This window comes from Nostoc sphaeroides (assembly GCF_003443655.1).
Lineage (GTDB): Bacteria > Cyanobacteriota > Cyanobacteriia > Cyanobacteriales > Nostocaceae > Nostoc > Nostoc sphaeroides.
In genome coordinates this window covers 1,614,627-1,672,297 of record NZ_CP031941.1, presented here as the reverse complement: position 1 = coordinate 1,672,297, position 57,671 = coordinate 1,614,627, and the positions used below count along the sequence as shown (strand labels likewise).

At 41.5% G+C, this 57,671-nt stretch carries 51 protein-coding genes and 3 pseudogenes (2 of these 54 cut by a window edge); 24 read left to right on the top strand and 30 right to left on the bottom strand.

The window, feature by feature from the left end; genetic code table 11:
* Nucleotides 1-575, bottom strand: partial view of a hypothetical protein gene (locus D1367_RS07710; protein WP_118165394.1) — the 5' portion only. Its footprint begins 31 nt before the window's first position; 575 of the gene's 606 nt are visible here — the first part of the coding sequence; its start codon is at nucleotides 573-575; its stop codon lies off the left edge, out of view.
* Between the two features lie 24 nt (nucleotides 576-599).
* Nucleotides 600-836 carry a DNA-directed RNA polymerase subunit omega gene (locus D1367_RS07705; RefSeq protein ID WP_100900204.1) on the bottom strand — a complete coding sequence of 79 codons (237 nt, stop codon included), beginning with the start codon at nucleotides 834-836 and terminating at the stop codon, nucleotides 600-602.
* A 157-nt stretch (nucleotides 837-993) separates the two neighbouring features.
* Between D1367_RS07705 and D1367_RS07700 the strand changes: the two genes are divergently transcribed.
* The gene (locus tag D1367_RS07700) at nucleotides 994-1,413 is read left to right on the top strand and encodes a fasciclin domain-containing protein (RefSeq protein WP_118165392.1); all 420 of its coding nucleotides are present in this window, start codon (nucleotides 994-996) and stop codon (nucleotides 1,411-1,413) included.
* Nucleotides 1,414-1,497: 84 nt separating this feature from the next.
* Here D1367_RS07700 and D1367_RS30590 read toward each other — a convergent pair whose 3' ends face one another.
* Nucleotides 1,498-1,647: a hypothetical protein gene (locus D1367_RS30590; RefSeq protein WP_181985098.1), complete on the bottom strand. Its 150-nt coding sequence runs from the start codon at nucleotides 1,645-1,647 to the stop codon at nucleotides 1,498-1,500.
* 29 nt (nucleotides 1,648-1,676) lie between these two features.
* Nucleotides 1,677-3,149: a glycoside hydrolase family 13 protein gene (locus D1367_RS07695; protein ID WP_118165390.1), complete on the bottom strand. Its 1,473-nt coding sequence runs from the start codon at nucleotides 3,147-3,149 to the stop codon at nucleotides 1,677-1,679.
* 273 nt (nucleotides 3,150-3,422) lie between these two features.
* On the opposite strand from D1367_RS07695, the gene D1367_RS07690 reads away from it, so the two are divergent.
* From D1367_RS07690 to D1367_RS07680, 3 genes are all read left to right on the top strand, one after another.
* Complete coding sequence (locus D1367_RS07690) at nucleotides 3,423-5,150, top strand: S8 family serine peptidase (protein ID WP_118165388.1); 1,728 nt, start codon at nucleotides 3,423-3,425, stop codon at nucleotides 5,148-5,150.
* 67 nt (nucleotides 5,151-5,217) lie between these two features.
* On the top strand, nucleotides 5,218-5,343 hold the full coding sequence (locus D1367_RS32705; RefSeq protein WP_267255542.1) for a hypothetical protein: 126 nt from the start codon (nucleotides 5,218-5,220) through the stop codon (nucleotides 5,341-5,343).
* Nucleotides 5,344-5,465: 122 nt separating this feature from the next.
* On the top strand, nucleotides 5,466-5,756 hold the full coding sequence (locus tag D1367_RS07680) for a hypothetical protein (protein ID WP_118165384.1): 291 nt from the start codon (nucleotides 5,466-5,468) through the stop codon (nucleotides 5,754-5,756).
* A 22-nt stretch (nucleotides 5,757-5,778) separates the two neighbouring features.
* Here the strand turns inward: D1367_RS07680 and D1367_RS07675 are convergent, their stop codons facing one another.
* Entirely contained in the window at nucleotides 5,779-6,150 is a 372-nt protein-coding gene (locus D1367_RS07675) for a CU044_2847 family protein (RefSeq protein ID WP_118165382.1), read from the bottom strand.
* 147 nt (nucleotides 6,151-6,297) lie between these two features.
* Here D1367_RS07675 and D1367_RS07670 point away from each other — a divergent pair, with 147 nt between their 5' ends.
* From D1367_RS07670 to D1367_RS07650, 6 genes are all read left to right on the top strand, one after another.
* Nucleotides 6,298-9,849, top strand: a complete 3,552-nt coding sequence (locus D1367_RS07670; RefSeq protein ID WP_118165380.1) for an nSTAND1 domain-containing NTPase — start codon at nucleotides 6,298-6,300, stop codon at nucleotides 9,847-9,849.
* Nucleotides 9,850-9,894: 45 nt separating this feature from the next.
* On the top strand, nucleotides 9,895-10,971 hold the full coding sequence (locus D1367_RS07665; protein ID WP_118165378.1) for a WD40 repeat domain-containing protein: 1,077 nt from the start codon (nucleotides 9,895-9,897) through the stop codon (nucleotides 10,969-10,971).
* Between the two features lie 10 nt (nucleotides 10,972-10,981).
* Nucleotides 10,982-11,134 carry a hypothetical protein gene (locus tag D1367_RS31690; protein ID WP_220451011.1) on the top strand — a complete coding sequence of 51 codons (153 nt, stop codon included), beginning with the start codon at nucleotides 10,982-10,984 and terminating at the stop codon, nucleotides 11,132-11,134.
* A 95-nt stretch (nucleotides 11,135-11,229) separates the two neighbouring features.
* Nucleotides 11,230-12,519 carry a glucose-1-phosphate adenylyltransferase gene (locus D1367_RS07660; protein ID WP_118165376.1) on the top strand — a complete coding sequence of 430 codons (1,290 nt, stop codon included), beginning with the start codon at nucleotides 11,230-11,232 and terminating at the stop codon, nucleotides 12,517-12,519.
* An 83-nt stretch (nucleotides 12,520-12,602) separates the two neighbouring features.
* Entirely contained in the window at nucleotides 12,603-13,172 is a 570-nt protein-coding gene (locus tag D1367_RS07655; RefSeq protein WP_118165374.1) for an AAA family ATPase, read from the top strand.
* A gap of 122 nt (nucleotides 13,173-13,294) precedes the next feature.
* Entirely contained in the window at nucleotides 13,295-14,338 is a 1,044-nt protein-coding gene (locus tag D1367_RS07650; protein WP_118165372.1) for a DnaJ C-terminal domain-containing protein, read from the top strand.
* A gap of 200 nt (nucleotides 14,339-14,538) precedes the next feature.
* Here the strand turns inward: D1367_RS07650 and D1367_RS32110 are convergent.
* The 3 genes and pseudogenes from D1367_RS32110 to D1367_RS07635 form a co-directional block, all read right to left on the bottom strand.
* Nucleotides 14,539-14,631, bottom strand: a pseudogene (locus D1367_RS32110) (glutathione S-transferase family protein); the annotation flags it as partial.
* Between the two features lie 96 nt (nucleotides 14,632-14,727).
* Entirely contained in the window at nucleotides 14,728-15,264 is a 537-nt protein-coding gene (locus tag D1367_RS07640; RefSeq protein ID WP_118165370.1) for a peroxiredoxin family protein, read from the bottom strand.
* 526 nt (nucleotides 15,265-15,790) lie between these two features.
* Nucleotides 15,791-16,402, bottom strand: coding sequence for a peroxiredoxin (locus D1367_RS07635; protein WP_069068387.1), 612 nt, complete (start codon nucleotides 16,400-16,402; stop codon nucleotides 15,791-15,793).
* Between the two features lie 131 nt (nucleotides 16,403-16,533).
* Between D1367_RS07635 and D1367_RS07630 the strand changes: the two genes are divergently transcribed.
* Together D1367_RS07630 and D1367_RS07625 are read left to right on the top strand one after the other, a co-directional pair.
* Nucleotides 16,534-18,645, top strand: a complete 2,112-nt coding sequence (locus tag D1367_RS07630) for an amylo-alpha-1,6-glucosidase (RefSeq protein ID WP_118165368.1) — start codon at nucleotides 16,534-16,536, stop codon at nucleotides 18,643-18,645.
* Nucleotides 18,646-19,067: 422 nt separating this feature from the next.
* Complete coding sequence (locus D1367_RS07625; protein WP_181985097.1) at nucleotides 19,068-19,862, top strand: LmeA family phospholipid-binding protein; 795 nt, start codon at nucleotides 19,068-19,070, stop codon at nucleotides 19,860-19,862.
* Nucleotides 19,863-20,241: 379 nt separating this feature from the next.
* Here D1367_RS07625 and D1367_RS07620 read toward each other — a convergent pair whose 3' ends face one another.
* The 8 genes from D1367_RS07620 to D1367_RS07585 all read right to left on the bottom strand — a co-directional run bounded on the left by D1367_RS07620 (nucleotide 20,242) and on the right by D1367_RS07585 (nucleotide 30,128).
* On the bottom strand, nucleotides 20,242-21,633 hold the full coding sequence (locus D1367_RS07620; RefSeq protein WP_118165363.1) for a UDP-glucose dehydrogenase family protein: 1,392 nt from the start codon (nucleotides 21,631-21,633) through the stop codon (nucleotides 20,242-20,244).
* A gap of 147 nt (nucleotides 21,634-21,780) precedes the next feature.
* Entirely contained in the window at nucleotides 21,781-22,731 is a 951-nt protein-coding gene (locus tag D1367_RS07615) for a UDP-glucuronic acid decarboxylase family protein (protein ID WP_118165361.1), read from the bottom strand.
* A 523-nt stretch (nucleotides 22,732-23,254) separates the two neighbouring features.
* The gene (locus D1367_RS07610) at nucleotides 23,255-25,393 is read right to left on the bottom strand and encodes a cation:proton antiporter domain-containing protein (protein WP_118171196.1); all 2,139 of its coding nucleotides are present in this window, start codon (nucleotides 25,391-25,393) and stop codon (nucleotides 23,255-23,257) included.
* Nucleotides 25,394-25,537: 144 nt separating this feature from the next.
* Entirely contained in the window at nucleotides 25,538-26,194 is a 657-nt protein-coding gene (locus D1367_RS07605; protein WP_118165358.1) for an HAS-barrel domain-containing protein, read from the bottom strand.
* A 126-nt stretch (nucleotides 26,195-26,320) separates the two neighbouring features.
* A complete protein-coding gene (locus D1367_RS07600) occupies nucleotides 26,321-26,518 on the bottom strand; it encodes an NAD(P)H dehydrogenase subunit NdhS (RefSeq protein ID WP_118165356.1) in 198 nt (65 codons plus the stop codon).
* Between the two features lie 102 nt (nucleotides 26,519-26,620).
* Nucleotides 26,621-27,934, bottom strand: coding sequence for a rod shape-determining protein RodA (gene rodA / locus D1367_RS07595; protein ID WP_118165353.1), 1,314 nt, complete (start codon nucleotides 27,932-27,934; stop codon nucleotides 26,621-26,623).
* Nucleotides 27,935-28,129: 195 nt separating this feature from the next.
* Nucleotides 28,130-29,200, bottom strand: coding sequence for an Mrp/NBP35 family ATP-binding protein (locus D1367_RS07590; protein WP_118165350.1), 1,071 nt, complete (start codon nucleotides 29,198-29,200; stop codon nucleotides 28,130-28,132).
* Nucleotides 29,201-29,603: 403 nt separating this feature from the next.
* The gene (locus D1367_RS07585) at nucleotides 29,604-30,128 is read right to left on the bottom strand and encodes an SRPBCC family protein (protein WP_118165348.1); all 525 of its coding nucleotides are present in this window, start codon (nucleotides 30,126-30,128) and stop codon (nucleotides 29,604-29,606) included.
* A 452-nt stretch (nucleotides 30,129-30,580) separates the two neighbouring features.
* Between D1367_RS07585 and hemF the strand changes: the two genes are divergently transcribed.
* Nucleotides 30,581-31,615, top strand: coding sequence for an oxygen-dependent coproporphyrinogen oxidase (hemF, locus tag D1367_RS07580; protein WP_118165346.1), 1,035 nt, complete (start codon nucleotides 30,581-30,583; stop codon nucleotides 31,613-31,615).
* Between the two features lie 291 nt (nucleotides 31,616-31,906).
* The gene (locus D1367_RS07575) at nucleotides 31,907-32,275 is read left to right on the top strand and encodes an STAS domain-containing protein (protein ID WP_114083376.1); all 369 of its coding nucleotides are present in this window, start codon (nucleotides 31,907-31,909) and stop codon (nucleotides 32,273-32,275) included.
* 101 nt (nucleotides 32,276-32,376) lie between these two features.
* On the opposite strand, the gene D1367_RS07570 is transcribed toward D1367_RS07575, so the two are convergent.
* On the bottom strand, nucleotides 32,377-32,979 hold the full coding sequence (locus tag D1367_RS07570; RefSeq protein WP_118165344.1) for a chromophore lyase CpcT/CpeT: 603 nt from the start codon (nucleotides 32,977-32,979) through the stop codon (nucleotides 32,377-32,379).
* Nucleotides 32,980-33,183: 204 nt separating this feature from the next.
* On the opposite strand from D1367_RS07570, the gene psb29 reads away from it, so the two are divergent.
* Nucleotides 33,184-33,891, top strand: a complete 708-nt coding sequence (gene psb29 / locus D1367_RS07565; RefSeq protein WP_118165341.1) for a photosystem II biogenesis protein Psp29 — start codon at nucleotides 33,184-33,186, stop codon at nucleotides 33,889-33,891.
* A 200-nt stretch (nucleotides 33,892-34,091) separates the two neighbouring features.
* On the opposite strand, the gene D1367_RS07560 is transcribed toward psb29, so the two are convergent.
* From D1367_RS07560 to D1367_RS07525, 9 genes are all read right to left on the bottom strand, one after another.
* Entirely contained in the window at nucleotides 34,092-34,454 is a 363-nt protein-coding gene (locus D1367_RS07560) for a phage holin family protein (RefSeq protein WP_118165339.1), read from the bottom strand.
* A gap of 259 nt (nucleotides 34,455-34,713) precedes the next feature.
* The gene (locus tag D1367_RS07555) at nucleotides 34,714-35,412 is read right to left on the bottom strand and encodes an ExbD/TolR family protein (RefSeq protein ID WP_118165337.1); all 699 of its coding nucleotides are present in this window, start codon (nucleotides 35,410-35,412) and stop codon (nucleotides 34,714-34,716) included.
* A gap of 41 nt (nucleotides 35,413-35,453) precedes the next feature.
* Nucleotides 35,454-36,182: a MotA/TolQ/ExbB proton channel family protein gene (locus tag D1367_RS07550; protein ID WP_118165335.1), complete on the bottom strand. Its 729-nt coding sequence runs from the start codon at nucleotides 36,180-36,182 to the stop codon at nucleotides 35,454-35,456.
* A 51-nt stretch (nucleotides 36,183-36,233) separates the two neighbouring features.
* Entirely contained in the window at nucleotides 36,234-37,328 is a 1,095-nt protein-coding gene (locus D1367_RS07545) for an RNA-guided endonuclease InsQ/TnpB family protein (protein WP_118165332.1), read from the bottom strand.
* Nucleotides 37,306-37,881 (bottom strand): IS607 family transposase, encoded by a 576-nt coding sequence (locus tag D1367_RS07540; protein WP_118165330.1) that lies wholly within the window; start codon nucleotides 37,879-37,881, stop codon nucleotides 37,306-37,308. The genes D1367_RS07545 and D1367_RS07540 overlap by 23 nt, the downstream gene beginning before the upstream one ends.
* A gap of 237 nt (nucleotides 37,882-38,118) precedes the next feature.
* Nucleotides 38,119-38,310 carry a hypothetical protein gene (locus tag D1367_RS30045; RefSeq protein ID WP_147337341.1) on the bottom strand — a complete coding sequence of 64 codons (192 nt, stop codon included), beginning with the start codon at nucleotides 38,308-38,310 and terminating at the stop codon, nucleotides 38,119-38,121.
* 150 nt (nucleotides 38,311-38,460) lie between these two features.
* Nucleotides 38,461-40,050, bottom strand: a complete 1,590-nt coding sequence (locus tag D1367_RS07535) for an NB-ARC domain-containing protein (protein ID WP_118165327.1) — start codon at nucleotides 40,048-40,050, stop codon at nucleotides 38,461-38,463.
* Between the two features lie 58 nt (nucleotides 40,051-40,108).
* Nucleotides 40,109-42,706, bottom strand: coding sequence for a bifunctional serine/threonine-protein kinase/ABC transporter substrate-binding protein (locus D1367_RS07530; RefSeq protein WP_118165325.1), 2,598 nt, complete (start codon nucleotides 42,704-42,706; stop codon nucleotides 40,109-40,111).
* A 482-nt stretch (nucleotides 42,707-43,188) separates the two neighbouring features.
* Entirely contained in the window at nucleotides 43,189-44,796 is a 1,608-nt protein-coding gene (locus D1367_RS07525; protein WP_118165323.1) for an iron uptake porin, read from the bottom strand.
* A gap of 395 nt (nucleotides 44,797-45,191) precedes the next feature.
* Here D1367_RS07525 and D1367_RS07515 point away from each other — a divergent pair, with 395 nt between their 5' ends.
* Complete coding sequence (locus tag D1367_RS07515) at nucleotides 45,192-45,506, top strand: YkvA family protein (protein WP_118165317.1); 315 nt, start codon at nucleotides 45,192-45,194, stop codon at nucleotides 45,504-45,506.
* A gap of 62 nt (nucleotides 45,507-45,568) precedes the next feature.
* Here the strand turns inward: D1367_RS07515 and D1367_RS33240 are convergent.
* Nucleotides 45,569-45,655, bottom strand: a pseudogene (locus D1367_RS33240) (GxxExxY protein); the annotation flags it as partial.
* Nucleotides 45,656-45,696: 41 nt separating this feature from the next.
* The gene (locus D1367_RS07505) at nucleotides 45,697-48,903 is read right to left on the bottom strand and encodes a glycoside hydrolase family 15 protein (protein WP_118165315.1); all 3,207 of its coding nucleotides are present in this window, start codon (nucleotides 48,901-48,903) and stop codon (nucleotides 45,697-45,699) included.
* 156 nt (nucleotides 48,904-49,059) lie between these two features.
* Here D1367_RS07505 and D1367_RS33235 point away from each other — a divergent pair, with 156 nt between their 5' ends.
* The 3 genes from D1367_RS33235 (at nucleotide 49,060) to D1367_RS33065 (ending at nucleotide 49,630) form a co-directional block, all read left to right on the top strand.
* Complete coding sequence (locus tag D1367_RS33235) at nucleotides 49,060-49,170, top strand: DUF6888 family protein (RefSeq protein WP_420845987.1); 111 nt, start codon at nucleotides 49,060-49,062, stop codon at nucleotides 49,168-49,170.
* Entirely contained in the window at nucleotides 49,167-49,364 is a 198-nt protein-coding gene (locus tag D1367_RS07500) for a DUF6887 family protein (RefSeq protein WP_094341389.1), read from the top strand. The genes D1367_RS33235 and D1367_RS07500 overlap by 4 nt, the downstream gene beginning before the upstream one ends.
* Nucleotides 49,365-49,453: 89 nt before the next feature.
* The gene (locus tag D1367_RS33065) at nucleotides 49,454-49,630 is read left to right on the top strand and encodes a hypothetical protein (protein WP_323808640.1); all 177 of its coding nucleotides are present in this window, start codon (nucleotides 49,454-49,456) and stop codon (nucleotides 49,628-49,630) included.
* 241 nt (nucleotides 49,631-49,871) lie between these two features.
* On the opposite strand, the pseudogene D1367_RS32100 reads toward D1367_RS33065, so the two are convergent.
* Nucleotides 49,872-49,967, bottom strand: a pseudogene (locus D1367_RS32100) (IS1/IS1595 family N-terminal zinc-binding domain-containing protein); the annotation flags it as partial.
* A 683-nt stretch (nucleotides 49,968-50,650) separates the two neighbouring features.
* Here D1367_RS32100 and mgtE point away from each other — a divergent pair.
* The 5 genes from mgtE (at nucleotide 50,651) to D1367_RS07470 (ending at nucleotide 56,322) form a co-directional block, all read left to right on the top strand.
* Nucleotides 50,651-52,003: a magnesium transporter gene (gene mgtE, locus D1367_RS07490; RefSeq protein ID WP_118165313.1), complete on the top strand. Its 1,353-nt coding sequence runs from the start codon at nucleotides 50,651-50,653 to the stop codon at nucleotides 52,001-52,003.
* Nucleotides 52,004-52,153: 150 nt separating this feature from the next.
* A complete protein-coding gene (locus tag D1367_RS07485) occupies nucleotides 52,154-53,254 on the top strand; it encodes an aspartate carbamoyltransferase catalytic subunit (RefSeq protein ID WP_118165311.1) in 1,101 nt (366 codons plus the stop codon).
* Nucleotides 53,255-53,646: 392 nt separating this feature from the next.
* On the top strand, nucleotides 53,647-54,537 hold the full coding sequence (locus tag D1367_RS07480; protein ID WP_118165308.1) for a hypothetical protein: 891 nt from the start codon (nucleotides 53,647-53,649) through the stop codon (nucleotides 54,535-54,537).
* Between the two features lie 156 nt (nucleotides 54,538-54,693).
* Nucleotides 54,694-55,686 carry a pentapeptide repeat-containing protein gene (locus tag D1367_RS07475; protein ID WP_118165305.1) on the top strand — a complete coding sequence of 331 codons (993 nt, stop codon included), beginning with the start codon at nucleotides 54,694-54,696 and terminating at the stop codon, nucleotides 55,684-55,686.
* A gap of 195 nt (nucleotides 55,687-55,881) precedes the next feature.
* The gene (locus D1367_RS07470; protein WP_118165303.1) at nucleotides 55,882-56,322 is read left to right on the top strand and encodes a pentapeptide repeat-containing protein; all 441 of its coding nucleotides are present in this window, start codon (nucleotides 55,882-55,884) and stop codon (nucleotides 56,320-56,322) included.
* Nucleotides 56,323-56,392: 70 nt separating this feature from the next.
* Here the strand turns inward: D1367_RS07470 and D1367_RS07465 are convergent, their stop codons facing one another.
* Nucleotides 56,393-57,671: the 3' portion of a TldD/PmbA family protein gene (locus D1367_RS07465; protein WP_118165301.1), read on the bottom strand. 62 nt of this gene lie beyond the right edge of the window; the window shows 1,279 of its 1,341 coding nt (coding positions 63-1,341); its start codon lies off the right edge, out of view; it ends in the stop codon at nucleotides 56,393-56,395.

Genomic DNA, 57,671 nt, shown 5'->3' with positions numbered 1-57,671 from the left:
GGTGGCTGTGGGGGAGTGGATGTAGTTGGGCTGGGTGTGGTGTTAGGGCTGGGAGATTGGGTATTTTGGGAACTTGGGTTAAATATATTGACTAAGACTTGCACTAGGGCATTTCGTTGGCTGCGGGTGAGACTCTTGATGGCTTTGCGATCGCTTTCCATCGGATTTTCCCGTAATGTTTCATTGCCTGGATAGGTAGTATCATACATAATTTCGTTCGCACCCAGGTAATCAGCTAAAGTCAGCTTCCAATCTAAACGATAAATTGGGGCCCGCCCTTTGGTATAAATGTGATATGTAATCAGGCGACTTACTAAGGTGTTGTTTTCGGCAACTTGACCATTTTCTTTGCTGATATACTTATTTTCTCGTGGTAAATCTGGCAATTGCTGATATACTTCTTGCCAAACATCGCTAGGTGTGATTCTCTGAGAGTATGCAGGTTGGATACTAAATAAATTTCTTATGGATTTGTCCGCCCCTGAACCTAAAGCAATTACACCCACTACCATTAAAGCAGTGAGTGTCTGCCAAGGTTTGAGTAGGGGTTGAATGAACGATAAATGTTTGCTCATCCTACCTTCTTATCAAGCCTTTTTTTATAGTTCGCCAATAATTTCTGGCTGAGTCAATTCATCGGACATTTCGATAATTGCCCTTAGTACTGGCTTCATCATCGCATCTTCATTATTTTCAAAGTCTTCATAACGCCGACGTTTAGCACGATTTGCCACCTGAACCGTAATGCGGTAACGATTTGAGGCTGCACTAATCAACTCCTCAGAACGGTGCATAATCTGAGATTGAGTTGTCTCGAACTTAGAACGCTTTAGCATAATCAGTGGTTCTTGGGGTCATTCCCCAGTGTAGCAGTACTGATAAATCTGCTACTGTCTATTTAATCGCTAGCAACCTCTCTGTTGATAGAGGCTAAGAGCTTTCTAGTCAATATAAGTTACTTATAATACTATCTGACTAAAGTCACACACCCTTATGGCTGACCTTGTGGAAACTGCTATCAACGCGGGAAACTTCAATACGCTGGTAAAGGCTGCTGAAGCTGCAAATTTCATAGAGACTCTAAAAAGTCCTGGTTCTTTCACATTATTTGCACCAACTGACGAAGCCTTTGCCAATCTGCCAGAGGGAACCTTAGAATCGCTACTACAAGATATCCCTAAGCTCCAGAAAATTGTCGCATATCATATCGCTAGTGGGGATGTTCGGTCTGATGATTTGGTACAGATTAATGAGGCAGAGACGCTTGAAGGGTCAATTGTCGCTATTGAATCTGCCAACGGGAAATTTAAGGTAAATAACGCCAATGTCATCAAAACAGACATTTTGACAGACAATGGCGTGATCCACGTTATTGATGCGGTGTTGATGCCTGCAATGGTTGCGGGGAGTTAGGGGATTGGGCATTGGGCAGTTATCAGTTATCAGTTAAGAAAATCGTCTGTGATAACTGTTCACTGATTTGAGTCCCCCCACTCCCTACTCCCCACTCCCTACTCCCCACTCCCTACTCCCCACTCGCAATACTGTTCGGTTAAGACAAGAGACGCGATGAATCGCCGTCTCTACAATAATCAGTCTTTCGTCTTGACGGCGATTTATCGCGGATTTGTGATCTATAATTTTCATCAAAAAACCTTAACCGAACCGTATTGTCCCTACTCCCTACTCCCTACTCCCAGAATGCAGCCACTGCGTGCAGGAACAGTCAATGACAATTGCTGAGTTTCTCCTTGACTATTCCACTCAACTTCAGCAGTTCCATATAACAGTTTGTTGGGTTGAGTCCGCAAACTGACGACATCTGTATTGGCTGTTGCCGAACTTGTGCCAGCGTTGACGGCAATTATTAATTCCTCTGTCCCTAAAGTTCGCGCAAAGATATAAATTTGTCCTTGAGCATGGAGAACTTGGTAATCACCTGTACGCAAGGCTGGGTATGTGTGGCGCAGGGCAATTAATTGACGATGAGTATTGAAAATTTCTTGATTCCAGTTACTCTCTAAAGGAAAACTACGACGTGAGTCTGGATCTATTGCACCAGGTAAACCAACTTCATCACCATAGTAAATGCTGGGCGCACCGGGAAAGGTGAGTAACAGTAAAGTTGATAATTCTATACTACCTATATCACCGCCTGCAATGGTCATCAATCGGGCTGTATCGTGACTTGCAAGCAAATTCAGTTGAGTTAGCTGAATTTCCCAAGGGTAAAGTTGCAGTACTTCTTGAATTTTGGTGGCGTACTCGGTGGCAAATAAGGGTGGGTAGGGTTGATAGTCGCGGCTTTGGACTTGTTCTAAGACTACGCGATCGCCTGCTGCAAAGGCAATTGTCGGCCCTGCAAATAGATAATTCATCACGCCGTCAAATTGTGTTCCATCCAACCACTCGCGGGAATCTCCCCACACTTCGCCGACAATGTAAGCTTCGGGATTGACTGCCTTGACGCGATCGCGGAATTCCTGCCAAAATCCAGGTGTTTTTATTTCAAATGGTACATCTAATCGCCAACCATCAATGCCGAATTTAATCCAATATTCGGCAATTTCCATAATATATTCCCGCACTTCTGGGTTGTCGTGGTTAAATTCTGGTAAAGCACGATTTCCTGCCCAACCCACGTAATTTGCAGGTAATTCTCCATTGTATGCTGAAAGGGGCCAGCCTTCAATTTTGAACCAATTTACCCAAGGCGAATGTGGCCCATTCTCTAAAACGTCGTGGAAGAAGAAAAAACCCCGGCTGGAATGGTTAAATACGCCATCTAGAACAACTTTGATATTCCGTTGATGGGCTGCATCAAGCAATTCCTTAAAAGCCGCATTGCCGCCTAGCATGGGGTCAACTTGATAATAATCGTGGGTATGATAGCGATGATTGCTGGCGGATTGAAAAATGGGTGTAAAGTAAATCGCGTTAATTCCCAAATCCTGGATGTAGTCTAAACCCTCCATGATGCCCCATAAGTCGCCGCCTTTATAGCCCTGGAGTGTTGGCATAGAGTCCCAATCTTCCCAACGGGCTTCCTGCAATAGCCGTTTGCGCGGCTGTTTGCTTCTGGCAAAGCGGTCTGGAAAGATTTGGTAGAAAACCGCGTGCTTTACCCAGTCTGGTGTTTGAATTTGCATGGATAACTCTTTGTAGCTTTAGAAGCGATCGTTGCAAATCTTAGCTTCTTTATGGCTCTTACTTATGATAGAGAATTGGGAATTGGGCATGGGGCATTGGGAAAACTGTTCCCCATTTGTTATCTACTATGTTTTCTGAGCAAATGTTATCACTATAGCAATCCTGAATTATTCGTGAGAAACAAGATCCCCGACTTCTTAGAGAAGTCGGGGATCTGCGGCTTGCACTAATTCTGGGCTTCTAGCTCCCAATAAATTTAATTTGAGGTAAAAATGAGGCACGAAAAACTTTCTCCCGGATTACTTTTGGCATTTCAAGACTATCAAAATGAAGGAGATCAAGCTTTAGTTACACACAAGCGATCGCTTGGCATCATTGCCCACAAAAGCCCAGTCAAGCCCACTAAGAGCGTCGTTTTTATCTACTGCGACCATGATGCAGACTTAAGTTATCTATCACAATATAATATTGAAGTCAATCAAAACTCTGGGAGTGTGCGGACGGCTTTTTTACCGATAGAGAGTTTAAAAGTCTTATCTGAAGAAGATATCATCCAACGCATTAAGCCATCACGCAAACTTCATTTGAAGATGGACACTGCACTAGGAACAGTCAAATTGCCGGAGTTCCAGAATAAAACGGGACTGACTGGTAAAGGAGTAATCATCGGCATTATAGACAGTGGCATTGATCCGAAACACCCCGCCTTTGCTGGACGAATTTTACACATTTGGGATCAAACACTGCCAGGGCCAGGAGTGACGGAAGGCCGCTATGGGGCTGAATTGACGGGAGCGCAACTAACAATTTCTCAGGATACTGGGGGTCATGGTACTCACGTTGCGGGAATTGCTGCCGGTGCTGATGCTAGCTATGGCGGTGTCGCACCAGAAGCGGAATTAGTTATCGTCAGGTCAGATTTACAGGATGCCCACATTGCTGATTCTGTGCGTTACATTTTCCGAGTTGCTAGAGAATTGGGACGCCCAGCAGTGGTAAATCTCAGCTTGGGTGGACATGCTGACGCCCATGATGGTAGTGATTCTTTATCCAAAGTTATTGATGCCGAAACTGGCCCTGGAAAAATTGTTTGCTGTGCTGCGGGTAACGAAGGGAACGATAACATTCATGGTCAAGCGACGATACCCAGTGGACGCACTTGTGGTATGCGCTTTAATGTCCCTTTGAATCAAATAGACATAGTTTGGTTAAACGGTTGGTATTCCAAAGACAGCGAATTGGAAGTGTCGCTGCGGAGTCCTAACGGTTTTGTTACCCCTTTCCAAAAAATAATTACTGAGGGTAATGCCGCACAAGATTATCAGTTACCAGATGCACGGGTGCAATTAGCGACACCAGCGCCAGATAAAGCCAACGGCGACCATAATTTCTTTGTGCAAATACGCGGTATTGACCCCTCGCCAGTCATGGGAGGTATTTGGCAACTGCGAGTCCGTAACTGTTCTTCAACTGACACATGTTTGAATGTGTGGACACTAGATGATACTTCATCAGTGTTTTTTACAGGTAAAAGTGTGAAGGATGCGGTAAAAATTGGTTCGCCGGGAGCCGCCAGCAGTGCAATTACAGTTGCTGCCTATACTACTAAAACCAAGTACACAGATATTGATAATAAAGAGCAAGAAATGGGGTTAGAATTGCATACTATTTCGGAGTTCAGTAGTGAAGGGCCGCTACGGAATAATGGACACAAGCCGGATGTAGCAGCACCCGGAGCAATGATTATTTCCACCCTTTCCGCCGATGCAAATTTTGACCGCTCATCGATGATTAATTCCAAGTTTGTGGTACGGGCTGGTACGAGTATGGCGACACCGTTTGTTAGTGGGTTAGTGGCACTACTGTTGCAGCGCGATCATACACTTGATCCGGCTGGTGTGAAAGACTTGCTCCGTAAAAATAGTGCTATTCCTGGAAAACCCCCAGGCACATTTGATGAAAAATGGGGTTATGGAGTGATTAACGCAGCTAATTTGTAATTAGACTGAGAAAGGTAGATATTAGGGACTTGCAAGTAAAAAAATATTCCATTGCTATTGTTCACTGTTGACGGTTCACGAGTTTTCAGTCAACAGTCAACAGTCAACAGTCAACAGTCAACAGTCAACAGTCAACAGTCAACAGTCAACAGTCAACAGTCAACAGTCAACAGTCAACAGTCAACGACTTTAATGTGGAATAATTTATTTTTTGGAGTTCCCTTATTTCTGTACAAGGGTAGACAATAAAAACCTATAACTTTGATAAGTTAGGGTAGACAATCACTGTCTACCTTTTTTAATTAGGAGTTGCTGATGAATTATCAGAAACTAGATGCGGCTCTTGCTACAGCGCTTAATGATGTTCAAAATTCAGAAAAACCGAGTTTGACGGTTTTCATTCATACTGAACCAATTTTAAACTCTGCTGCAACTGCTGTTTTAGAAAGTTTTGGTGTCAATGGTGTTACCAGTGGTAAAGATATTTTCACGGCAACACTGTCACTAAATGCCATTTCTCAGTTATCAGAGCAACCTTGGGTGAAATATTTGAAGCGATCGCAGCAATTAGGTTTGGTTAATAGGAGAATAAATACACCGAAGTAGCAGTGAAATAGATTTTTTGCTGTTACTGTGAATCAGGTTTTGGTTTTTCTGGAAACTTACACTTCACCTCAATTTCCAGATTACTTTCAGCAGAGCCTTCGGTAATGTAAGGGATACCTGCCTTACCACCCAGCTTAATGCCAAATTTAAGTCTTACCTCCTCAATCTCAGCAGTATTGAAGTCTTTAAAAGCACTAAGAGCATAGATAGTATAAGAGCGAATCATTTGACGAGCTTGTTGCATCCGAGCGATCGCATCTGTTCGCACATCCTTGTATTCTATGCCATCATCATCCTCGTCAATTTCCTGAGTTGTTTCGGTTGCTGTGACATTAATCTCAATCTGCTCAATTTCCCCATCTGCTTGGAAAAATAGTTGCTGTACTTCTGACATCGGCTACCTCTGTTAAATTTTTGTATCGTGTCTGAAAAATTTCAGCCTGCTTGCGGCGAAAATAACAAATGATGCTGTTATTAGTAACACAGCCATTGATTGTATCTGTCAAGATTATCCCGCATTTCCCAAGATAAGGTGTGTTAAATGGCACGATACGCGCTTGTTATTGGCATCGCCGAGTATATTAGCCCATCATTACCGCGTTTGTCGAAGACTATAAATGATGCTGAGGCGATCGCGCGACTCTTAGAGCAATATGGTGATTTCCAGTCTGTACAAAGACTACCACAGCGTTGGAATAAAGATAAAAACGGCTATGAAATGGCAGCGTCAAAAGTTACTGGCGCTCAACTTGGCCAAGATTTGAGAACATTTTTACTAGAGCAAGCTGCTAATAATGAAGCGCTAATTTATTTTAGCGGACACGGTTTTACTATTTCCGACAGTTTGGGACAACAAAAGGGATATTTGGCGACTTCTGATTCTCAGATTGAAGTTGCGGGAAACCAAATTGTGGAGCAAAAATATGGTATTCCCCTAGATAGCCTTAACGAGTTAATTCGAGATTCGCAATTGAGTAGTTTAGTGATGCTACTCGATTGCTGTCATAGCGGCTATTTCTTAGAAAGACAATTAATAGAAAGAACTCTTAACACTTTCAGTTCACAAAAAGATTATTACTTAATTACAGCTTGTCGTGGCTTTGAACGCGCCGGAGTAATTAAAAGTGAAGAATACAGCATTTTCACAGGTGCAGTTGTTAAGGGATTGGCAATAGAAAATGCAAGTAGTAATAGTAGGCGAATTAGTGGCGATCGCTTGTTTGATTTCATCAGCAATGAACTGAAAGGTTCCGTTCAGGAGCCGATTCGCATGGGTTGGGGACGTTCCATTACTCTGGTTACTTATCCCCAATTAGATATTCCTACAGGAAAAAAAATTGCTTTCAATAAAAAAAATCCTTATCGGGGACTTTATGCATTTGAATTAGAGCAAGCGCAATATTTTTGTGGACGAGATGAAGCCGTTCGCACCCTAGTTTCGCGTTTAGCAGAGAGTCGATTTTTGGCTGTAATTGGCTATTCAGGTAGTGGTAAATCTTCTTTAGTAAAAGCAGGTTTGTTACCGCAACTGAAAGGCGATCGCCTCCCTGGAAGCAGTCAATGGGCGATCGCATCTTTTACACCAGGAGAGCATCCTTTAGGTAAACTCGTTGATATTTTGACTCGACAACAGCAGCAAAATCAACCGCATCTATTATTTATCGATCAATTTGAAGAAGTATTTACACTTTGTCAAGACGATGAGGAACGCAAAGCTTTTATCCGCTTAATAGCACAGGAAGTAAAAAAGGGTGAGGGAGAAACGCGGATAATTTTGACAATTCGCGGTGATTTCTTAAATCGTTGTGCTGACTATTTAGAAATTATTACTCTCATCAATAGCATTCCTCCCACATCATTTATCGTCACACCAATGTCTTTTACTGAGTTAGAAGAAGCAATAGAAAAACCAGCAAAATTACATGGTGTCACGTTTGAGCATGGTTTAGTTTCGCAAATTTCTGCTGATGTTATCAACCGTCCGGGTGCATTACCTATACTGCAATACGCGCTTAAAGAATTGTGGCGAGTTTGTATTGAGGAACCTGAATCGCCAGAACCGCTTTTAACTCGCAAAGGCTATGAAGAAATTGGCGGCGTTAAAGGAGCTTTAGATAAACGAGCGACAATTTTATATGAAAGTTTAACGACTATAGATCAAGCCTTTGCGCGTTGCTTGTTTATGGAATTGGTGCAGTTAGGTGAAGCTGGAGAAGTGACGCGGCGGCGTGCTAGCTGGGATAGATTAGATGCAATTTCAGATTCTCCGCAACAATTGCAACGAGTTGTAGGATTGCTAGCAGGTTCTCAACAACGTTTGATTATCACTGATGAAAAGACGGTTGAAGTTGCTCATGAAGCACTTTTATCTGAGTGGAAATTATTAAATACTTGGATTGCTGAAAACTTAGAAAATATTCGTCTGAGTCGGTCTTTAGAAGAAGATTGCTACGAATGGCAACAAAGGTTTAATAAAGCGGATGATGCACTATTAGCGGGTGCAAAATTAGCTAGATTTTCTGAGTGGGCGAATAAGACTCAGCGAAAACTTACGCCATTAGAAACAGAATTTTTACGTAAGAGTTTGGAGAGACGTGACAGAGAAATTCAAGCTCAATTAGAGCAGGAGCGTCAACTTAGAGAACTAGCAGAGTCTCGACAAAAAGAAGCAGAAGCTAGAGCCATAGCCGAAATTGAAAAAGCTATAGCAGCAGAAGATAAAGCTAAAGCCGAAGCTGCAAGAGCAAAAGAGGCAGAGGCAAGTGCTAAATATCAAAAACAACGAACTAGACTAGCGATCGCGTCAGCCTATGGACTAACATTACTGGCTATTTTTACCATTGGGTTTGGAATTAGGGCAGAACAGAATAAAAATAAAGCGATTCAAGCTTTAATTTCTGAACCTTTACAGCTTTTGGAAACTAACAATCAACTGGAAGCAATGATAGCAAGTATCAAAGCACTAGAAGATTTAAGAGATATAGGAGCAGAAAATAATAATGCTGTAGATCAACTAAAAGCTAATGTAATTGATCTAGTAAGAGAGTCAAACCGTTTCCAAGGACATGAAGATGCAGTAAACAGCATAAGTTTTAGTCCTGATGGTAAAACCATAGCCTCTGGAAGTTGGGACAAAACAATCAAACTCTGGAACATTGAAAGCGGAGAATCGCAGACACTTTCAGGTCATACAGATAAAGTATGGCGTGTGAGATACAGCCCTACGAACGGTAATATGATTGCCTCTGCTAGCACAGATAAGACAGTCAGACTGTGGAATGCCAAAAGCGGAGAATTTTTGGGAGAACTCGAAGGAAATACAGACATTATCATCGATCTCAGCTTTAGTCCAGATAGTAAAAAAATTGCCACAGCTAGTTTCAATGGAACAATTAAGATATGGGATACAACTACAAAAAAAGAATTGGAAATCCTAGAAAATCCCCAAGGTAGAAACGGATCTTATAGTGTTGATTTTCATCCGAATGGCGCAAAGCTTGCTGTTGTTGGCTATCAAGATGGAAGCGTCAAGGTGTGGGATTTAAATACAAAAACTCCAAAAATAATTGGTCATCGTAAAATATCGGCAACTTTTGTCAGGTTTAGTCATGATGGTCGTCTTCTGGCTTCTAGTAGTGGTGATGGCATCATTACGCTCTGGAAAGATGATCAATTCTTAACTACCATCAAAGCTGACAAAAAAGAGATATATGGGTTGACTTTTAGTCCCAACGATCAGATGCTTACTTCTGTCGGTGAAGATGGAACTATTAAGTTATGGCAAATTGATGGGACTCTCAGCAAACCTTTAGTAATTCTAAGAGGTCATCTTGGTGGAGTTTATGATGTAAGTTTTAACCCTAAGCAAGAAAGTAATTTAGTTATTGCTTCAGCAGGTGAAGATAAGAGTATCAAACTTTGGAAAATAATTGGTAAACACAATAATATTAATTATTCTGATTACAATAAAATATATGAACTTCAAAAATATAGCTGTAATTATATTTGGGATTTTTTATATAAAAATCGAAAATCCAATTTTAAAATGGCGTATAATATTTGCAAAAATCTGCACCAAAAACAAAACTTTTAGTTTTTATTCAAAAATAAATTTCATAGGAAATAAAGGTAACAATCAATGACTAACTTCGTATCTAATCATAGAATATCATATCTTTTTTCAGGTCATCAAGATGCAGTAAACAGCATAAGTTTTAGTCCTGATGGTAAAACCATAGCCTCTGGAAGTTGGGACAAAACAATCAAACTCTGGAATATTGAAAGCGGAGAATCGCAGACACTTTCAGGTCATACAGATAAAGTATGGCGTGTGAGATACAGCCCTAGTAACGGTAATATGATTGCCTCTGCTAGCACAGATAAGACAGTCAGACTGTGGAATGCCAAAAGCGGAGAATTTTTAGGAGAACTTTTAGGAAATACAGATATTATCCTCGATCTCAGTTTTAGTCCAGATAGTAAAAAAATTGCCACAGCTAGTTTAGATGGAACAATTAAGATATGGGATACAATTACAAAAAAAGAATTGGAAATCCTAGAAAATCCCCAAGGATCTTATAGTGTTGATTTTCATCCTAATGGCGCAAAGCTTGCTGTTGTTGGCTATCAAGACGGAAGCGTCAAAGTGTGGGATTTAAATACAAAAACTCCAAAAGTGATTGGTCATCATAAAATATCGGCAACTTTTGTCAGGTTTAGTCATGATGGTAGTCTTCTGGCTTCTAGTAGTCGTGATGGCATAATTAAGCTCTGGAAAGATGGTCAACTCTTAACTACCATCGAAGCTGACAAAAAAGAGATATATGGGTTGGCTTTTAGTCCCAGCGATCAGATACTTGCTTCTGTCGGCGAAGATAGAACTATTAAGTTATGGCAAATTGATGGGACTCTCAGTAAAACTTTAGTAGCCCACGGATATGAAATATATGACATTAGTTTTAGCCCCAATTACGAAGACGATCAATTAATAGCGTCTGCTAGTGAAGATAGAACTATTAGATTCGGGAAAATCATTCTGGAAGAAAAGTTTGATGGTTCTGCTGATAATTTTGCAGGATCTGGTGATGTAAGTAGTTTTAGTGAAAATTCTGATGTTATTAGTGAAAATACTGATTTTACTAGACCTTGCCCAAACTGCACATGTAGTAGTATACGAGATTGTAAAGCTTCATTTTCTCAATGCTGTCCACAATAGTCCCTAAAGATTGAGTTTTGACTTGATTTTAGCAGAAATTCATAAATTACTTACTTGTGACTGGTCTATAGCGATCGCTCCCCATTTTTCATCCCAATTAATACAAATGTTCTATATTTATACTTATCAGCCGCACCATCCATACACTACCAGCATTCTGTAAAATTCATCCCAAAGAATCAGATGATCCCCCTTACCTGTGGTGGCAGACAGTCCTAAACTGAGAGTGAGAGTTGAAAGGCAGTCGGGAGAAATTTTGTGAAAAAAGTTTTATCAATCATTCTTGGTGGTGGCGCGGGTACTCGGCTTTACCCGCTAACCAAACTCCGTGCTAAACCAGCAGTACCAGTAGCGGGGAAATACCGCCTAATCGATATCCCTGTCAGTAACTGCATCAATTCCGAAATATTCAAAATCTACGTCCTGACACAATTCAACTCAGCTTCCCTGAATCGTCATATCGCCCGTACATATAACTTTACGGGCTTCAGCGAAGGGTTTGTGGAAGTACTAGCTGCACAACAAACACCAGAAAACCCTAACTGGTTCCAAGGTACAGCCGATGCTGTACGTCAATATCTGTGGTTAATGGAAGAATGGGATGTAGAAGAATATCTCATCCTCTCAGGCGATCACCTCTACCGCATGGATTATCGCCAGTTTATCCAGCGCCATAGGGAAACCGGGGCTGATATTACTCTCTCAGTCATCCCCATCGATGAGCGTCGCGCCTCAGATTTTGGCTTGATGAAAATTGACGATTCTGGTAGGGTAATCGATTTTAGCGAAAAACCCAAAGGTGAAGCGTTAACCAAAATGCGTGTTGATACAAGTGTACTGGGATTATCAAAAGAACAGGCCCAGCAACAGCCTTATATCGCCTCAATGGGGATTTATGTCTTTAAAAAAGAGGTTTTGTTCAAGTTGTTGAGAGAAGGTATAGAAAGGACTGATTTCGGTAAAGAAATTATTCCTGATGCCTCTAAAGATTACAACGTTCAAGCTTACCTTTTTGATGACTACTGGGAAGATATTGGGACAATCGAGGCATTTTATCATGCCAATTTAGCACTGACTCAGCAGCCCCAGCCACCCTTTAGTTTTTACGATGAAAAAGCACCAATTTATACCCGCGCTCGTTACTTGCCTCCGACTAAACTTTTAGAGTGCCATATCACAGAATCAATTATTGGGGAAGGTTGCATTTTGAAAAATTGCCGCATTCAACATTCAGTTTTAGGAGTGCGATCGCGGATTGAATCTGGCTGCATCATCGAAGAATCTTTGCTCATGGGTGCAGATTTTTACCAAGCTTCTGTGGAACGCCAATGTAGCTTAGTAGAAAATGACATTCCTGTAGGTATCGGTACAGACACTACCATTCGCGGTGCCATCATCGATAAAAATGCCCGCATCGGTCACGATGTCAAAATTATCAATAAAGATAATGTGCAAGAAGCTGAACGCGAAAGTCAAGGTTTCTATATCCGCAGTGGCATCGTTGTCGTGTTGAAAAATGCTGTAATTCCTGATGGAACCATCATTTAATAGTTAGGAGTTAGGAGTTAGGAGTTAGGAGTTAGGAGTTAGGAGTTAGGAGTTAGGAGTTAGGAGTTAGGAGTTAGGAGTTAATGACTAAAAATTCTGATTACTCTTCACTCCTGAGTTTTAATTCTTCACTCCTAACTTCTCACTCCTCACTTTTTTTATTGATTGGTCTTCCAGGTAGCGGTAAGTCAACTTTGGCAAAACAATTACTCACAGAATGCCCCCAGATGCTGCTGATTTCTACCGATGGCATCCGGGGGCAACTGTTCGGTTCCCAAGCCATTCAGGGGCCGTGGCTGGTGATTTGGCAAGAAGTTGAACGGCAATTTCAGCAAGCTATTTCTACAAAGAATACAGCTGTTTTCGATGCTACCAATGCCCAGCGCCGCCATCGTCGTGAAGTTATTGCTTTAGCCCGTGACTTGGGTTTTACCCACATTACGGGAATTTGGGTGGATACGCCAGTGTGGCTGTGTTTAGCACGGAATAAAAAGCGATCGCGCCAAGTTCCTGAAGAAATCATCTTGCGGATGCACCGTCAACTCCGGGATGCCCCCCCAAGCCTGGAAGAGGGACTAGACAGGCTGATCCGCTTATCAGAAAAATCGGAGTACGGAAATTGCGATCGCTTGTTGAGCGAGAACCACACTTGAATTTCTATATTCTTTGTTAATTTAAAGTCAGATTCTCAATGCTTTGGCACTATACCGGGCAAACTAACATCTCTTATCTTAAAAAAACATAACAGGAATTTCTATAGGAGGCTGGTAGATAGATGGCTGCAACCGACTTCAAAGACTATTACGCAATTTTGGGAGTTAGTAAAACTGCCACTCAAGAGGAGATTAAGCAAGCCTTTCGTAAACTAGCCCGCAAATATCACCCTGATGTCAACCCAAATAACAAACAGGCAGAAGCACGCTTTAAAGAAGTTAGCGAAGCCTACGAAGTTGTGTCAGACCCAGATAAACGCAAAAAATACGACCAATTTGGTCAATATTGGAAACAGGCTGGTGAAGGTTTCTCATCTGGCGGCGCTGGTGTTGATATGAGTGGCTTTGACTTCAGTCAATACGGAAATTTTGATGAGTTTATTAATGAGTTGCTAGGACGCTTTGGTGGTGCTACTCCTCGTGGTGGGCGACAAAGTTACTCACAAAATTACTCAAATTACTCAAATAATTACTCAAATAATTACTCTTATCAGAGTTCCACAAGTGGGCCGAGTGGTTTTAGCAGCACCTTTAACGATTATGGGTTTGGTGATACAAGTACGGGTACTTCCCAAGATAGTGAAGCTGCGATCGCTCTAACTTTTGCTGAAGCATTTAATGGTGTGCAAAAGCGCTTTAGTTTAGGTAACGAAACAATTGATGTTCGTATCCCATCTGGCGCTAAACCTGGTACTCGTCTGCGCGTGCGGGGCAAAGGTCAAATCAACCCCATGACTCAACAACGAGGGGATTTATACCTAAAAGTCGAACTTCAGCCGCACTCGTTCTTCCAAATGGAAGGCGATAACTTGGTGTGCGAAGTGCCAATCACGCCAGATGAAGCTACTTTAGGAGCATCTATTGATGTACCCACTCCCGATGGTTTAGTTAATGTCAAGCTACCAGCAGGAGTGCGTTCTGGTCAATCGCTGCGTTTACGTGGCAAAGGTTGGCCCCTCCCCAAGGGTGGACGTGGCGATCAGCTGGTGAAGGTGGCGATCGCACCACCAAAAGACCTCAGCCAGCAAGAGCGGGAATATTATGAAAAAATCCGGGCTATACGTACTTATAATCCCCGCAGTCATTTACAGCAAGTCAAGCTGTAAGTAGTCAGACAGAATTAATTACACAATGTCATTGCGAATGGAGCGAAGCGGAATGAAGCAATCGCAAGGGCTGGGATTGCTTCGCTTCTCTTCGAGACGCTAACGCGAACGCTCGCAATGACTGTAAATATTTTTGTCCGACTACTTAAAATATTTACCTTTGTAGAGACGCGAAACTTCGCGTCTCTAGATTAATCAGGTAATGAATTCACAGTTACCAGTTGTACCATGCGGGCGATCGCTAAATCTTTGGCATCTTTAGGCAACATCGCAGGTGTGGGATATTTTGCCTCAGATGACTTTCGCTATTAGACTCAGAATTCATTCTGAGGCGGGCTAGATGAGAATGAAATAGCGCTGAGGTAGGCATTGCCATTTACACTTTACACTCAATTGAATTGTTCTAACAAAGTCTCAACGCTAGCATTGTGATCCAAAAAAGAAAATAAATGCCAGTAGCGGAGTTTTCCTTCTTTATCTAATACAAACTGTGCTGGTAATGGCGCTCCCAGTGCTTGTCCTACTTGATAGGTACGAAATACTCTACAACTAGGGTCACTCAATAATGGCATTTGTAAACCTAAATCCCTCACAACTATTTGACTCTGCCGTTCATCGGTACTAGTAACCATTAAAACTTCTATACCGCGATTTTTAAACTCCTCGTATTTTTCATTTAAAGCTTTAATATGAGGAAAACAAAAGGGGCAATATTGTTTTTCAGTAAAGATGCGAGTTAAGGCGAGTAACACTGGTTGCTTGCCTTTATAATCAGACAATTTTACTAAAGTTCCATTGGTAATATCTGGCAGTTGAAAATCTGGCGTTCCTACTCCTAATCGGAGTTTATTTGTCGCTGGAACTGGTAAAAAATTGCCGAAGAATCGCTCATTTAATAAGCCACTAAAATCAGTTGAAGTAAGCATAATACTATTTTGGATTTTGGATTTTAGATTGTCAAAGAGTTATTGATAATTGATTTTTGGCATTTTACAGCAGATTGCAAGTTGGTGAGGTACAGATAATTGTAAGGGCATGGCACTGCCATGCCCCTACTCCGTACCTCATTCACCTGAAATACGCTGTATATATCACAATCATTGTTCAGATTGAGATATTTATTTTTAACAATGATTATTTAAACCTCATCTAAGTTGATAACAGCAGTTTTTGCCCTCACCCTAAATCCCTCTCCCATATCTCTTAGAGGGACTTTGAAATTCTGGCTCCCCGAATCCCAGATTTGGGGGATAGGTTGGGGGATGAGGGCAAATCCTTTTCAAAACCGTTGAACTACAGGTTTCAAGATAGACGCGGTTTAAATACCATTTTATTTAAAAAACCACAGATAGATACCGAGGTTAACACTGTTTATGTGTATCTCTGTTTATCTGTGGTTTTCGTTGATTTTGCTCTCAACTCCAACAGAATGGATTAGATAGCTAGCGAAACTTAGACAGCAGAGAAGTAAACTTTAGACTTCACTGGATCAGGATTCATTGTCTTGTCACCAGGTTGCCAACCAGCTGGGCAAACTTCATCGGGGTGAGACTGAACATACTGAATTGCTTGCAATGTCCGCAGGGTTTCATCAACGCTGCGACCAAAAGCTAGATTGTTGATGGTGGCGTGCTGTATGATACCATCTTTATCTATGATGAACAGACCACGCAAAGCAATGCCTGCTGCTGGATCAAGAACGTTGTAAGCGGCGCTAATCTCTTTTTTGATGTCGGACACTAGAGGATAATTCAGGTCGCCGACGCCACCAGACTTACGATCTGTTTGAATCCAAGCGAGGTGGGAGAACTCACTGTCAACAGAAGCCCCAAGGACTTCAGTATTGATTTTCTTGAATTCTTCGTAGCGATCGCTAAATGCTGTGATTTCAGTGGGACAAACAAAGGTAAAGTCTAATGGGTAGAAAAACAGGACGACATACTTACCGCGATAATCGGAAAGTTTGATTGTCTTAAATTCCTGATCTACCACAGCCGTTGCTGTGAAATCGGGAGCTTGTTGGCCAACGCGGAGGCTTCCTTCGGTTCCGTAAGTAAGGGACATTAACCTAATTCTCCTTTATCGGTTTAGTAGCGTTGGAATTTGGGTCAAGTAAAACTTACCCATTCACGCTTTCACAGTTTAATTACGATCTGTTACGACTATATCATACTCATAACGATTTTGAGTAGCAAATGCTTGATTTAGATACAAGAGAATGGTTGCTTACCAATGGCTTAGGAAGTTTTGCCAGTGGTACAGTTTCGGATGTCCGCACACGCACTTATCACGGTTGGCTGTTTGCCGCGACAAACCCTCCTTCTGATCGCACTCTGCTGTTGTCGCACCTAGAAGCTAGCTTGGAAGTATTAGGGAGCGTTGTCGCACTGGGGACAAATTTTTGGGGTAACGGTCAAATTGAGCCGACGGGGTACGAACTGTTACGCTCTTTTGATATTAACCCAGTTCCAAAATGGATTTGGAGTCAAGATAACTGGCACTTAACTAGACAATTGCTGATGCCTTCTGGTTTGGTGGGGACTGGGGACTGGGGACTGGGGGACAAGGGGACAAGGGGACAAGGGGGGGTAAGCAATGCCCCTGCCCAATTTTGCCATCGAATTTTAATCCAATATCGCTACGAGGGAAGTGACACAGCGATTTTACGCCTGCGACTGCTGATAGCAGAACGTGACTTTCACCACCAGCAAACTGTTAGTTCAAGATTACAGTTCTCACAATTACTTGGGCAACAGCAAGTCTGTCTGCAAGCAAAAAATTCTGGGCATTTCGGTATACCTTGGCACTTGCGCTGGACACAAGGAATATATCAAACAGATGCAGTTTGGTATTGGAATTATGGATTGCCAGAGGAGACAAAACGGGGATTAGGCGACAAGGAAGACCTCTACAGTCCTGGTTACTTGGTAGTCACACTGCAACCAGGAGATACAGTCACTCTAGAAGCACGAGTAGGTTTTCCCGACTCGATGGCAGGTGTTCTCACCTCCGAAACCTTTGCAGAAGCAGTAGAGGCAGAGCAAAAACGGCTCTCTCAGATTTTTGGATGGAGTAAAGGAGGGGCTAGGGACTGGGGACTGGGGACTGGGGAAAAGTTTTCCAATACCCAATCCCCAATACCCAATCCCCAATCCCCACTTAACCAACAACTACTCAAAGCAAGCGATCAGTTTATCGTCTATCGAGCCTCAATTGCTGGCCCTACGGTCATTGCTGGTTATCACTGGTTTAATGACTGGGGACGCGACACATTAATCGCCTTACCGGGATTGGCACTTGTTCCACAACGTTTTGACCTGGCAAAAGGAGTATTGCGGACTTTTGGGCATTATTGTCGCCACGGTTTGATTCCTAATGCATTTCCTGATGTCAATGGAGAACCAATTTATAACAGTATTGATGCAGCGTTGTGGTGGATTGAAACTTTAGGACTTTATTTAGAAGCTACCCAAGACTGGGAATTTTTGGCAGAGCAATTCTCGATAGTGCAGCAAATCTACAAAGCATTTGTCGGTGGTACACATTTCAATATCCAGATCGATGCTACCGATGGGCTAGTTAGTTGGGATGCTCCTGGTGTAGCCCTTACCTGGATGGATGTCGTAATTGGGGGACACCCTGTTACTCCCCGTTACGGTAAGCCAGTGGAAATCAATGCGCTGTGGTATTCAGCTTTATGTTGGCTAAGTCAGTGGGCAGAACGATTGAGCCAGCTTGAGTATGGTTCGCCAGTGCGTCTCACTAAGCAAGCACAGCGTTATGCTCAACAAGCACAAAATGTGAAAATCTCGCTACAAAAGTTCTGGAATCCTCATCTGGGTTATTTGTACGATACTATTGAGCCGGACGATCGCCGGAATTTTCAAATTCGTCCTAATGCGGTTTTGGCGCTGTCGCTGCACCATTGCGCCTTTTCTGAACAGCAAGGGTGTCAAGTATTAGATTTGGCAACTGTCAGCTTACTCACCCCCTATGGTCTTCGCAGTCTTGATCCAGGAGATCCCGAATATAAGGGGAGATATGAGGGTAATCAAGAGCAACGCGATCGCGCTTATCACCAAGGCACTGTTTGGGCTTGGCTAATTGGCCCATATATTCGGGCTTGGCAACGTTTTTATCCACAGCGATCGCTGCCTTTTGATTGGCAACCTCTACTAGATCACTTCCTATTTGACGTAAGTCTTGGTTCTATTTCTGAGATTTTTGATGGCGATGCACCTCATAAGCCTAGAGGTGCGATCGCTCAAGCTTGGTCAGTTGCTGAAGTTATCCGCCATATTAAGTAGTTCTGAGTCGTGAATCTTAAGGTCAATCTAATTCATAATTAATAATTACTAATTCATAATTGCAAGACGCTAGCGGACTCGCTCATAGCGTTGCCTCTCTAAGAGTTGGCTTTACCCTTTGCTATCATTGTGGGCAGCGATCGCCACCACGCTCTTGTAGACCACCAAGATTCAAAAATTTCATTGTGGGCAGCGATCGCCATAAAATTTATGAATTATGAATTCTGAATTAATAATTATTTGGTCAAACTTGCCTTTTACAGAGCAATCAAGGCTAATATTTAGTAATATAGAATACACTTAGGTGTCAACCATCAGCCATCCTATACCTACCCATCAGCATAATTAATCGCGGGATCGCTTGCTGTATTCTTCACAGTTTGTTACAAAAGTACAAAGAACTTCTAGAGACCCAAAACCACATGTTCGGCGGACTTACTGGTTTACAAGATCCTAAAGGCACAGATTGGGGAGAGCGGATGCTCAACACTGTCGCTAGCCAAACGATTCGCCACCTGTTTAGCCAAAGCGAGTCAGTAGAAGTCTTTGTGCGCTGCTATCCCTCCAGCAAGCTCTTGCAAGGCAGCATTGATAGCTTCAAAATGAGCGGTCGTGGCTTGGTGATTCGGAAAGATTTCGCGGTAGAGGAGATGTCTTTTGAAACCGATGCGGTAGCCATTGACTTCGGCTCGGTTTTAAGTGGCAAACTCAGTCTTAAGCAACCTACTCAAGCGATCGCTCAAGTAATTTTATCAGAAGCAGGGATAAACCAAGCCTTCAGGGCGGAACTGGTGAAAAAGCGCCTGCTTAACCTCACCGTACCATCACTAACAGAATTATCTGGCGGTGAACCAGTCTCCTTTACGGAAGTTCAGGTACAGCTATTGCCAGGAAATCGCTTACAGCTTGTAGCAAAAGCAGATTTAAATAATGGCGAACTAGTTCCTCTGAGCATGATTTTAACTATAGGCATTGAAAGGCGGCGGCGAGTTTCTTTTAAAGATCCGAAAATTCAACTTGACCAAGTGCCAGAAGCACAACGGGAAATCTCGCAAACCTTGAGCGTGGCGCTGGTAGAAATTTTAGATAATATGGTCGATCTTGATCGTTTTGACCTCGATGGAGTGAAAATGCGGCTCAACCGATTAGAAACTGAAGGTCAAAAACTTATTTTCAGTGGATATGCTGAAATTGAACGTATCCCAAATAGCGCTTGAGCAGAAATTAAACACGCAAAAACGCCAAGTAAGGTTTTCCCGATCGGCTTTGCGTAATATCAGGTTCAGTTAAACACTTGTAATCTAATATGCTTGGCTTTGTAGAAAATTGTAGGTTGGGTTAAGCAAAGCGCAACCCAACAAAACCCCGGAAATGTTGGGTTTCGTTCCTCAACCCAACCTACACAACCTGAACCGTATTGAATTTTATTACAAGTAATTACCCAAATTTGATATAAAACTTTATAAAAATTAAATACCGCCTAGAATATTCTAGGCGGTACTTTGTTATTGATTATTCCTAACTCCTAACTCCTAACTCCTAACTCCTAACTCCTAACTCCTAACTCCTAACTCCTAACTCCTAACTCCTAACTCTCTATCTTCCCACCCCTACATATTGGAATCCAGCCCGGATCATTGCTTCCGGGTCGAGGAAGTTCCGACCGTCGATGATAACGGGGTGAGCCATCAATTTTGCCATCTTCACATAGTCGAGAGTGCTGAACTGCTGCCATTCAGTGACGAGTACTAAGGCATCGCAACCGTCAGCTAGTCTTTCGGCATCGGTTTCTACTAGTACACCAGAAAGCCCATGACGTAAACCTGTTTGGGAAACAATGGGGTCAAAGGCTTTAACTTTGGCTCCCAGTCGGTTTAGCTGCTCAATTAGGTTAAGGGCTGGAGCATCGCGTAAGTCGTCGGTATCGGGCTTGAAGGTCAGTCCGAGTAGTCCGATTGTTTTGCCTTTGAGAATTTTCAGAACTTTTTGGAGTTTTTCTAAAGCAATCAATCGCTGGCGTTCGTTGACGCTGACAGCAGATTTAAGTAATTGGGCTTCATAGCCATAATCATCAGCAGTGTGAATCAGGGCGGAGACATCTTTAGGAAAACAAGAACCACCCCAACCAATACCAGCTTGTAAAAATTTGTTACCAATGCGGGAGTCTAGACCGATACCTTTAGCTACTTGGGTGACATCAGCACCGACGCGATCGCAAATATTAGCAACTTCGTTAATAAAACTAATCTTAGTGGCTAAAAAAGCATTAGCGGCGTATTTAATCATCTCCGCCGAACTCAGGTCTGTTGCCAAAATTGGCACAGGGGGTAAAGATTGATCAACAGCGTACTTGCGTTCTACAATTGGGGCATAGAGTTGTCGCATTAAGCCTACTGCTCTTTGACTATTGCCTCCTAGTACAATGCGATCGGGGTTGAAGGTGTCGTGAACTGCCGAACCTTCGCGCAAAAACTCTGGATTGCTGATTACATCAAACTCGGCTGCAAACTCAGGTAATTTTTCATTACTCGCAACCCCACCTGCGGGTACTAATGTTTTCTGCCGTTCAGCAACACCATCTAGAACCAGCATCCGTACCCAGTCACCTGAGCCAATGGGCACTGTAGATTTATTCACTATGACTTTATAACCACCATTGAGATTTTCTCCAATCCCACGGGCTACAGCTTCAACATAACGAGTATCACTTTCACCAGTCGGTAAAGGTGGCGTTCCTACAGCAATAAACAGAACTTCTCCGTGGGCAACTCCAGCAGCCAGATCGCTAGTAAAATGAATTTTCTCTGCTTGAATGGCAGATTGCATAATTTCTGAGAGTCCCGGCTCAAAAATTGGGGACTGCCCAGACTTCATTAACTTAACTTTTTCTTCGTTATTGTCTACGCAAATTACATCATGCCCAATATGAGCCAAACAAGCACCTGTAACTAAACCAACGTAACCAGTACCAATCACGCAAACACGCATTTTTTAACTCCTCACTTTTTTTGGGGTTAGTTTTTTAAAAGAAGTATCAATATGACACTTAGACATTGGCACTCAACTCAGCCACTAAGCATACTAGCTACCGATAGGGTGAGCTTGCATGAAATTTAGAGCAACTCTAAGCGCTACTCAGGTGGTTGAATTATTTACATCGCTTTGAATGCGATCGCGAAAATCTTCTATTGTTAGTTTTAACCCCTCTTGCAGAGCAATAGTCGGTTCCCAATTTAACCAAGTTTTTGCCTTTGTGATATCAGGCTGGCGACGCCGGGGATCGTCCGAAGGTAGTGGCTCAAATTTAATCTGCGCGTCTGGATTAATCATATTTTGCACGGCTTGTGCCAATTGCAAAATCGTATATTCACCAGGATTACCCAGATTTACTGGGCCTATGTAGTCGCTATTCATTAGGCGGATGAATCCTTCGACTAAATCGGAAACATAGCAGAAACTACGAGTTTGCGAACCATCACCGTAAACGGTTAAAGGATTACCCCGCAAGGCTTGAACTATAAAGTTGCTCACCACCCGGCCATCGTTTTCTAACATTCTCGGCCCGTAGGTGTTAAATATCCGAACAACTCGAATATCAACTTTATTTTGCCTATAGTAATCAAATGCTAGAGTCTCAGCAATTCTTTTACCTTCGTCGTAGCATGAACGTATCCCAATGGGATTGACGCTACCCCGATACTCTTCAGTTTGGGGATGAACTTCTGGATCACCGTATACTTCACTGGTTGAAGCCAAGAAAAACCTAGCTTTCACACGTTTAGCCAGCCCCAACATATTGAGTGTTCCCATCACGTTAGTTTTAACGGTTTTAACTGGGTTGTACTGGTAATGTACTGGTGAAGCAGGACAAGCTAAGTGATAAATTTGATCCACTTCTAACCGAATTGGTTCGGTAATATCGTGGCGGATCAGTTCAAAGTACGGGTTATTTAACCATTTAAGGATGTTCCGTTTGTGACCAGTGTAAAAATTATCCAAGCATATTACTTCATGCCCATCGGTCATTAGTCGGTCGATGAGATGGGAACCAATAAACCCAGCACCACCCGTCACCAAAATTCTCATAGTTTCCCAGTTACTTACAATATTTTCAGTAGCTATTGCACTTATCTTTTAGATTACCCAGGTTGGGGACAAAAATACAGAACTAAAAAAAGAATAAAGTTCAATCAAAAAGTGTTGTTGAACTTTCTTATTTTTCTACATTTATAGTTTTGTTATATTTTTACTTGTTTCCTTAATAATTTAACTAGTAAAATAACAAAATTTGTCAGTCTTTCACCTAAAGTTCATCAAATCTTCAACAATATAAAGTGTTTTTACGGTTAAAGCTGTTTTCTATTGGATGCAGGAATAGGTTGACACTTTCCACAGTTCAAGGTATTACGATTACCCATATTTTTGCAATAGTCAAGTTGTCGCATTTACCAAGATCCTGCGCTGTATTTAAGTGCAGAAGCTTATATCATTTCAGGAAATTCCTCTACAGGTGATTCATTTGTTGCAAAGATTTTTGTCAATGCGATGCCTCCGGCGGACTAACCAACGCAGCCTAAGTCCATGTGAGTGGACTTAACTATGCTTCATATCATACAGCAGATGTTATGGTGGTAACTGTGTTAGACATAACTACATTTGTGGTTTGAGTGCGTTGGGGTTCTCCAAGCATCACAATGGAGCAGGTGAGTTGTCTGGCTAACTGAGTTGTGACATCGCTAATGGCTAATCCTCCAGGGTTGGTACGATTACGTATAAAAGGTAAAACGACTAAATCATATAATCGCGCTGCCTGCAAAATTGCTTGAGCAACATTTTCATGAGCGATAATTTGAATTTCTGGGGCATTAGTCAAAGCTAATTGAGATACCAATAGGGAGAGATGCGATCGCCTCCAAGCGATTTTACTAGAACTAGTGCGGCGATCGCACACATTCAGTACAGTAATATGGCTCTGATTTGCCTCTGCTAGCATCTGGGCAAATTGTACAGGCTGTAATGTCGGTGCTGTTAAATTTTCTACTGGTACTAAGATGCGCTGAATTTTCTTCGGTGATTCTACTAGACGTGTCACCGCTACTGGACAATGGGATGCCCAAAGCACACCATCAATCACATTTCCAAATAAACGCGCTCGTAACCCAGTCCGTTTACCCCAACCCATAACGATTAAATTAGCCTTTTGTTCACGAGCCGCTCTGCTAATTCCTTGAGCAAAGGCATCATCAATCCGCAGCATTGGTTCTGTGGTTACACCCAATGCTCGACTGTGTACCGTGGCTTTGGTTAATAATTGCTCACTCCGTTGTAGAGAGGCTTCTAACTGCGGTGCATCCATTTGAGCGGTAGCATTAGCGATCGCAAGTGGTATGATTTTCCCCTTACACTGACACGCTAATAATGCTGCCATTTCAATCAAATACTGCTCAGTATGAGGATTATAGACAGGTACGACTATAGTAAAAGCACTGTCTGTTTTTGGTGCGTTTTGGTCAGGTTGGGGTGGTGCTGGATCTTCGGCGCGTGAGGAATTTAAACCAACAGCTATTCTATTAGTGAGCAACGGCCCCAAGGTTGATGTGACAACCATTAAGACAATGACGCTGTGTAATACTTCTAGCGGCAGCAACCCAGCCCGGTATCCCACTAACGTTGCTGCTAAGGTTGTCGCAACCTGGGGAAGTGATAGCGACCAGATGGTTAGCATTTCTTGCCAGTTATAGCGGTAAATCAGTTTTGTGAAAAAAGCTGCAATTAACTTACTGACAATCAAACCGACTATCATCAACAGCGTTAACTTGAGCGTGGCTAGGTTGTTCACAAAGGCGGGTAGATTGATCGTTAAGCCAAGATCAACAAAGAAAATCGGAATAAATAGCACACTGCCAATAAATACCACCTTTTCTTTGACTGGGCCTTCCCCTACAGCTTCATTTACCGCCAAACCCGCTAAAAAAGCACCAACAATTTTCTCTATACCAATCAATTGAGCGCCTACAGCCGCCAGAAACACAGAAAGCAACACAAACAAAAACTTGTTTCCTTCGTCGTCTCCAGACCGTTTGAAAAATTCTTTGCCTGCCCAATCAAAGCCGATGACAAGGGCAACAGAGTAAATAATTAACCAACCCGACAAGGTGAGTAGTTTAGCAAAGCTGAATTCTCCAGCATCAGCGACGCCTACACAAACGGCTAATATCAGTACTGCGCCAATATCTGTAAAAATTTTAGCTCCAATTGTTACCGTAACAGCTTCGTTCTTGACCACTCCCAAACGGCTGATAATGGGATATGCCAAAAGAGTATAGGAAGCGAATAAAGAGCCAATTAATATTGAAGTATTCCAGTCATAGCCTAAAATCAGCCCTACTAAGGTTCCCATCACCAGGGGGACACTGAAAGTTAAGCTAGCAAACCCGAAGGCACGACTTTTTTGCCGGCGAAACTGTTCTAGATCAACTTCTAGCCCTGCGACAAACAGCAAGTAAATTAACCCAATGTCTGATAGCAGGTTAATCATCGGCGAGTCCGACTGAAATAGATTCCAGCCTGAGGGGCCCAGTACTAGCCCTGAGAAAACTAAACCCACTAATCCTGGTAATCTTAGCCGCTCAAACATGATCGGTATAACTAAGATAACCACCAGCAAAATAGCAAAAGGAACAATTGGTTCCTTGCCAAGAACTTGGGAAGTTGGCTCCAGAGCAAGAACTTGTGATATGAGTTCCATCATGTAGGAATGAAGGGGCTATGGTAAAACTGCGATTACCTTGGGGCGATCGCTTAATCGATATAAATAAAATTAGAAGCCACCTGAGGAAAAATCAAATATATTAACTTACACTAACTAGGCAATTGTCTCGGAACTAACTACCTACGGATGGATTTGACTCAAAATAAACCGCAAGCGATCGTAGTCGTCTTTAAGTAGCACACTCAAGCTACGTCCAGCTTTAATTAGCCATTCTCGGTCAGTTTTGCGTAACTGGTATATATCTCGAATGGCAGCTGCGGTCAAAGACTCTACTGGCGCACCGTTAATAGAAAGGAGTGTCCGCAAAAAATCTAATTCTTCAGTAAATTTAATGATTGCTTCTGGTTCGCACCGATAAACAGCTTGATGAATTTGCGGAGGACGGGGTGGTAGATACTGATATATTCTTTGGTTATAACCTCGATTCTGGGAAGATTGCTCAAATCCCACGATCGCAGCCCGGAATTCTGTTCTAAGCATGGCAAATATCTGGGGTTGTTCTTCGCGTAAGTCTTGCAAAGACAACCCCAAAGCTCTAGCCCGGTGTACGGAATCTATGGGCATTGTGGTGGCATAATATATGACAGCATAAACTTGATTGCCCGATTCTTCATCTACAGAACAGACCCAGCTACCAAAGGGTGGCATCGAGGGAAAGCTCAAATCTGGTGGTTCCAAACACTGAGCTAGAAACTCAGTACTAGTAGTCTCAATCACCTCCGCAATGTGATTGGGATGGCGATCGCCAGTAGCAAACTGTGGTAAGGGGAGGCGCATGGGAGTGCTGAGTGCTGAGTTAAGAGTTAGGAGTTAAGAGTTATGAGTAAGGAGTGATGAGTTGAAGAATCATAATTCCTAACTCCTAACTTCTCACTCCTAACTAATTTCACTCCTAACTAAGTGTTATTTGGCTTTTTTACGTCCGGCTGTGGTTTCTACGAGTTCCAATTCGCTTAGGCGAAAGGTAACTAATTTATCCCAGTTACCACCTTCAAATAATACGGCTACTTTGCCATCACTCACCCGTTGCACGAGTCCTTCGGAGCGATAATAGGTATCTGCGGGATTGTTGACGCGAACAGTTGCTCCAGGCAGAATCATTTTTTTAGCCTCGCTTGTTTCCTTTTAATAGCTTAATACTTCTTATTAGTCATTTGTCATTAGTCATTGGTCATTAGCAAAGAACAAAGGACTAATGACGAATCAATAATACTTCTGCCTTTGGCGAAAATTTGCTACTGATTCTACTATTCCCAAGGAAATGAAGTTAGTCAGCATAGCAGAACGCCCATAACTCATCCAAGGTAGGGGAATACCTGCTACAGGCGCTAAACCAACTGTCATGCCAACGTTGACAATTAGCTGAAACACAATCATGGACAAAACGCCAATAGCCAACAAGGAACCAAAGTTATCTTTGGCGGTTTGGGCAACATGCAGTAGACGCAAGCAAATTAAGCAGAAGGTAAACAGCACTACCAAACAACCAACAAAACCGAATTCTTCCCCCACTGCGGAGAAAATAAAGTCTGTATGCTGTTCAGGTACGAAATTCAGTTGCGTCATTGGCCCCTTAAACAGACCCCATCCCCAAATTTCCCCAGCACCAATAGCAATGCGAGATTGGATTAAGTGATATCCAGCACCGAGTGGATCGTGATCGGGGTTCATGAATACAGTTAGCCGGTCTTTTTGATACTCTTTCAAAACATGGTTCCAAGCGAAGACTCCTAATTCGCCACCCAGTATATTGAGAGTCCACGCACCGATCGCACCTAAGCCAAATCGACGCCAGGGCAGAGTTTGCCAGCCCACAATAGCCATCGCAAACGACCAAACTATTCCTAATGGGCCAAAAGATAGTTCTTTGAATAAAACTATCGGCTCTGATAAAGGCCAAGATATACTAAACAAAATGGCAGCAACCACAGGAGAAATCATCAGAATTAACCAGCCTGGGTTAGCATTTGCCCAGTAAAGCATTCCTAAGACGATCGCACCAAATACCATTGATGTTGCTAAATCTGGCTGCAAAAATATTAATCCCCAAGGTATAGCGGTGATTGCCAGAACACGAAAAACACTTTCGAGGGTAGAAGCAGTACGCCTATGTAGTAAAGCTGCTAAGGTGATGATCATGCCGATTTTGGCAAATTCTGAGGGTTGCACATTAAATCCGGCGATACTAATCCACCTCTGTGCCCCTTTAGCGCTAGTACCAGCAATCATCACAGCGATTAAGCTGAAATTCGTTAGTGCATAAGTTACCCAGTGCGACTGCATCAAGAGTTCATAACGGATGCGAGCTAAAAACAGGGCTATAAGCACGCCGATACCTGCTACCATCCAGTGCCACCACCAGTCAGTTACTGGCTGCTTCAGTTCCGTACTGAGAATCATGACACCACCAAAGATACTGACAGCAATCGGCAAACAAAATAGTAGCCAATCTACATTCTGCCAAGGCTTAACCCAAGACTTCCAGCGAATTTTGGGGAGCGATCGTTTTAATAACATTGTGTAAGTTTAGACTTTAGCTTTAATTGTTGGGAATTGGGAATTGGGCATTGGGAATTGGGAATTGGGAATTGGGCATTGGTTATTTCCCCTCAACTTCCCCTGCTTCCCCTGCTCCCTCATCTCCGATGCCCAATCCCCAGTCCCTAGTATTCCCAGGACATAGCCCAAGAAGGAGATAGAAATTAAAATTAATTATGTTAGGGCAGCAACTGAGACTTTACCAGCAATGGTAAGAGCGATCGCTGTTAATGCTTTTGCTGAAGCTGAATCTGGATCGCCAACAACTATTGGTACACCACTGTCACCGCCAACTCGTGTAGAAATTTCTAGCGGTACGCACCCCAATAGTGGCACTCCCAATTCTGCGGCTGTTTTTGAGCCACCACCGGAACCAAAAATGTCATACTGCTTATCTGGTTGATCGGGGGGGATAAAATAGCTCATATTTTCCACGATCCCCAATACCGGGACATTCATCTGCTGAAACATCCGCAATCCCTTGCGAGAATCTAACAGGGCTACAGTTTGCGGCGTGGTGACAATTACTGCCCCTGCCATCGGCACAGCTTGGGTTAAAGTTAACTGAGCATCTCCGGTTCCCGGTGGCATATCTACAATCAAATAGTCCAGTTCTCCCCATTCAACTTGATAGAGAAACTGGCGAATTACACCATTGAGCATAGGCCCCCGCCAAATTACTGGCTGATCTCGGTCAATCAAAAAGCCCATTGAAACTAATTTGACGCCGTGATTAAAAGCAGGTTCCAGGATGTCACCTGTTTCACTAGAACGCACAGTAATTTGGGCATCAGCTAAACCCAGCATGGTGGGGTCATTAGGCCCGTAAATATCAGCATCTAGTAAGCCGACTTTCGCGCCAGTTTGAGCTAAAGCCACTGCTACATTCACCGCCACCGTACTTTTACCAACGCCACCTTTGCCACTGGAAACAGCAATGATATTTTTCACCCCAGAAATGCCAGTGCGATCGGGTAAACTTTTTTGTTGCGGTGTTTCTGCCGTTACTTCTATGCTGACATCTGTAACGCCTGGGAGTTTTTTGACAGCTTTCTTACAGTCTTCAACGATAAATTCACGTAAAGGACAGGCAGGAGTGGTTAACACTAAAGTGAAACTAACCTTGCCACCATCAATTTTCACGTTGCGAATCATATTCAGTTCCACCAGACTTTTGCGGAGTTCTGGGTCTTCCACTGGTCGCAACACTTCTAAGACAGAGCGAGAATCAAGCACATCGTACATAAAAATTCAAAATTCAAAATGAATAAATACACTTGTGGCGAACATCTTAGCTATTAACTGGATGCTTTCTTAAGTAAGGTCAGCTTAGTGTTTTCACTGTCAATGCCGTAATAAAACTTAGCAAATTGCATTATTACCTAATAGAATCTTAACTTTCTTTGGGCATTGGGCATTAGTCATTTGTCATTAGTCATTGGTCATTAGGGACTGACAAATAAAAAAACATTCCAAATTTTCTTGTGGGATGGGTGTCCTCACCCGTCCTATATTCAGGGCGGGCAGGATGCCCACCCCACAAGATGGATAATTTATTTCTTGGAAGTCCTTTAGTCATTAGTCATTAGTCATTGGGCATAGGTTATTCTCCTTGTCCCCAATCCCCAGTCCCCGATCCCCCCAGTACCTAAAAATCCAAACAACTGTCATTGAGAGATTTTTTCTTACCAGATACCGTTGGCAATGCCGTCTTTTCTACTGCCTCGACTAAAGACCGGGCTACGCGATCTGCATAAGGACGCGATAAAGACCAAATTAGGGGCGATAACCAGCCCCGTAGCCTTACAGAATAAGACAAACAAGTACCACAAACCGTTGACTCTACTTGATAAGTCACCCGTTCCTCTATCCCAGGAATCGCCATCACTCGGATACTCAGCATCTCCCTGTGATTGACGCGCTCCACAAAAATTCGGATGGGAATCGGCCAAAAGCGTGTTGCAGCATGATAAATCAATCCTGGCTTGGGTACTAATCCGTAGGGCACGTTAGTACTCTTAAGTAGTGGATGCCAGGAAACATCTGTTAAGTCAGCGACTTTTTGCCACAGTTCATCTACAGAAGCAGAACTTATCTCTCGATACGTCCGCACCAGAGAAGCGCAAAACCGACGACGTTTGCGGTGGATGAATTTGGATAACCAACCTTGCATTTTCCTAATCCTCCTCGCTAGACACTTTCTGGTAACTCTGGTATTGTGGGCAACTACGCTTTGATCCTAAATTAAAACTTTCTCAGAAATGCCCTAAACATAGCAAGCCTATATTCGGTACAGACCCTAACAGATAATATAAGCAATATGGTAAAGAAATTTTGAGCAGGCCAGTTTAACCCTTGATAATTCCAGGTTACGACTAAAATCTAGTGTTTCTACCAGAATGTTCCAATTAAGAATTTCAAACAAAACTCAGTCAATATACAAGCTTATACGCATTTGAGGGAAAATAAACTCTAGTGATGCCCATCAATCGTATAAATGCTTAACCAGTAAGAAAAAGCGGGTTGGGCAAATAGAGCTTGATTGTTGGCGCGTGTTTCCCCCAAATTTTTAGATCAGAAATTTGTGGCTTTCTGGAAATTGTAATTTTTTAGGTTCGGGAATCTATGTTGACCAACTCGCAAATACCAACTGTATCAGCAGAATCATCCAAGTCTTTGCCAGCACCTGACGCTCAGATTAGAGTCAGTCAGTTTATGAAACAACTGCAAGACGAAATTACCGAATCATTGGCAAAACTAGATGGTGTGGCTAATTTTCATGAAGATAGTTGGGAACGCCCAGAAGGGGGTGGAGGGCGATCGCGCGTGCTGCGAGAAGGTGCAATATTTGAACAAGCTGGTGTAAATTTTTCTGAAGTTTGGGGTGACCATTTGCCAGCCTCAATTTTAGCTCAACGTCCTGAAGCCGCAGGGCATGGCTTTTATGCCACTGGCACTTCAATGGTATTACATCCTCACAATCCTTACGTACCCACAGTTCATCTAAATTATCGCTACTTTGAAGCCGGGCCAGTCTGGTGGTTTGGTGGTGGTCTTGACTTGACACCTTATTACCCTTTTGCTGAAGATGCGGCACATTTACACAAAACGTTAAAACAGGCTTGTGACAAACATCACCCAGAGTATTACTCAGTGTTTAAGAAGTGGTGTGATGAATATTTCTACCTCAAGCATCGTGATGAGACACGGGGCGTCGGTGGTCTATTTTTTGATTACCAAGATGGCGAGGGTGCTTTATATCGCGGGCCAAATCCCAATGGGGAAGCCGCTATTCATAGCAACCAGGTGGGAACACCAGAAACCCGCAATTGGGAAGATTTATTTTCTTTTGTGCAAGACTGTGGTAGGGCATTTTTACCAGCTTACGTACCAATTGTAGAACGGCGTAATGGGATGGAGTATGGCGATCGCCAACGGAATTTTCAACTCTACCGCCGGGGACGATATGTAGAATTTAACTTGGTTTATGACCGAGGTACTATTTTTGGTCTACAAACCAACGGACGCACTGAATCAATTCTCATGTCCCTACCACCCTTAGTGCGCTGGGAATACGGCTATCAACCGGAACCCAATACACCCGAAGCCGAGTTGTATGAAACTTTCCTTAAGCCTCAAGATTGGATCAACTGGAAATAATGGGGAGTAGGGAGTAGGGAGTAGGGAGTTAAGAGTTAAGAGTTAAGAGTTAAGAGTTAAGAGTCAGAAGTTATGATAATTATCCTGATCTTCCCCGACTCCCTCATCTCCCTCATCTCCCCCACTCCCCACTCCCCACTCCCCACAATTTTGCTGAGTATAAACTACTAAATTTAAGCACTTAGCAAAAAAAGGTGACAATTTTAGCTATAGCTTGTTAATCTCAAGTGGCAGTATTAGAAAATTCTGTAACTAGTTAATCTTTAGAAAAATGTCACGGGGAGGGCTTTAGTGATTCATATAGACCAAAAAACTTATACAACCCAAGACGGAAACACCGTTATTGTCCTGACACCAGCAGGCCGCCTCGATATTACCACTGCTTGGCAATTCCGGCTGAAGTTACAAGAGTGTATTTCCAAACTCAGCCGCCATGTAGTTGTAAATCTGGCTCAGGTAAATTTTATTGATAGTTCTGGTCTTACGTCTTTGGTTGCTGGGATGCGTGATGCTGATAAAGTGAAGGGCAGTTTCCGCATCTGTAATGTACATCCAGAAGCCAAACTCGTGTTTGAAGTGACGATGATGGATACTGTCTTTGAAATCTTTGAAACAGAAGACGAAGCTTTAGAAGGTGTACCTCGTAGCATCGCTAGCTAAAAAAGAGAGACGCGATTAATCGCGTCTGTACAGGAGCCATTAATCGCGTCTGTACAGGAGTTAATTCAAAATTCATAACTTATAACTCATGACTTATAACTTTATGTTATGGAATATTGGTTTCGCTTGGTGTAACGATAAGGCCCCATAATCGCTCCCCAAGTTGCTTTTCCAGTTGCTGGATCGATTCCTTTGTCGTAGCTGTGAAATTCTAAAGCACTAGCTTCAAAACCCAAGGAAACATTGATGCTATTGCCAAGATAAGTAAAGCTGCAACGAGTTTCTGGTAGTGGGGTAGCGGTAAACTTATAGCGATCGCCAGCTAGTGTTTCCTGAGTTACTGTTAGGATACAACCTGGTAGTAAATCTAATTGTTCGGATGTCAGTGTGTTAAGTAGAGCAGGATTACTGCCTGCGCCTATTAATGCACCTGGATCTTGAGGCATGTAGTATTGTACTTCCAAAGATGTGTCATTGCTGCTTTGGCGCAACCGCATAATTCGCTGGCGGTAAGGTTTATCTAGCTTAAGGACGTTAGCCTGTTCAGCAAACAGGGTGATGCTATCTTCTGTGAACAGATTAATTGGTCTTTGCCACAGCCGGAGGTGGACATACCAAACTGGTTCTCCTATGGCTTGTTCCTGATTGTCAAATTCACCAGCTAGATACTCACCTAAAGCAATTAACGGTGGCGAAAAGTTCATAAGTGCAATAAACAAATCATTAAAGATAAATATTTTTGGCTAGTTTTTTAGAGGAAAGGGTCTTAATCCCCTATGGCTACTAGCTTATAAAATACTTTTGATTTGTTTATATTGTAAATGAAACCGTCACCAGTCAAAAGCTAAACTTGGCAAACTCGCCTTTAAGCGAGAAAATAAAGATACGTCGCCCTTAACATTTTCTTTGTGAACAACGTCCGTACTGTCTCTGATACAAAACGAACTTTTTACAATCTTCATACCCGTCCGATCAACACTATTTATCGTCGGGTAGTAGAAGAATTGATGGTGGAAATGCATCTACTGTCAGTAAATATCGATTTTAGCTACAATTCAATTTATGCCTTGGGCGTCGTCACTACTTTTGACCGCTTCATGCAAGGCTATGAACCAGAACGGGATCAAGAATCAATTTTTAACGCCCTATGTCGGGCTATGGAACAAGATCCGCAACGCTATCGACAGGATGCTGAAAGATTGCAAGGTGTAGCTAAACTTTTGCCAGTTAAAGATTTAATTGGGTGGCTAGGCCAAACTACTTACTTAGATCGAGATGGTGACTTGCAAGCACAACTGCAAGCGATCGCCAACAATCCTAACTTTAAATACAACCGTTTGTTCGCAATTGGTGTATTTTCGTTATTAGAACAGTCAGATCCTGAATTAGTCAAAGATGAAAAGCAACTCACGGAGGCGCTAAAAGCGATCGCTGCTGGTTTGCACTTGTCCGATGACAAACTCAACAAGGATTTGGAGCTATACCGTTCTAACCTAGACAAGATGGCGCAAGCGCTAATAGTGATGGCAGATATGCTCTCAGCCGATCGCAAAAAACGCGAACAACGTAAACAACAATCAACTACCCCCGTTGCTCCCCCAAGTTCTAACGAATAATTAGAAGATAGAAGTGAGGAGTGATAAGTTATGAGTCAAAAGTTATTAATAACTCCTAACTCCTAACTCCTAACTCCTAACTCCAAACCCTTCTCTACGAGACGCTGCGCGAACGGCAGGTGTTACAGTGAGCTTGTCGAACTGCTCAGGGCATCGCTCCAAACTCCAAACTCCAAACTCCTAACTTCTAACTTTTAATTTTAGACGCCTAATAATTTGTAGATTAAGCTGTTAATTATAGTCAGCGCAAATGCCCCAATAACGGCACTCCAAATACCGTAACGCAAGCGAAAGCCCTCAACTAACCAAGCAGCAATACTAAAACAAACCACGGCAATCATAAATGTGAAAATGCTGGATAGCAAGTCCAATGTGAGCAAATTTGGTACTGCAAAAACGAGGCTTAAAATCGGTCTGACTATTGCCGTCACGATACCAAGCACTGCGGCAGAAAGGAAGGCTTTACCAGGAGTATCAATTTCAACTCCCAAAGGTAATTTACTAATTATCAACAGGCTGATAGCTGTTACCAACCAAACAATTAAAAGCGTAACGATATTCATGCCACAACCCCTGAAACGTGAATGGCAATTGGTGATAAATTACTTCAGTTTCTCGGTGAAAAAATCTTTAAAGCTCAACCAATTATCTATAAATTAGCAGAAAACTTTTCTCTAACGGAATTTTATTTTAGATATCTTTAGGTTTGGGGAGTGGGGAGTAAGGGAGGCAGGGGGACAAGAGGTAAGAACTTGCAACAAGTCTTTCCCCTTGTCCCCAATTCTCCTTGTTCCCCACTCCCGACTCCCCATTCCCCAATCTTCATCTTTTAAGACTAGGTTGGGTTTGTTTAGGTGCTACAGGCGCTTGGGATGCTGGTGGGTTGGAAATACCAGGATTGATAGGGTTGATACCTTGTCCAGTTGGAGGCTGAGTTATGCCAGGAAGGGGTACAGAATTAGGTGCTGAGGGGAATTTTGGGGTAAGATTTCCTTCGGGATTGATGCCTGGAAATGGTGCGGTGGTGGGTATTGGTGCTGCACCAGGATCGATTGGGAAAGAGGGAATATTAGGCTGATTGAGTGAGTTTGTGGGTGGTTGAGAGGGGCCAGGAATAATTCCTAAAGAAACGCGATCGCCTCCTACTTGCCGTAGCAAATCCAATGTCTCAATCACATCATTATAAGTTGCTGTCCGCGAAGCATTCAGCACCACAACGGCACTAGGGTTTGCTTGGAGATACTGTTTTAACCTCGCTCCCAAATCATCCCGTTGTACAGGCTGTTTTTCTATGTAAGTATTGCCAACGGCATCGATAGTTACAATCAGACTTCCACTCTGTGATGTTATTCCAGATACTGAACTGGCGCTAGCTTTGGGCAAATCAACATTTATTGCCTGTTGGCGCGTAAATTGTAATGCCGCTAACAAAAAAAACGTCAGAATACAAAAAACAACATCTATTAAAGGGATGATTTGAATTTGGACTTCTTCAATTGGCGTATGTAGATTAACTTTCATTTTCTCAATTTAAATGCCTAGTTCGGGGGTTGAATTCTTAACTAATTAGGTGAATCCGGGGGTTCAGGAGGTTCAGGCAACCTAGTCTTTCCTGGCTTGCGGGGTGGAATGAAATTTTCCCGGATAATTGCTGATGTACTATTACTAAAATCAGGGGGGGACTGGCGGTAGAGTAATTCCATCTCATTCCCTGCCTTACGAAAAACTTTGACTTGGTTGACTACAAAACTTTGAAATAGGCGATAAAATACCAAACTAATAATGGCAACTATTAGCCCTGCTGCCGTACTAATTAAGGATTCACCAATACCAGTAGTCACCCCGGCGGTAGATTCAGTTCCTAAATCCCCAATCCGAATTGAGCGTAGAGACTGGATTAGCCCCAAAACAGTGCCCAACAATCCCAGCAGAGGCGCGAGGGCAATTACGGCTTCTAAAAGTTTTTCGCCCCGCCGCATTCCAGCCAACTCATCTTCGGCTGTGGACTCAAGTGCGAGTCGAAAGGTTTCTACATCAGTTTTTGGAAAACGTAAGGGGGCATAGAGAAAACGCCCGACAGGCTGATGGTTTGCTCGTTTTGCAATGTCAGCAGCTTCTTGCCAATTATTCTGGGCAGCATCCAGGATGCGATCGACTATTTGCTTTTCCTGAGTCAAAATTCGCAACCAGAACCACAAACGCTCAAAAATCACACTCAAGGACAGAATCGAGATAACTAGCAAAGGCCACATAGCTGGCCCGCCCTTATAAAATAAATCTAAAATATCCACTGTTTAAGTTTCCGATACTTTTTTGCTAATGTTTACTAACAAATACATAAGTTAAAGAGCTAATTGGCTCTTTAACCAAGGCGTATCAACCAATGCCCGAAGGAAAATCCCACGGGCACCATTTAGATCCCGATTCATCTTTAGCCCAGTAGAGAGAGACAAAATTTTTCTCGCTCCACCTAGATTCTTGACGATCTCGCCTGTCCATGACACTGTTTTTGAGGTATAAGCTTCGTTGCAATCAATGACGGTTTTCGACTGTTCCCAAGCTTTCCACTTAAGAAAAGTCTTGAACTCATAATGAGAAAGCGTTAGCATCTGCCGAACAGATTTGTTTCGTAGTTTACGACGTGATTTTGATACCATCTGAGATGTTTCAAAAGTTGGTAGCAAAATTACATCAAAGTTATCAACCAAAAATCTAGCTGTTTTGTGATGTAACTCTTTAACTAAGTTTTTAATCTTGCAACGAAGTCTACTTGCAGCTTTTCTCAACCTTATTTTTTGTTGACTAGGTGATGAAGATATCCTTGAAACCAACCTATCTAAACGAAAACAAAGCTTCTGAATGAATAGATTAGAATCATTCCCCAACCATCCATAGGACTGCTCACTAAAGTAAGTCATAAACGTGCGTACACCAGGATCTAAGGCAACCAGTCTACCTTGGTTATCGGTTAAAACTGGCTGCACTTCTTCAGAGACAATAAGGTAATACTCGCCATAGGCAAGCGTTAATCTACCATCGCTGAAAGCTGTAGGCAAGGACTCTTTTAGCCAACACTTGCCTAAAATTGAGTGGTATATACCACAATCTTTAATGGCAGATTTCGGCACAAAAATAGATTGTTTGGTGTCTTTTCTACTCCGAAATCTACACTTACGGATTTGCCCGTCTTCTTTAAAGCCCCGCTTTGCCGCTTTGACTGCGTTACAAGCATCTTTGATAGCGATTGATTTAACCTGGAAGGGAACAGACTTTGCCCAATCTGGTAAGTCATTAAGAATGCAGGTTTTAATCGCCATCCAATTAGCTTTTGTGCCTGGCTCTTGCAAATATTTCATTGTTGTGTTGTAAACAAAACGACTAACACCAAACCACTGCTTAAGCAAAGCTTTCTGTTCAGGGTTTAGGAATAGTCGCATCTTCTTTGATTTTCTTGGCTTTTCTTCTGAGTCCGTGCATTCTGCAACTGAAGACGTGAAGGATGGCAAGAAGATCGGCCGTGAGTTCGGACTCTGGGCAGTGAATAGGATTTGAGAGAACCACGATTGATCCACCGTTTTGCTCTGCCATGAATTGAAATAGCTCAAATCCAAATCTACACAATCTGTCTCTACAGGCAATAACAATTGTGAGCTTATCACCTCGCATAAATCTGACCAATAAGGCTTGCAATCCTTTCCTTTTGAAGTTGAGTCCACTTCCAATGTCTTTGACGATTTCGGCGTTTGGGTATCGCTCTTGCATGAATTCAACTTGTCGCTGCAAGTCATCTCGAAGCTTTGGTGAACTAACTCGACAGTAGCAAACAAGGGTAGACTCAATTGCATCGCGTTGGTAGGACTCGACATCAAAGAGTCTTTGCCCTGCTTCGTTTTTGATGCTTTTGATCTTTCCTTCATCTGCGTACTTCCTTAAGGTGTTTGGGTGCAAACCCAGAAATTCGACTGCTTTTCTGAGTGGTATATATGGCATAGTTAAATATTAGTATATATTAGAGATTGTTAGCAAATCATCTACTGTTGTTCAACCTCCCTCCATGACTAAAGCAAATGTGCTAAGGCATTTTAATTCTAGAGATTAATGCAAAATGAGGGGCTTCCAAAATATAAATTTACCGAAAACCTAAAAAGACAGTGTAAGCATGGGGTATTTGACTTAGACTGCTGGACAAACTTGCTGCTGGGTAGTCAATTGAGGCATAGATAGCATTTACCAGAATATGTTGTAGTTGTTTGAAGAAAGCAAAGTTTGAGCAATTACCCGAAACTGAATAGCTCCAAAGCGCAATGCTTGCGGTGGGAGCCACTGCCAACCAATAGATTCTGAGACGAATGGCACTAAGAAAAGGCGAAAGGCTTGTATCACCTCGTTCCCAGTCTGAAGACTGGGAATGTATTCCAAGAGGGCTGCTGCCTCCGGTCAAGCCACTGGAGGCAGAGCCTCCGAGAATGGGTTAAGAGCCTCCAGGCTCTTAACCAGTTAGGGCAAAGCTTATAGCTTTTCTTAGTGCCATTCGATTCTGAGACGAAGTATACACGGGTGGACACTTAGCTAGTTTTGTTTGCCAGCCGAGATCAAATGTGAAATATTTTGAGAGGCATATCTTTGAGATAATCCTTTCTCTTCCAATAGTGACAAAACTTTTTTAAGTTGATTTTCAAGTTGCTGCTGACTACGAAAGTTAGCCAATAGCATTTTTTCAATAGGTTTAACAATCCGCCTCATTTGTTCCTGATTAAGTTCTTCATCTTTTGGGTATCCTGTAATGAAACCATGAGTAATAAACAGTTCACAACCATTAATGATTTCATTAATAAATATTTGGTTAATCTGTGCGTAATTTTCGGCAATAAATCGCTCATTAATATATTTTAAAACAATTGGTTCTAGTATATAAATTAATGAAACTTCTTCTGTGTTTTTAGATATTAAAGAATGCCTTTCAATTAAATTGTTTAGAGTCTCAAATAACTGCTGATAAGTTATAAAATGCTTACTATCTTGTACTAAATGATTCCACAACGCTGTATTGCGTCTGATACCTACCCAATAGATCAGATTTATTTCTGCTTGTGAAAGTCTTTTGAATTGCTGATTTAAAAAACCAGTGGTTAATTCATCAATAACAGTTGTAACTTCACCATTATTTATAAAAGGTGATATATCGCCATTAAAGACATTATGAATGCTTTGTATAATTCTTTTAAGTATCCACGGATTATTATAACGCTCACTAAATTTCTCTAGTTCAATATCTGTACCAAATAGACCTTCTGCACTTAAAAATTCTTTTACGTCTTTTTTCATAAGAGGTAACGATTTTTTGGAAAAAACAAATTTTCCTTCTAATATTGCAATATTGTCAGGTTTTCTTCTACTAAGTAAAAATAAAGAGCTTTTGTGGGATTCTTTAGCAACTTTCTCAACAAATACATTATAGTTTGTATAATCTTCGCTATGATTGTCCATAATTTCCTCCCAAGCATCCAGCACTATTAAACATTTTTGATGATGTAAATACTGCATGAGTTGGTAAATATCGCCTTCTTCTTGTTCACCTTTAGATAAAAATTGCACCAGTCTGTTCAATATCTTTTTAAATGGTGGTGCAGATTCTAGGGAAACCCACAGTAAGCGATTATATTTATCAGCAATTGTATCTACTAAATGGCGAACTAAGGCGCTTTTTCCAACTCCCCCCATTCCGTGAATAAGGACTAATCGGCAACCTTTTTGGATAAGGCATTCCTGAAGTTCAGCTAATTCTTGGGTACGTCCATAAAAACTAATAGGAGGGGGTGCTTCGCTCAAATCTCTATTAGCATCTGCTTCATTTTCTGCTACATCTTCCCAGTTCAAGTCCAACACTTTACAAAAAGTATTAAAAGTAGAAGCAGTAATACGCACCTTTGCTTCCCGAAAGCGTTTCAAAGTAGCTTCAGATATAGCACAATGGTCTTCTGAAACATTATCCCAGTTTTTATCTGGTTGTAAAATCTTACTTGCTTCTTGAAGAAATATTTCATTCATATCTGAAGCACTTGCAATCGCCGTTCCATGTTTGAGAATTAGCCTCTTCCAGGCTTCCTTGATAAGTTTTTTTCCCTGTTGAGAGGCTTTGAGAGAAAAGCGATCGGGCATAAATTTCAAGTTTTTGTGAAAAAATTACATTGTTACATCGATAGTTTGTACGTCTTACTTAGGGATTATTTCGTTGTGGTGTTTCTAAAAGAGTAAAACCATATTCATCACTGTCAGGATTACTTCGATTAAGTTGTACTAAAACACCAACATCTGTAACTGCTTTGCGATCGTGATCTCCATTAAATCTTACCTCTGTAGTAGCACCTGTAGCAGAAAAATTATTCTCATCATTCAACTTATTGAATATACTTTGACGAGTTGGATTATTATTATTTTTTAAAGCTTGCACAAATACCTGTGCTGCGTCATACGAAGTCATTGTTCTCCAACTAACTTTTCTTATTCCCCAAAGCTCTTCAGTTTTATCATTAAAATTTTTTTTAGCATTATCTGCATGAAAAGACACCGCAATTGTTATTTTATTAGCAGAGTTTTGTATGTTTTTATACAAATTGTCTCCTGCTAAAATTTGAACTTTTCTGCTCGTTACTTTTTTAATAATATCCAGATATTCATTATAATTTACATTAGGAGCTGCTAACATTAATGCCTGTACCTCGGAATTTTTCAACTGATTTTTGCAAAACAAAGCATTATTTATAGATGCTGATACATCACAAAGATCGTAATTTCCTTCTTGATATTTATCGCTCAATTTAGATTGAAATTCTATGGCTAAAGATTGGCTATAAATATCTTTAGAATCGTAAATAATCAGGACGTTATTTAATTTAAGATCATCCCATACATATTTAGATAATTTTGATGCGGCAATGGAATCATTAGAAGCTGTTCGGAAAACATAAGGATGCAAATATTTTCCTTGAGTTGTTATTGATTGAGAATTGATTGTCCTGGTAGCGGTACTTGTAGGTGCAATCAAAACAAGTTCTTTTTTTCCATAAATTTCTCCTACACCCTCTATATTTTGATTAAAAAGATATTTGCTTGTATAGCGGCCAATAACTCCTAAAATTTGACTTTTATTAAAATGATTAAATTCTTCTGGAATATTTTGATCAGAAATAAATCCAGCTAGCTTTTTTACTTCCTGGTCTATATTATTGTTACTTGCTAGGAGTATTTGAAACAATGGTAAATTTGTGTCTTGTTCTTGTAAAACTAGGGCTACACCACGTAGTATTTGTAATGCAATATTATCTTCGGGCATATTTGGAATAACAACTGCAATTGTTGGTAGGTTACGCGCTGATGTAGCTTGAGCGACCCTAGAGTTGTATTGATAAATGAATGTTTCAGGATCAGATATACAAGAATTTTCGCTAGAGTTTCTTACCATAGCTATAGATTCTGTAAACTTACTGTAAGCTTCTTGAAAATCGTTATTATTACCAGACAAACTAGCTCTTTTAAAAGCTTTCATTCCTTCTTGCTTAAGATTGTAAGCTTTTTTGCAACTTGGATCAACAGCTTTTGCATTTAGTTGAGCAATTAAAGATTCTTCCCCTCTGCTAAAATAGTTGGCAAAAGGTAGTGGGACTAATGGTTTAGGATAAAATCTAACATTGAAAGCAACTGCGATCGCTATTCCTAATAAAAATGAAAAGCCTAAACTTATTATCGAACGCCAGCGTCTAGAAAGTTGTCTCACCCAATCAAGAAATCTCCTCAACGTTCTTGGTTTAGGAGATGAGCCTGAATTAGCTCTTTGGGTACGATGTGAGCTTGAATTAGGTTCACCAGACAGAATCTTAAGAACCTCTTGAGCAGACTGAGGACGATCTTCTTGTCTGCGTTTGAGCATTTCGTCTAAAGCTTTTGCAAAATGCTGATCCCTCACTGGCACATGAACTCTCCAACTTGAATTCAAGAGAAGCTCACGAGTATCTGTAATTCCTGTTAACAAACACAGACAAGTTGTGGCTGTGGCGTATAAATCTGATGCAGGGGATACTTTATCACGATCAAATTGCTCAGGCGGTGCAAAATTCGGATCTAGCACTATAGATGTTGTCTCAACCTCTAATCCTTGCAATATCTGTTTAACTGCACCGAAATCTATTAGATATAGCTTATCGTCCTGACTACAGCGTATGATATTAGCAGGCTTAATATCTCTATGTATAACTCCGTTAGTACCGTCATAATTATGGATATAATTGAGTAAGTTCAGAATTTCCTTGAAAATGTTTATAACTTCACCCTCTGAAAAGCTTCCCACCTCCTGGAGTTCCTGAGCTAAATTTTTTCCTTCTATATAATCCTGCACTAAATAAAAAAACTTTTGCACATAGCCTGTTTCTTCCTCAAGTTCCATAGTAAAAAAAGCCAAAAATTTGGGAATTCGTGGATGTCTTAGTCTGTCCAAAGTGATTGCTTCTCTCAAAAACATTTCTTCTATCCGTCTGAGAATTGTTGGAGTTAATATTTGTCCAGAAGTATTTCTAGGGTGCAACTGTTTAATTACACGGGTTGTGTACGGGAAGTGCAGATCCAGTGCTTTAAAAGTTCTACCAAATCCGCCGCTTCCTATAAAACTTATGGCGACAAAATGCCCCCGCAAAATCAATGGCATTTTACAATTAGAGCAAAGTATTTGTGTTGTATTTGAATTTAAATAATCGCCGGGAATAGTATTTTCCGGTTTTGTACAACTTGGACGAGTGCAGTAAACTTCCATTGGTTTTTGCATTGATTAATCTCCAAAATAATTTTAATTAAACTCTGGATAACAAGAGATTGTTTAATTTGTAATAATCGATAGCTTTAGATCCCCGACTTCTTAGAGAAGTCGGGGATCTAATTTAGAATTGCTATAGAGGCGGGGATATTAAACCAATTCGCAATTCGCAATGACGCTCGCGGACTCGCTTTGCGCGTCGCTAACGCAATTACGTTTTGTGACGGGGATTTAGATTTAGGCGTTCAATTCGCGCTGCCTATAGAGGCAGGGGACTTAAACCCCCAAAGTTTGTTAAACCTAAAAATTACGTAGGCTATTACGGTTAACGAATTAGATTAAAGTTACGCTCACCTCTTCAGCAGTATTGCTTACGTAATAATTTTACTATAGTCGTGATTCTTGTAATATCCTGCAACTAATGTTTTTTGCAAAAAATAATAATTTTGCAACCCCGACTTTTTTAAGAAAGTCAGGGTTCTAATACAAATTCTTTATATCTTGAACGTAGTTCTAATTACTCCCACAAAAATATCCCCATTCTGCTCGTTGTGATTTGGTGCTGTCAGCCAAATTAAACCAGGAGTAATACTGATATTGTCGTTGATTTGATACCGATAAAACCCTTCAATATGAAATCCCGTATCGGGGTCACGAGGAGGTAAACCTGATAAATCTGCTGAAGAACCAGTCAATTTAGGCTGCATCCCAACGATAATCCCTCCCAAATTACCTTTATCCAAATTACCTTGCTCGGGGAAGGCTAGGGTAACAGCCCAACTCCAGATATCAGCATCACCTTTAACTTCCCCGGTTAAAGCCCGCGCATTGGTATAGGCTACCCATCCACCAAGTTGAAAGCCATCACTAATTTTGACATTCGTTTCAATCCCATAGGAATTAGAAGAAACTCTTCGGCCACCCAAGTTGGAGTGTATACTGCCAGTATTATGTCCTAAACCGTTGTCAGTGTAGGCATTGACGTAAGTGAAGGCAATTTTGGTAATTGGATCTTTTTCGTTTGGATAGAATACAATCTGCGCCAATGCACCATATTTACCATTAAACAAGCCGCTACTAGGGTTGTTGGTATTACCTGCTAAATAAAATATTTCTGCTTTTAAATTGCCATTCGGCTTAAAGGTGACACCTACGCCCGTATCTCCACCTAAACGAAAAATCGGACTGTATCGACCGAATCGAGAAATAGCAGCATTCCCATCGCTTTGTAGAGGATTAATCACATCCGCATCATCGAAGTAAGTATTAAAACCTGTACCCAACAGAAAACTTACCTTATCGCCTATGGGAAAACGATATTCCAGCTTACTGAGGAAAACATTATTATTTGCATCAGTACCAGATTGGAAGCTTAAACGAGCTTCATTTCCGGGTGCAGTTGGGTTTACTACATTACTCGCCTGAAATCGTATCCGCAGCCGATCTTGTCCAGTAAAGCTGGTATCAAAGTTGAGACGCACCCGACTAGAAAATGTGAGGTTGCTTTGATCCCCATTTCCACTAGGGCTAGCATCTCCAACAGCATCTGTGGCAGCAAATATTATTTGACCATTAAGTTTTGTAGTGGTAGAGAACCGTTGTTGCTCTAACTGTTCGGTACGTGTTTCCAAAGCATCAACTCTACCCCGTAAAGTAGCAAGTTCTGTTGCAAATTCCTTTTGTAGCTTTTGCAAAGTCGCCAAATCTTCTTTGTTAACTATCTGTGTAATATCAGCATCAATTCGTTGATTAACTTTGTCTAAGCAGGCGTTCAATCCAGTAGCAAACTCAAAGCGAGTTATGGCGCGATCGCCTTTGAAACTACCATCAGAGTATCCAGCGATACAGCCATAACGCTCAACTAGAGACTGCAACGCTTGAAATGCCCAGTCTGTCTGTTGCACATCAGAAAGCTGGGTAACTGAAGTGACTGGTGCAGAATCCAGTTGAGCAGATTGACTAACTTTATCAAGGGAATCAGTGCTTTTTTGATTTGTTAAAACTTTTAGTGAATTTTCAGCGTGAACCCTGGCAAAGGGAGCTAGGACTAAAATGAAGATAGCAGTAACTAAGCTCAGAGAAGCTCTGAAAAAACTAAACATATTTTTATCCTGACAACTATTTTTTTAAACCTGGAATTACTATTTTTTGTAATAGGTAATATCCTTGATTAAGGGTTTACCATTAAAGGAAATATAAGCTCAAACCTCAGTTTTGGCTCAGAGAATAGTTCATTTAACGCTCAGAAAAAGTTCAGTTAAGCTATCACCTTCCACTAATGGCCGATACCTGAATTGCAGAGTTCTCAGTTACAGCAAAGTTTGTAAGTACAGTTGGGCTAGTCTGACTTTGACCATAAATTGAGCAAAAAGTTCAACACATGCTTCAAAACGTATGTCATTACGAGTAGCGTCTTCCAGACTAACTAGGGCGGTTATTCCCACCGGCAATTTATAGGATAATTTGTCAAAATTAAAGATAACTGGAGGTTCAAAATATGAAATTTTCAATCCAATCACTTTACACTTGGTACCGCGATGTGCTTCGTAACCCCAAGTACCGTTGGTGGGTAATTTTAGGAACGTTAGTCTATTTGGTCAGCCCATTTGATGTTCTGCCAGATTTTATACCTGTTGTGGGGCAGATTGATGATGTTTTCCTTTTGACCCTGCTAGTTTCTGAGGTGTCTGGGCTAGTAATTGAGGGCTGGAAAGCTCGTAAAGGTGAGGTGGGTACTGAAGTGCCTAATACTACTGAGGGTTCTACCTCTAGTGCAAGCACTATTGATGTTGATGCTGTTTCTGTTAAGTAGTTTTAATAAAACCCCTGCTTTTGGATCTGAGGTGGGGGATATTTTTTTGAACGCAGAGGAACAGCCGACTCCAACAAACCAGGCCCCAAAGCAGTATGCACCCTCATCGCACAACCAATAATCACCCCACTCAACTCATTCTCTCTCATCCTCTGCGCTCCTCTGCGTTTCCCTTCGCGCCCCTTTGCGTTTAAAAATCCTTCACAAATTCCGTCAAGAACCTAAACGCCTTCAAAATATAACTAGCGCAATCTCTAGGAGAAGTATTGTAAAACGATCGCCACGCACTCGCCTTATCTTCGTCATAGCGATCGCTGCGTTGACTATGATTCTCTAACCACGCCAATCGCACTGCATGGCCAATTAACACATCCAACACAATATATTCTTCAATTTGCAGCTTGGGATTATTAGCAGCGATCGCAGCTAATTCGATTAATGCTTCAATATTAACTTGGCGGTATTCTGGAGCTTCGATTTTATTCAGCAAATGCTCAACCAAAAGAGCAAAATTTCTTTCACCGGCTGTCATTTCCGACAACATTATCTCACTATCTAAACGATTGCGACGCTCTAATTTATCTCCAATAACTAAACCCTTGCAATGTTGCATTAATAGCCAAACTTGTTTAAAAAATTCTTTTGGTACGCGCCCCGTCGCACCCTCGGCTTGGCGAAACCGCCGCCAACCTCCGGGCGGAACTTCTATCCCTTCGGCGATTCCTGGTAGCACTACCCAAGCAATATCACTTTCTTTTTGTTTAACGTGCAGTGATTCTTGCTGGCGCAACAGGTTACTCATGCCAGTATATCCAGTTAATACCTGACGCAAGCGCACTTTAACTTCAAAGGGTGAAAGTTGCATTAAGCGATCGTAAGCTTCATCTTGAGTGACGTGCAATTCCCGCGCTAGTTCGCTGGTGATCAATAAGATCAGATAGCCGACTCTCAGCGTTAGTAGTCCCTGGAATAGTTCGGGTTCTGAGCGAATTAAGATGCCAACATAGATTAAAATCTCTTGAGTTAGGACGCGATCGCGGATATCTTCACGACAGAAATGATTAATTTTATCAGCAATTTCATCGTGAGACATGGGTACGCTAATCAAGGACGCTTCACTGTAAGCTTTACCCACAGCAATTTGCTTACCTCGCACCAAAATACTCGTTACTGCATCTGATAGGCTGATATCAACCATCTGCCGTAACCCAGCAGCCCGACGTACCACTGCCCAAATACCTAAATCTCCAGCTTTGGTGTAAACTTCATCTAGTAAATCGGCTACTGTAACAGGATATCCTGGCCCACCGTACCCCGTATCAAATTGCATTCCCTGTAAGCGAGTTAAAGTTTGCAATAACTCGATTTGCTCGTAAATATTCTCTGATGAGCGCAAATAAGAAAGTAATAATCCGAAGTTAGTTTCATACTCCATTTGAAATTCTTGGGTATGTCCTAAGCGCCAGTTTTTATCAGGATGATATGCTAAATAATAGCAACGTGGGCTAGCATTTTTGACTGGCGATCGCGCAAATTCTGCATTGGGAAGAAAATCAATTCTTTGGATTCCGGCTGTTAGCATTAGCTGATTTAGTCGCCCTAATTTAACTCGCACACCGTTACAAACACCATCTTTTAGTTCTTGCATTAGTTCTAGTAATGCTTCCGAACCTGCTTGTAACATGGTGTGCGTCAACATCAAAGTTAAGGTAGGACGACCTAAATCGCTCCAATATTTTTGAATGTAAGCTAGTTCACTTCTAATTTGATCTAGTAGAAAATGGTAATCAAGGGTTAAGTAAAACTGTTGAGAATCTGAAAATGAAGGTAAGAATACAATTGTTTCGCCACTAATCCGAAAGATTCTAGATGTTGTCAAACTCCGCAGCCGCCGCACAGGCCGCCCAGTTAAACCAAGTTTATCGTTACGTCCAATTTGGGTATAAATAGCTGAAAATTCTTCAGCTTTTCTCACTTGAATCGGTTCTACTTGAGTAGGCGTTTGTGCTTCGATTCCGTGAACTTCTAATTTCGTTTGTAAATCTTCATCTTCTGCTAACAAGGCAATTTGTACCAATGACTCACGCTGTTTGCCCACACATAAATGTCTTCCCAAAGGGTCGATATCACCAACCGCTATTAAACCTTCACTCAACATTTCACTGAGAAAATATAAACTCTGTGCCCATACTAAGGGAATATTTTCATTGGGCAAACGTGGTTGTGTTTGAGGTGCTAACTTTTCTGCCTCTATCTTTTCTGCTGGAACATAATAAAGTTCTGGCAATAAACGCAAACCATCTTGTTCTATAAATAATGATTCTAAAAGACTTTGGTATTTTTTAACTTGTTCTTGTTCGCCACAAAATAATCCATCTAGAACTAAATAAGTGAAAAATAACGGCCATTCGCATTCAATATGCTCAAATTGTTTGAGTTCCCACGGTTCGTAGTGTAAACGTTGATTATCTTCTAAAACGGTTTGGTGTCCATCACGCAAAAAGCGTTTGCAGCCGTATTTACCTGCGAGTTTATTGATAATATCGTTTAAGGTGCGATCGCGTAACTCCAAATCTTCCACTGCAAAGGCAGGATAACTAATAATACTTAACAGCGCCGCATCAATTTCTTTGGAACCAGATTCTCTTGGTAATAAGGATTCTAAGGTAATCCGGGCGCGGGCAATTTCATCTGGTAGCACATGAATTACCGATGCTTGACTACCACGCACACCAAACAAATCCAGTCCGTTGATAGCTTCTAAAGCAGCTTTTGCCATGCCTACAGAACTGGCATTTAACTCAGCACTACCACGATTTATTTTATTACCACGTTCCCAAATGCCGTAATCTGGTGTGCGGTAAGCTCGTCCAATGTAATAAACTAAATTTTGGACGAAATTCACTTCATCAATTGTATAAATTATTGGCAATCCTGCTGCGGTCATTTGCGCCAATATCAGCAAAAATATAGATGTGGCATCAAGTTGCAAATGTCCCCATTCATCATCACCAACAACAATGTCACCGGTTGCGGTATTATATTTGGCGTGCAGTCCATCCAGTAGCGACTGAGTATGTTTAAATGTCTCTACTTTATGAGCCTGTCGCATCATTGCAAAGAGTAACCCGCGCATTAGTTTAATGACACTGTGTTCTAATTCATAGGTGCGTCCTTTGTCGTCGTCAATCTTGCGATATGCAAGCCCTAAACCCCAAACTGCCAAAATGCTGTAAACATTGTCTCGCACCCAGGCATCTGTATAATCGCCGTGGGCTGTAATCGCTGTACTCGCAGGTAGTAAACCAGTAATCGGATTCTGGCGAGTCAGGATGATTGTTTTGATTTGCTGATAGTAATAGTCCAGGCGAGTTAGCAATTTGGTAGATGTTTTCATGGTTTGGTTCAGAACAACTTGCAAAATTTGACCCTGTGACTGTCAAGTGAATTACCTAAACCAAGCCAGAATAAGTTCTGTAATGGTTGATGGGACAACAGCTAAGGGTGGTGTGAGCTTATTATTATCTCCTGTTAATACGCCTCTGGGTACTTAATTATCTTTATAGTCAGATTAGATGAACGAACAGGAGACATCTATATCTTGGCTGGAGATGAAACAGGTATTGTAATTAACCCTAATGGTAAATGGAGATACGACGAATGACCAAGCCTAAGTTTGCAGCAATGAGCAAAATAGAGTTAAAACGTTATTTATTAGAGAATCGTAACGATACAGAAGCTTTTCACGCTCTAATGGATAAAATTAACGCTGAACCTAACCCGAAGTTTTATACCATAGATGAAATTGGTGAACTGGAAAAACTAATAGAAGCAAAACGGACACGAGAAAATCTCTAAAAATTACCTTTATCAACTCGCTTAATCGATGTAGCTTATCAGATGTCGAGACATTGTAGGCTGTAGATTACAGGGTCTACAGTCTGGCAATGAAAATAAATCGGCATGGACGCGCTAAGGTTTTAACACAGTCAGAGATACAGCTAATTTTTAGTCATGGATTAGAAAATGACCGCGATCGCAAACTAAAATATGATATTTGTTCAAACTTCATTCAGTTTATCGAATTATTTTATACTGAAATATTTTTCAGCCATAATGAATGATTTTTGTTGATATAGGAATCATATTTGATTTCTGAAAAAATCTAAGTATTTGTAGGCTGTGTTAGGCGTAAACCGTAACACACCACAAGCTTTTTCTGGGGTGCATTACCCTTGGCTAACATACCCTACGTATATTTCAAAAATCAAATACTATTTTTATAGTAGAATTGCATCACTCTTGATGACTGCAAAAGGTGCTGATTGTATTCTTATTTCAAAACTTTTTCAAATTAGTCTTAGTGTAGTAGCGATCGCAGTTTACACAAATGTAATTTTGTTTACCTCGTCGCTTACCATTCTTCCTGACATCAGGATAATTACAGTATAAACATTGCATAGTACTTGTGCTGGATTCATCCCTCTATTATGCAACGCCGTGTTTGAAAAGTTGTGGTTCTTCAGTAGGTATTATGCTGAAATTGTAATCAAAGTTCGTAACTTGCTTTAAAAATCAAGCCTTTTAGGCAGTTATAGCGTCGATCTCTAAATTCAGCTTAAAATTCACCTCGAAGGTACAATCAGTAGATCGCAAAGTTTTTCTCAAGGGCGATCGCTAAAGCTCAAACACCTTACTGCGACTATGAAGTGAAACCTGCCAACCCATTTCTAATTCTCCGTCGTCCAGGTGACTATGCATGAAGTTGCTTGATACCAAAAACTGCTTATTGATGTTGTAAATATTTTAACTCTATAAAGTTTGCGAAAAAATTCCTTGATTGGGAAGACACATAGCTTATAGCAATAGTAAAATCTACTTTAAGCTAGACGATAATTACCTAAATTTCGGGGTAATTAATTTAGCTATTAATGGCAAATCAAACAAAAACTGAATACTAGTATTCAGTATCTCCCGGAGAGCGCTATTCCGGGTTAGGATGATGACTAGCGATGCCTTGATTTAGATATCGATATTGAATTGTTGAAATTTTATGGGCAATAGTCCACCAGATGGCAGTATCAACCTCCTCTGAACTGGCGAGGAAGTCTCCCAGCGCGGGGGAGACTTAGGAGATATTTCTCATGCTCACACAAGATATTCGTGATTTGCTGACTGATACTACCGATTTAAACCAGTTGAAATGGGATTTAAATCGTTTGCAACCTGTGGATGTGGGAGACTACATTACACAATTGCCTGAAAAACAACGGGCGATCGCATTTCGTTTACTCAATAAAGCTCAGGCAATTGATGTATTTGAATATCTGCCCACAGAGGTGCAAGAAGAACTAATTAATTCTCTGCATGATGTCCAGGTAGTGCAACTTGTAGAAGCGATGAGTCCCGACGAACGGGCAGAATTGTTTGATGAACTACCTGCTGGAGTCATCAAACGGCTACTACAAGAACTGAGTCCAGAAGAAAGGCAAGCAACAGCAACGATTCTCGGCTATCCAGAAGGCACGGCTGGGCGGGTGATGACAACCGAATATGTCCGGTTGCGCCAAGGATTGACTGTAGGTGAAGCCCTAAGCAAAATCCGCCGTCAGGATGAAGACAAGGAAACGATTTACTACGCCTACGTCACAGATGACAACCGGACGCTGGTGAGAGTGGTTTCACTGCGTCAGTTATTGTTTACCTTTCCCGATGTTTTCATCAAAGATATCGCTAGCGATCGCGTCATCAAAGTTACAACTGAAACCCCTCAAGAAGAAGTGGCGCGAATCATGCAGCGCTACGACTTAATCGCTATCCCCGTAGTTGACCGAGAAGACCGATTGGTAGGCATTGTCACCATTGATGATGTCATGGATATTTTGGAAGAGGAAGCCACAGAAGATATCCAAAAGCTGGCGGGTGTGAGTGGTGATGAAGCAGCTTTGTCCTCTCCCTTACTCACCATCCGTAACCGCTTGCCTTGGCTATTGGGCATCATGGCAATGTATATTGGTGCAGCTAGTGCGATCGCGCCTTTTCAATCTGTAATTGCCGCAGTGCCAGTTTTAGCAGTCATCATGCCGATTTTTTCTAACACTGGTGGTACTGTTGGGATTCAATCATTAACGGTGACAATTCGCGGCTTGGGGGTGGGAGAAATAACATCCAAAGATACCTTGAAAATTCTCCGCAAGGAACTTCTCGCTGGTTTAGGTACAGCCGTAGCTTTAGCCATAACGATGTTCCTGCTTTCCTTAATTTGGGCGCGACCCCAAGAACGATGGGTAGCTTTAATTGCCGGAATGGTAATGGCAACTAATACAATTGTGGCTGTTACACTCGGTACTTTACTGCCAATGGGTTTGACACGGCTGAAGCTTGACCCTGCTTTAGTTAGTGGCCCGTTAGTGACTACAATGCTAGATACAATTGGGTTTTTAACATTCCTCAGCCTAATTTCTCTAGCTTTAAACGTTTTCCATTTACCAACTTGAAAGGATTAAGGAGTGCTGAGTGAGGATTTAGGAGTTCATTATTCTACCCCTGCTCCCTCATCTCCCGGTTGGTGAGCGAAGTCGAACCACATCTCCCCACTCCCTTGTACAGAAGCGATTAATCGCGTCTCTTCCCACTCCCCAAATTCTATGCCTACTACTACCTGGAATCGTCATCACATTCTTTCCCTAGCTGACTTCACGGCGGCTGAATATAATACTGTTTTGCAAACTGCTGCCAGTTTTCAGGAAGTGCTATCACGGCGGACGAAGAAAGTACCAACCTTGCAGGGACAGGTGGTGGCGAATTTATTTTTTGAATCGTCTACCCGCACTCGTAGCAGTTTTGAACTCGCGGCGAAACGTTTAAGTGCAGATACGCTGAATTTTGCCGCAGCCACATCTTCTATGACTAAAGGAGAAACAATTCTCGACACGGCGAAAACCTATTTGGCAATGGGAACTGATATTATGGTAGTCCGCCATCGAGAGGCAGGAGTACCGAATGCGATCGCGGCTGAAATGGATCGTTTAGGTGTAAAAGTTAGCGTCCTCAATGCTGGTGATGGACAACATGAGCATCCTTCCCAAGCACTGCTAGACTTATTTACCATTTGTAGTCTAATTGATCCAGCCAGTCCCCGACTAGAACTTTTAAAAGGTAAAAAGATTGCCATTGTTGGAGATATTCTTCATTCTCGTGTGGCGCGATCGAATATCTGGAGTTTAATTGCCAGTGGTGCCGAAGTGCATCTCGCAGCCCCACCCACCCTCTTACCCAAATTATTTGCCGAGTATATCTTAGAAGAGGCAGGAGTCATAAATCAGGATTTTGTTATCTCCTCATCCCCCACTCCCCACTACTTCGGCTTACCTCGGCTTCGCTCGGCACAAGTCGCTCAGTACAAGTCCCCACTCCCCACTCCCCAACTTTTTCTACATTGGAAACTAGAACCAGCTTTGCAGAATGCTGATTTTGTCATGACTTTACGTCTACAAAAGGAACGCATGACGGCTCATTTACTGCCAAGTTTGCGAGAATATCATCAGCTATTTGGCATTACAAGCACAAAACTGCAACTTTGTAAACCTAACGTCAAAGTTTTGCATCCAGGCCCAGTTAACCGTGGTGTCGAAATTAGTTCTGAGTTGATGGATGACCCAGAATTTAGTCTCATTCAATCGCAAGTTACCAGTGGTGTCGCCGTTCGGATGGCGCTGTTGTATTTGATAGGAAGCAGTAAGGTGTAAGGAATTTAACTGACTATCAGGATTCGGCTGTTGCGCCAACCGTGGGCAAAGTGGTTAGACATGACTACACAAGCTAGATAAAAAGGGTATAACATAAGACCAGCCCTTTCAGCACCAACGGAGGTTTCCCCCTGGCTCAGACTTTCTGCTGTGCCTCTGCGGTTAAATAAATAACTTCTAACCACTTATAAGCTGTTGGACAAATAACCTTGCATATTACCTGGAAGTAAAACTATTGTGGGGTGGGCATCTTGCCCGCGCTGGTTATGCAAATTAAAAGTACATTAGCTTAACACAGAGAGCGATCGCAGAAAAAGAGATTTTACGAGTCACGTTGAAAGAGCTAGTTCTATCATTTATTACTACCTGATACCTGTGCCGGAGATTTGCCGATGAAAACTATATCTAGCCTCGATGCAGTAACTAAAAATTTAGAACAGCATGAAAACTCAAAACGGGTTAAAAAATTAATATACTCGGCTTGTAAAAATATTTGGGAGAATGATGAAGATACGCTAGAACGGTTTAAATTACAAGAATTGATTCAAGAATTATGCAGATTAAATCCAACTATAAATAACTTAAATTATAGTTTATCTAAAGTTGTAAAAACCCTTAATAAACAAGAAGAATATGCCCTAATTGCCAGCGTTATTTCTCATGAGATGCAGAATTTATATATAACATCTGATGAATCAACAGGAATATTATTAAATCAACCTCATCAAGAAGAATCAACAGGAATATTATTAAATCAACCTCGTAAAGAGGAAAAGATATTTTATAATTCTGAACAAATCTCATCAAATCCTCTAGATAAATCTCCAAACAGTCAAATCAAACATCAATATAATCAGTTTGATTTACGGCAAAATATTATGAAGTATACTAACCCACTTAGGGCTAAAATAGTTCTATTTTCTGTATTTTACAAAAAATTTACTTTCAATGAAGAAGACTGGTTGAAACTGAAGGCTGAAAAACTTGATGATTTATTGCTGAAATTATTTAATACTTGTCCAACTATCAAAGAGCTTGAATCTAAACTAAATAATGCTGTTATATCTCTAGGCAAACCGGATGAAAATATTCAAGCAGCTAGTGCAATCATCCAATCTATGCGAGGTCTATATGGCAATATATCATCCACTACCAACGAATATCAACCGTTTAACAGCGATTCATCTCTAGAAACGAAAACACTAGTTAACCCTTATCATAAAATGGCATTCAATGATGACAATAATACCTGTCAATTTATAGTATCCCCTACCAAAGAATAATGGCAACTTTTGACTATTGCAGGACTTACGCAAAATACCTCTCAAACTCTTATTCCTCCGTGTTCTCTGTGCCTCTGTGGTTCGATTTTCCGTTACCTGTGCGTAAGTCCTATATTGTTGATACTGGAAAAATTGTGGTAATTGATAGGAAAAAATATGGATGCCAATGAACTTCTTAAGCGATATGAAAATGGAGAAACAAAATTTTTTGAAGCAAACTTAAATGGCGTAAATTTGTTTGGTGCAGACTTGATTGGTATAACTTTAAATAAAGCAGATTTGCGTAATGCAATCCTAATTTTTAGCTATCTAAATCGGGGAATCCTGAATCAGGCAAATCTAGTTTGCACAAAGCTAAGTGGCGCGAACCTAAATCAGGCAAGTTTAATCAGTGCCAACTTGCATGATGCTAATTTACATGGTGCAACTTTGCAGGGTGCTGATTTGCGTAATGCCAATTTAACTTTGGCTTATATGCTAGATAGTAACTTGATGAATGCCGATTTGCGTGGTGCAAATTTGAGTGGTGCAAATTTAACTGGTGCGTGCCTGCGTGGTGCTAACCTGCGAGAAGAAAAGAGAATGTACTCTGCTAGTCTACGGGGTGCTAACCTCCATAAAGCTGACCTGCGGGGCGCTGATTTAACTGGTGTAGACTTATCTAAAGTTGATTTGAGTGGTGCTAACTTGAGTGAGGCAACGCTACGTTATGCCGATTTGAGTGATGCCAACCTGAGTGAAGCGATTTTGTATAATGCATCTCTGGCAGATACTAACATCGGGGGTGCTAATTTGAAAGGTGCTAACCTGATGAATGCTAGACTGCAACGGTCAAATCTCATTGATGCCGAACTTACAGGTGTTAACTTGTACGGTGCAATTATGGCAGATGCTAAACTGACTAGATGCCAGATGAGTGGAGTAAACCTGAGTTTTGCAAGGCTAAATAGAGTTGATTTAAGTCGGGCTAACCTGCGTGGGGCTAACCTGACTGAAGCAGACTTGGTTGATGCCTATCTTGCTAGGACAAACTTGACTGGTGCTAATTTAACCAAGGCAAATCTAATCAGAGCAGAAATGAGTAGTACAAATCTGACTGGTGCAGATTTGCGTGGTGCGGTCATGCCTGATGGAACAATTAACGACTAAAAATATATAGCGGTTTGCAGTTGTTGCAGATAATATTAATATTTAGTCCGATCGGACTAGCTCAGAGAAAAATACCTAATCTCATAGATATTATATATTCCTCCGATCGCATGAGTACAGAATTCTGGAATCTTGGCACACTGGTATCGTAGAAGTTCAAAAATTTAATGACTTCTAGAAGTGTCGGAGGTAAATATGAAACGAATTTTTTTGACGGCAGCAGCCATACTCAGCACGCTATCTTTAGCTGCTCCCCTTTCCGTCAAAGCAGAAAACTCCGCCCCTGTCCGGCGCTTGCTGGAAACTAGAGAATGTTTTGGATGTAATTTAACAGGAGCAAATCTCAAAGGCGCTCACTTGATAGGTGTTGACCTCAGAAATGCAAATTTAAAAGGGGCTAATCTCGAAGGTGCTAACTTAGAAGGTGCTGATTTAACTGGTGCAAATTTGAAGTCTGCTAATCTCACAAAAGCATTCGTCAGTGATACTATGTTAAATAATGCCAATCTCACCAACGTTAATTTGAGTAATTCCCGCTTATATAATAGTGACGTAGATGGCGCTGTTATGGCTAATATTGATTTAAGCGGTGCTGATGTATTTAACACTGCCATTAGCATTGGTGGTGAATACTAATGGTGAGTAATGATTTCAAAGTGATGAGTTAAGAGTTATATTCAACTCCTAACTCTCTACTTTTTAACTTTTACTCACCAGTAATCGACAGTTCATTAACCCAGATTTTCGGGCAAACTCCCCCTGGCGTTAACTCTGGCTCTTTTTCTACATAAATAATTGACTTTAGGACTTCTAAGAAATCGCCAGCAACAGTTGCTGACTCAATACTCGTCTTGACACCCTTGTTAACTAGCCAACCATCAAAGGGCAAAGAAAAGGAACCTTGCAAGGCTTTAACTCCTGCATGGAGAGCTTGTAAATCATCGATAAAAATCACATTTTCAGCAGTTTCTAAACTTAACTCTTCTTCAGGAGTTGCTGTTGAAAAAACGTGATAAAAATTGGGACTAACGCTTACCTTTGCACCAATACTGGCATTACCTGTTGGCTGGGTATTGAACCTTTTGGCAGTGCCTGCACTGTGGAGAAAGCTTGTTAAAACACCATTTTCAATCAGTGAAACCTGACGAGTCGGAGTTCCTTCACCATCAAAACTTTCTGCGCCTACGTTAGCTGGGTGAAGTGCATCATCAAAAACCCAAAGCAGAGGAGAAGCAATTTCCTTACCTAAATCATCAGCAGTAGATAAGCTTTGATTATCCAAAATACTTTGAGCGTTGAACAAGTTAGAAAAACCACCCAACAGACTTAAGAAAGCTTCCGGTGAAAAAACAACACGATATTTACCAGTTTTAATTTTTTCATAATTCAAGTGACTGATAGTTTTATCTGCGGTTTCTTTGATGCAACCATTGATGTCTAGATTATCTAAACTATGGTTGATTCTAAAAGCACCTGCACTACGAGGTTTTTTTCCTTCTTCCTCAGTTTTGCTGTAAAGATAAACTGATGCTAAAGAGTGAGATTCAGTTCTCACCGCACCGTCGCTATTGAGATAAAATCTGTCAATATCTCTTTGTGATAAACCATTATAAGGCACACCTTTAATTGCTGGATGAGCTGCTAGTAATTCTTTTTCAGCTACCAACAATCTTTCTATGAGTTCAGCAACAGGTGCTTGGGGTGTCTTATCTTGGGGTTTATTTGCAATAGGAGCAGTAGCTTCTGGACTAAAATCAGGAACATTTTCTTTAACACCAAAGAAACTAGCTTCGTAGGCAGTTTTCAAAGCTAATTCCAGTCCTTTGGGGTCTACATCTGTGGTGCTGGTGACACCCATTGTATTATCTTCATTCCAGACACGAACAGTAACACCAGAGCGATTTGAGGCTTTAACTTGTTTTGGCTCACCTTGGTCTACTTGCACGCTAGTATCATCTACTGTTGAGCCATAAATGTCGAATTTC

Excerpts from the sequence above, each read along its gene's own strand:
- D1367_RS07705 (WP_100900204.1), bottom strand. The coding sequence starts at position 836 with ATGCTAAAGCGTTCTAAGTTCGAGACAACTCAATCTCAGATTATGCAC.
- D1367_RS07700 (WP_118165392.1), top strand. The coding sequence starts at position 994 with ATGGCTGACCTTGTGGAAACTGCTATCAACGCGGGAAACTTCAATACG.
- D1367_RS30590 (WP_181985098.1), bottom strand. The coding sequence starts at position 1,647 with ATGAAAATTATAGATCACAAATCCGCGATAAATCGCCGTCAAGACGAA.
- D1367_RS07695 (WP_118165390.1), bottom strand. The coding sequence starts at position 3,149 with ATGCAAATTCAAACACCAGACTGGGTAAAGCACGCGGTTTTCTACCAA.
- D1367_RS07690 (WP_118165388.1), top strand. The coding sequence starts at position 3,423 with ATGAGGCACGAAAAACTTTCTCCCGGATTACTTTTGGCATTTCAAGAC.
- D1367_RS07680 (WP_118165384.1), top strand. The coding sequence starts at position 5,466 with ATGAATTATCAGAAACTAGATGCGGCTCTTGCTACAGCGCTTAATGAT.
- D1367_RS07675 (WP_118165382.1), bottom strand. The coding sequence starts at position 6,150 with ATGTCAGAAGTACAGCAACTATTTTTCCAAGCAGATGGGGAAATTGAG.
- D1367_RS07670 (WP_118165380.1), top strand. The coding sequence starts at position 6,298 with ATGGCACGATACGCGCTTGTTATTGGCATCGCCGAGTATATTAGCCCA.
- D1367_RS07665 (WP_118165378.1), top strand. The coding sequence starts at position 9,895 with ATGACTAACTTCGTATCTAATCATAGAATATCATATCTTTTTTCAGGT.
- D1367_RS07655 (WP_118165374.1), top strand. The coding sequence starts at position 12,603 with ATGACTAAAAATTCTGATTACTCTTCACTCCTGAGTTTTAATTCTTCA.
- D1367_RS07650 (WP_118165372.1), top strand. The coding sequence starts at position 13,295 with ATGGCTGCAACCGACTTCAAAGACTATTACGCAATTTTGGGAGTTAGT.
- D1367_RS07640 (WP_118165370.1), bottom strand. The coding sequence starts at position 15,264 with ATGCTTACTTCAACTGATTTTAGTGGCTTATTAAATGAGCGATTCTTC.
- D1367_RS07635 (WP_069068387.1), bottom strand. The coding sequence starts at position 16,402 with ATGTCCCTTACTTACGGAACCGAAGGAAGCCTCCGCGTTGGCCAACAA.
- D1367_RS07630 (WP_118165368.1), top strand. The coding sequence starts at position 16,534 with ATGCTTGATTTAGATACAAGAGAATGGTTGCTTACCAATGGCTTAGGA.
- D1367_RS07625 (WP_181985097.1), top strand. The coding sequence starts at position 19,068 with ATGTTCGGCGGACTTACTGGTTTACAAGATCCTAAAGGCACAGATTGG.
- D1367_RS07620 (WP_118165363.1), bottom strand. The coding sequence starts at position 21,633 with ATGCGTGTTTGCGTGATTGGTACTGGTTACGTTGGTTTAGTTACAGGT.
- D1367_RS07615 (WP_118165361.1), bottom strand. The coding sequence starts at position 22,731 with ATGAGAATTTTGGTGACGGGTGGTGCTGGGTTTATTGGTTCCCATCTC.
- D1367_RS07610 (WP_118171196.1), bottom strand. The coding sequence starts at position 25,393 with ATGGAACTCATATCACAAGTTCTTGCTCTGGAGCCAACTTCCCAAGTT.
- D1367_RS07605 (WP_118165358.1), bottom strand. The coding sequence starts at position 26,194 with ATGCGCCTCCCCTTACCACAGTTTGCTACTGGCGATCGCCATCCCAAT.
- D1367_RS07600 (WP_118165356.1), bottom strand. The coding sequence starts at position 26,518 with ATGATTCTGCCTGGAGCAACTGTTCGCGTCAACAATCCCGCAGATACC.
- rodA (WP_118165353.1), bottom strand. The coding sequence starts at position 27,934 with ATGTTATTAAAACGATCGCTCCCCAAAATTCGCTGGAAGTCTTGGGTT.
- D1367_RS07590 (WP_118165350.1), bottom strand. The coding sequence starts at position 29,200 with ATGTACGATGTGCTTGATTCTCGCTCTGTCTTAGAAGTGTTGCGACCA.
- D1367_RS07585 (WP_118165348.1), bottom strand. The coding sequence starts at position 30,128 with ATGCAAGGTTGGTTATCCAAATTCATCCACCGCAAACGTCGTCGGTTT.
- hemF (WP_118165346.1), top strand. The coding sequence starts at position 30,581 with ATGTTGACCAACTCGCAAATACCAACTGTATCAGCAGAATCATCCAAG.
- D1367_RS07570 (WP_118165344.1), bottom strand. The coding sequence starts at position 32,979 with ATGAACTTTTCGCCACCGTTAATTGCTTTAGGTGAGTATCTAGCTGGT.
- D1367_RS07560 (WP_118165339.1), bottom strand. The coding sequence starts at position 34,454 with ATGAATATCGTTACGCTTTTAATTGTTTGGTTGGTAACAGCTATCAGC.
- D1367_RS07555 (WP_118165337.1), bottom strand. The coding sequence starts at position 35,412 with ATGAAAGTTAATCTACATACGCCAATTGAAGAAGTCCAAATTCAAATC.
- D1367_RS07545 (WP_118165332.1), bottom strand. The coding sequence starts at position 37,328 with ATGCGACTATTCCTAAACCCTGAACAGAAAGCTTTGCTTAAGCAGTGG.
- D1367_RS07540 (WP_118165330.1), bottom strand. The coding sequence starts at position 37,881 with ATGCCATATATACCACTCAGAAAAGCAGTCGAATTTCTGGGTTTGCAC.
- D1367_RS07535 (WP_118165327.1), bottom strand. The coding sequence starts at position 40,050 with ATGCCCGATCGCTTTTCTCTCAAAGCCTCTCAACAGGGAAAAAAACTT.
- D1367_RS07530 (WP_118165325.1), bottom strand. The coding sequence starts at position 42,706 with ATGCAAAAACCAATGGAAGTTTACTGCACTCGTCCAAGTTGTACAAAA.
- D1367_RS07525 (WP_118165323.1), bottom strand. The coding sequence starts at position 44,796 with ATGTTTAGTTTTTTCAGAGCTTCTCTGAGCTTAGTTACTGCTATCTTC.
- D1367_RS07515 (WP_118165317.1), top strand. The coding sequence starts at position 45,192 with ATGAAATTTTCAATCCAATCACTTTACACTTGGTACCGCGATGTGCTT.
- D1367_RS07505 (WP_118165315.1), bottom strand. The coding sequence starts at position 48,903 with ATGAAAACATCTACCAAATTGCTAACTCGCCTGGACTATTACTATCAG.
- D1367_RS07500 (WP_094341389.1), top strand. The coding sequence starts at position 49,167 with ATGACCAAGCCTAAGTTTGCAGCAATGAGCAAAATAGAGTTAAAACGT.
- D1367_RS33065 (WP_323808640.1), top strand. The coding sequence starts at position 49,454 with ATGAAAATAAATCGGCATGGACGCGCTAAGGTTTTAACACAGTCAGAG.
- mgtE (WP_118165313.1), top strand. The coding sequence starts at position 50,651 with ATGCTCACACAAGATATTCGTGATTTGCTGACTGATACTACCGATTTA.
- D1367_RS07485 (WP_118165311.1), top strand. The coding sequence starts at position 52,154 with ATGCCTACTACTACCTGGAATCGTCATCACATTCTTTCCCTAGCTGAC.
- D1367_RS07480 (WP_118165308.1), top strand. The coding sequence starts at position 53,647 with ATGAAAACTATATCTAGCCTCGATGCAGTAACTAAAAATTTAGAACAG.
- D1367_RS07475 (WP_118165305.1), top strand. The coding sequence starts at position 54,694 with ATGGATGCCAATGAACTTCTTAAGCGATATGAAAATGGAGAAACAAAA.
- D1367_RS07470 (WP_118165303.1), top strand. The coding sequence starts at position 55,882 with ATGAAACGAATTTTTTTGACGGCAGCAGCCATACTCAGCACGCTATCT.